A 57,671-nucleotide genomic window follows, 5' to 3' on the forward strand; every position below is an offset into this window, starting at 1 on the left:
AGCTATGGAGAAAGCGCTCATTGCGCTTTCTTTCAAGGAAGCTGAAGTCAATTTATGTACTAGGTATTTTGCCAACAACTTTGGAAAATCTCGCTTCCATCATGTTAAGCATTTCGTTAATAATCTACTCACTGTCGCTGAAGCAGAAAAAGCACTAATTGAGCAAGAAATTCTAAATGACTTTTCTAGACAATGTAAAAGTCTATACCTAACTGCGGAGTTAACGCCTGGTTTTATAGAGTTAATCCAATCTTTACCAGGTGAAAAGTATGTTGCTAGCGGCTCAGAGCAAGGAGAGCTGCGTGAAGTATTCAGGGCTAGAGGTTTAGAACAATATTTCGACGGCATATACGGTTCTCCCACAGCTAAAACAATATTGTTAGAAAACATATTAAAAGAAAAATCTAATTCCAATGCCGTAATGGTAGGGGATGCGGTGTCAGACTTTGAAGCGAGTGTGGCAAATGGCATCGACTTCTTCTGTTATCTCCCCTACTCTAATGTTACTGATACGATGCAATCTTTATCGCAGGAGTACGACTTTACTATTCTCATGCATTGGCCAACATTACCTTCGAACAACCAAGTTTAGGAATCTTTCTCAATGAAGTACGCCGTTGTTATTCCAGCACGCTTTCAATCTAGCCGATTTCCCGGTAAGCCTCTTGTCGATATTCTTGGTAAATCAATGATTCAAAGGGTATGGGAGCGTTGTTGCAAGGCCGTTGGTAAAGAGTTAGTTTATATTGCTACTGATAGTGAACAGATCCAAACCAGTTGCAATGCTTTTGGTGCTAAGGTCATTATGACTTCAGCTAGTTGCTTAACTGGTACAGACCGCTTAGCGGAGGCTAATCAGCAGCTGAATTGTGACTTTATTATCAATGTTCAAGGTGATGAGCCATTAATAAACCCTGAAGATATCTGTAATGTCATCGCAAGTTACAAAGCTAACCCTGATACTGTTATCAATGCCATGTGTCCGATCACCTCTGAGGAGGAATTTCGCTCCTTTACTGTCCCCAAAGTGACTGCCAGTAAGACTGGAAATTTACTTTATATGAGCCGCTCTCCAATCCCGGCTACGAAAACTAATGATTTTATTTTCGGTTTTAAACAGGTTTGCATCTATGCATTTTCTAAATCTCACTTACAGTTTTTCGCTTCTCATCAGCAAAAAACACCGATAGAACAGGTGGAAGATATTGAGATATTACGATTTCTAGAGAATGATATTCCAGTGCAAATGATAGAGGTTAAAAGCTCCAGTATCGCAGTCGATGTACCTAGTGATGTGAATAAAGTAATAGAAGCACTGAGCTAAAAGTAATGACGGTTGCGAGTTCGCAGCAACCGTCAAAATTTTAAATCTTCATGTTATTAATGTGGTCAGCGAGTTTCTTAGGAAATTTAAAGTAGCTTGGTGCCCTCGCGTAAACGACTTCACGGCAAAAGCCATTAAAACAAGCACCTGCTGTAGAATTCAAACTAATGACTTTATTCACCTTTACATTGAGTATTGGCATAAGTTCACTAGGAAAACTGGGCTTTAAGATAATAGCTTTAGCAAAGTGGCGGCTATAGTCTGTCTGTTCTCTTGGATGAGGCTTAATAACTAAGCTTGCTTCCTCAATTCCCATATCCTCTACTAACTTTTTATACCCTGCAATCTTGTTTTCCTCGCTATAGCCTTTAGTTATCTCACTCCAAGGTTGAGTAAACAGAATGCTATAGTTCGCATCAATTGAATTAAACTGCTGAGCATCAACATCCAAAACATCTAAAATTTCAGCTTTAGCAGTTAGCGACTTTTTCTCCCATAGTGAAAAGAAGTCAACCACTTCGATCTTATCAGCAAACTGTTTTAATGGATGATGAACAGTTTCTGCCATTATAAACTTATTGACTTTAGCCATCTTCTTTGGCTCTTTAAGGGTTAAAATTCCCAATAGTCCACGAGTTCTGTCACCATAAACCAACGCATTCCTCGTTGATGTTCCGTCCTCAATTTGCACACGCGGAGTACGTATCGTCCAGTTATTAACCTCTCTTGCATTTCCAATGCAGAGTTCATACTTTGAAAATAGCTTATGCTGCTCTCTTTTGCGCTTAAAGTAATTCAATACCCCATGCTTGAGTTTCGGCATAGGCTTAGGCATAAACTGTTCGCTTTCCTCTAGTAAAGTTGCATACTTTTCTAATCTTGGCAGTGTTGATTTAGCAATTCGATCTCCGAAAATAAGAAAATCTTTTTCCTTCCAACCATCATCACAAACTAAATAAAGAAATAAGCTGAAATAAGTATTTTCAAATACCAAAACTCGATTCGAGTCTATTCCTATCTTTTCTAAGACATTCATTCTTTATAACTTCCAATAACCGAGTTTTTTACGCATTTTCAGGTGACGTAAAAAGTTCATCGGTTTAGATTTAAGATCAGCAAGACCATTACCAATCAATTCATCAACAGCAGCTAATACTCGCTTACTCGAAAGCCCATCGCGATATGGATGGACGTAATTACAATAGCGGTTAATTTGATTCATCAGCTCTGCAGGATGACTCAGCGCTTCTGCTAATGCAGGCTCAATATCTTCCAAGCGATTAACATTCACCAGATGTGAGCCTTTTGTCTGATTATTAAAAGTCACCACGGGTTTACCTTGCAGCAAAAACATAATCAAAATCGATGATGTATCGCAAAGCATCACATCGGCAGCCTGCAATAATGGTAGGACATTATCCGTTTCAACAAATCTCAAGTTTTCGTTTTCAAGCGCTTTATATTTATCAATGATCTCTTGGTTCATTTTAGGATGGAACTGCACCAGCCAACGCCAGTTTCCTTGCTGTGATAAAGTCTTAATTTTCTCATATATTACAGGCGCGCACGACAAATTGCGCGAGAATGTAGAGCAAAGTAAAACGACAGGACGGTTATCACCCTCAACAGCATAAGGCTGCTCTAGCTCGGAGTGGAACATGGGATCCAGTGTCGCCCAACCGGTTTCAACAACCTTAAATGTACCTATTTTTTCGGCCAACTGTTTAAAAGGAATAGTAGCCTCTGGCCCTTGGGTACAGTAAAGATCAAAGCAATCACGAATTTCAAAGTGATCGACACGCCCCCTACGGTTCAGCTTGCCTGCATTAAACCCATGAAATACTCCGACTTTAACGCCGGGGATAAAGCTAGGCACCACGTTTCCAGGTACGAAAACAGCGTCAGGCTTCCAAGCCTTGACCTCTTCAACAGTTAGCAGTCTTTTTTCTGTTGCCTTTAAAAATGCAGGGTTGACCTCTTCGCCTTCTAGAAACCAACAAACTTCATCACCTCTAGCCAATATCTCTGCTTGCAGCGGTCTTAACATGGCATATGAATAATTTTGCCCAATATACAGCAGATAACGTTTGTTGTTTGTACTCACAACAATTCCCCTCACACACTTTTCAATGCTTATTTAACCAATGCCAAGTATTCTTGAGCAATCCGTGCTGCTTGTACTTTTGCCAAAATATCGACTTCTACCAATGATGTTGGCGATTCGAATATCCTATCTAATATATTTACCGGTATCGCTAGGCAATACACTGGACTAACAGTGTCTATAGTCTGAACGAATAAAGCCCACATACGGATATGGGAAAAAACAATCTTTATTACTGAACGCCAAATTTACTCTGAAATAACTGCGTTATAAGATTCATCCCCATATCTAGCCCGTTAACACAGCCACTATGTGCTAAGGATGTCTCTAACTGCTGCAAATTATCAGCCTGCATCAAGTTAATAACGCCATCAGAGATACTCTGCGCCTCACTATCACTGCATAGAGTTAAGCCGCTATTTTCACAAACTTTTAGTCTGTGGTGCTGGTCCTTCGATACCGCTACAGATAAGGTCGGTTTCTTTAAAGCAATGGCCTGCAGTAGCGTATCGCCGCCGCTTAATACGGCGACTTTTGCCGCATCGAGTAGATCGATGAATGCCCCATGCTCCAACTCGTTTATAGCAATAACGCCCTCGGCTTCAGTCATAGAGTCTGGATAGTTAGGCCCGTAAACTATAACGCAGGGGAGCTTAGTCGCTCGATACATATTGGCGGCAGCGAGAGCAAATTCTTCAACAATAAAGCCTCGGCGATTAGCGTGTCCTCCTGAGCCTGCGTTGAGTAAAATAAACTCACCAGCAGTTAGGCCATACTTACCTAGAAGAGTAGCTTGATTCTTGGGGTTAGGGTTAACAAAAATTGGCCCAGTTACTGTTGGCTCTGGCTTTTCAATTAACCTCAATTTTAGTCTGTCTAGCCAACTAATTGGGCCTATAACGAATTCAGGCTGTACCACCCAATGGCTATCGGTTACCCGCGCGCGCAATATTTTCATTCCCCTACTGCGCTTACGCTTATGCTGACTGATGAAAATAACTTTTGCCCCCAGCTTATTCGCATGGGTCAGTTGTGAGCGTCGACCCGATGCATCAAAAATAACAAAGTCTGGCTGGAAGAAAGACATAAAGTCATTAACCGCTTTAATATCCTTTGTGGGAGTATCGTCTAAAAGTGCTGCTGGATAAGGACAAGTAGAGGCATAAGGCGCATGACGACTTAAAATAAATTGAATTGTTGCATCAGGCCAGCGTCGCTTCACTTCGTTAGCGACAATCAATGATCGCATGTACTCACCGACTCCCTCGGGAGAAGATACGGGTACAAAAAGAAATTTTGGAGATCTTAGGGTCATTGAATCAACTCATCAAACTACGAAGAAGTATTATGCTTTGGGCATACTAACAAAAATTTTTGCTCACGGTTGATCTAACAAACGATTTAACTGAACGATAACACTTTCAACATCAATCCTCTCCATTAAATCTCCCCCCTTTGCGCGCTTGCCCCAAGGGATAGCAATATCAGGGTTCTGCTGAGCAATCACTTCATCGTAAACGCTAACGACTGAATCTAAGCAGGTATAAGGCCCTGTACGTCCAGGATTTGAATGGGCATATAAACCAATAACTGGCGTACCTTGAGTCACAGCCATGTGTGCAGGGCCTGTATCAGGTGCCAATACCACACTCGCTTGTTTAAGTATTGCTAACAGTTGCAGCAAAGTCGTTTTACCGACTTGGTTTTCTAACTCTGATTTAGCTGCGCTCTGAATATTGTCAGCAAGCTCTCGCTCAAGTACGGTTGGGCCACCACATAAGATGACTCGATAACCTTTCGCTACCGCATAATCTGCCACCGCAGCATAGCGTTCAGGCAACCAGTTTCGTTCAGCTTTACTGGCTGCAGCGCAAATAACCAATACTCGCGTGTTGCTAGGAATAAGCGTCTCGGCAAATTCAGTGTCAATCGCAGGGACAGGTATATTCCAACTAGGAGTCAAGTCTGTCACTCCGACAGCCTTAGCAAACCCCATAAACCCCTCTAATACATGTGGTGTGGCTTGAGGTTCAATATGGCGATTAGTTACCAACCATTGGCCTTCTTTGGCTCTAAAACGATCGAAGCCAATACGAGTTTTAGCAGAGATAGCTAATGAGGCAATCGTCGCGCGCAGGGCGATCTGCATATGCAGTAACACATCGAACTTACGACCCTTAAGGGCTTGCTTCAAGTTGAAGTAACTGCGCCAGCCTTGTGATTTATCAAAAACCACAAACTCCACCCCTTCAAGATGCTTCAGCAGTTGATACTCAACCTTACCCAAAATCCAAGTGATTTTAAGCTGTGGATAGCGGCGCTGAATAGCCTGCACCATAGCCACTGCATGACAAACATCGCCTATTGCCGACAGCCTTAATAGACATAAAGACTCTGCGTTGCTTAAATCTATACTGTTTGATTTAGCGTTCTGATTGTCACTTGAAGTTGATAGGCTCATTAGTGCTCGAAGGTTATTTAGCGCAATCCACCGATCTTAATGTAGAATGCCTGTAGGTTCCACGCTTTAACTTACAATTCTATCTATGAAGTATAAAAAAACCGCCAAAGGCAGTATCGCTTATTGCCAACATACACCATCAAGCATCGAACCTAGCTGGTTTGGCGCCGACTTTTGGCGTGAGCAATCTGCCATTACCGGCTCATCTAAAGGCCGTTATACCACATGGTTTGTCGATGCAAGCAGCATTGATGAAGGGCAAAACCAGTGGGTGCTTCGTCACTACTATCGTGGTGGTTTGATAGAAAAGATTAGCCGCGACCAATACCTATTTACTGGTTTAGAGAAAACTCGTGCTGTGGCTGAATTAGCCTTATTGGAAACCTTATTTGAGCAAGGGTTTGCGGTACCTAAACCGATTGCTGCCAATGTTGAGCGTTCAGGTCTATTCTACCGAGCAGACTTGATAATAGAGCGAGTAGAAGGTGCCGAAGACCTAGTCGCTCGTTTAAGCAAAAGTGCTATGCCTGATGAACAGTGGCAAACACTGGGGGAAACCATCGCCCAGTTCCACAACCATGGTGTGTATCACGCAGATCTCAATGCGAAGAATATCCTTATCTGCGCAGACAAATTCTATCTTATTGATTTTGACCGTGGCGAGCTAAGGCAAAGCAACTGTCAATGGCAACAAGCCAATATGAGTCGCCTGCTACGCTCCTTTAGAAAAGAACTCGGCAAACTGCCTAGCCTCGCATTTAGCGAAGACAACTGGCAGCAGCTGCATCAAGGCTATTTAGCCAAGCTCAACCAGTAGTGTTAGCAGTCAAATTTAATAAAAAAGGTCAGTACAAAGCTGACCTTTTTACTGATATCACTTACCACACTAACGCTGAATATAACTTTCCACTACTGCCAGCTGCTTAGCCAGCGATCCACGGTTCTGCTCAACCACAGATTTTGCTGCCTCACTCGCTTGGCGATAAGCCTTTTTATCATCAAACAAGTAAATCAAGTTATTGGCTAATGCTTCACTTGAATCAACAATTTTTAGTCCACCAGCAGAGACAAGTAGCTCAGTAATTTCAACAAAATCTCGGTAATTAGGCCCCATCATCACAGGCAGTCCCAACGCAGCAGGTTCAAGCGGGTTGTGACCACCATGCACAATCAGTGAGCCCCCGACAATAGCTTGGTCGGCAGCAGCATAAAAGGTCAGTAACTCTCCCATAGTGTCACCTAACACCACTTGAGTTTCAGCTGACAGCTGCGCAGCAGAGCTACGCCTAACTAAGGCTAACCCAGCGGATTTTACGGCTAAGGCGGCAGCATCAAACTGCTCAGGATGGCGTGGTACCATAACCATCAAGGCATCAGGGAATTTGGCAAGCAACTGCTGATGCGCTGCAATCAAGCAATCAAACTCACCCGGATGTACAGAGCCTGCAACCCAAACAGGCTTATCAGTTGCCTGCCATTGTTGCCTAAGCGCTTTCGCCGTATTAATACGTTGCTCATCGATACTGATATCAAACTTTAAGCTACCACAAACACTGACTCGCTCAGGCGCAACACCTAAAGCAATAAAGCGTTCTGCTGCCTGCTGCGACTGCGCCGCAATACCATCAAGTTGCTTAAGCATCGGCGTTGTGAGCTTGTGATGCTTTCGGTATGAATCTGCCGACTTTTGCGACAAACGTGCATTGGCTAATAAAACCTGTGACTCAGCCCGCTTAAGATAATGAATTAAATTAGGCCAGAGCTCTGTCTCCATTATAATGCAGCACTTGGGTGCAACTTGCTTAACGAATCGCTTAGCACACCAAGCGAGATCAAAAGGCAGATAGCAATGCTGCACGCTTGAGCCAAATGCTTTAACGACCTCGGCCGATCCCGTTGGACTGGTAGTGGTAATCGTAATCTCTAGCTCTGGGTGCCGCTGCTGGATCTGCTTGATCAGCGGAATTGCCGCTAAGGTCTCTCCCATTGATACAGAATGGACCAAGAGGTCGGTTTGCTTTAATGATTTAAAACCGAAACGCTCACTCCAACGGCCACGATAATCTTTGCTTTTAAAAGCACGCACCGCAAGATACACCAGTAACAGAGGACTAATTAGATATAAAGCTAAAGAATAGAGACTACGATTCATCAAATTGGCTACTTTGTTGCGTTTTACTTGAACAATTGCGTTAATGCTAACATGATAGTCAAGCCTTAACGTAATGACACTTGTGTGATTAGGCATAAATAGAGGCAATTATCGGTCAAGTGCGAGCCAAGCAAGTGATACAGAATATTAACCATTTAGGATGAATATGAAGACCCGTGACAAGATCGTACAAGCCAGTTTAGAGTTATTTAACGAACATGGCGAGAGAGCAATCACAACCAATCATATCGCCGCCCACCTAAATATTAGCCCTGGCAATCTCTATTACCACTTCCGCAATAAGGAAGACATCATACGTTCGATTTTTGGTCTTTATGAGCAACATCTCGAGTCGGGTTTTCAGCCCTATGTCGATAAAGAGGTCAATGTCGATCTATTAATCGGCTATTTCGATGCGATGTTTTACACCCTTTGGCAGTTTCGCTTTATGTATGCCAACCTTGCCGACATCCTCAGCCGCGATGAAACCTTAAAAAACCGCTACCTCAAGGCCCAACAAGATGTGCTTGAACGCTCAAGCGGTGTACTAGAAAAATTAACTCAAGATGGCTTCTTAGCGATTAATGCTGAAGACATTAAGCCTTTAGCCGACACCATAAAAATGCTAGTCAGCTTTTGGATCAGCTATAAGCTTACCCAAACTCAGTCAAACATAGGTTCTATCACTAAAGAGTCGCTGTATGAAGGACTGCTGCGGGTGATCATGCTATTTAAATCCTACGCCACACCAAGCTCTAAGGATACATTCTCAAGGCTAGAGGACTATTACCAAAATTTAGCAAGCCAATCGGACTTATAGCTGCCGTAAGCCATTTTCACACTCTACAAGTTGCTGCTTTATAGTGTCATCAAGTAGTTTATGATTATGTGCTAGAGATGCTGTAGAACTCGAAGGGTGATAAATATGGTAGCAGTTACTTTTAAAATTTAACTTCTTACACTTTAAACCAGTATTAAAAAGCCGCTGGAAAAACTCAATATCTTCGGGGCCCCAGCCTTCAAAATCATTATTAAAGCCATTAACCCTGTAGACATCATCACGCCAAAAAGCACAGTTTGCAGTCATAGCTCTAGCGAGTGAGCTGCGCTTACTCTCGGTGATACTTTTAGGCAAAAAAGCGAGTCGCATCGCCTGCTCGCGATGTTTAACCCCTTTCATAAAAATGTGCGGCATTTTTTCGGTTGTTAACAGCATTGAACTAACCTGCTCATTAAGATAAGCCCGCCTTCCTTGAACAAAGTAACCTGGCTCAGCGACTGCAATATGATCTTCAATAAATTTGGGCGCTAAAATCATATCGCCATCAATAAAAACGATATAGTCACCTTTACTGGTCACTATGCCGTGATTTCGATTTCTTGCAACGCGAAATCCTCTATCTTCTTGCCAGCAATGAATTAACGGACACTTTAGCTTTGACTGATACGCTTCAAGCAGTTGTTTCGTGCTAGCGCTGGACCCATCATCAGCGATTATCACTTCAAAGGGAGGGACAGTTTGTAAGGCAATGCTATCAAGCACTTTTCTTAACGCTTCAGGCCAATTATAGGTCGTGACAATTAAAAACACTTAATAAAAACACTTAATAAAAACACAGTAGATTATTGATTAAATAGTAGCACTGCACTGTGGCGCTTGTAACTCCAACGAGTTCATAGCACCAATAACAAACAACTCTATCCAAAGATAAATAAGCCTTTTTAGCTTCCTTAATCACTACCAAACAAATAATAACATAAAATCAACATTCATTAGTTTTACTAATGTTAAGTTTCGTTATTCCCTAATCTAAATAATCCCAATTTCTGTATTAAAAAAAAGGCTGTAGAGCCGCACAAATTAAGGTTAAAATGCCAGCACTCCAATACTCAAAATAATGCTAATTAAGGAGAATAAAGGTGCCTAAGACCTCATTCTACGACCAAATAAATCAACAGCTTGATGACGTAAAAGCCGAAGGCTTGTATAAAAGTGAGCGAGTCATTGTTTCTCCTCAACAAACTGCAATTGAAGTTAATGGCGACCAAGTTATTAATTTTTGTGCTAACAACTACCTAGGTTTAGCTAACCACCCAGAGCTTATTAAGGCAGCCCAAGCTGGCCTCGATGCTCACGGTTTTGGTATGGCGTCGGTTCGTTTTATCTGCGGCACCCAAGATATCCATAAGCAACTAGAAGCTAGCCTTAGCGAGTTTTTAGGCATGGAAGACACCATTCTTTATTCTTCATGCTTCGATGCTAACGCGGGCCTATTTGAAACCTTATTAAGCGCAGAAGACGCGATTATTTCTGACGCTCTAAACCACGCATCGATTATCGATGGCGTGCGTTTATGTAAAGCAAAGCGCTTCCGTTACGCTAACAACGACATGGCTGATCTTGAAGCACAGCTTATCGCCGCTAAAGAAGCTGGCGCTCGCAACATCATGATCGCTACCGACGGTGTGTTCTCAATGGACGGCGTGATTGCCAACCTAAAAGGTGTGTGTGATCTTGCTGATAAGTACGGCGCACTAGTAATGGTCGATGACTCGCACGCCGTGGGTTTTGTTGGCCAAGAAGGTCGTGGTACTCACGAGTACTGTGAAGTGATGGATCGCGTAGACATCATTACTGGTACTTTAGGTAAAGCCCTTGGCGGCGCATCGGGAGGGTTCACTTCAGGTAAAAAAGAAGTCATCGACTGGTTGCGTCAACGCTCTCGCCCTTACCTGTTCTCTAATTCATTGGCCCCATCAATCGTCACCGCATCTATCCACGTGCTTGAGATGCTCAAATCTGGCCAAGCGCTACGCGAAGCCGTTTGGGAAAACAGCCGTTACTTCCGTGAGCAAATGACTGCGGCAGGCTTCACCCTTGGTGGTGCCGATCACGCCATTATTCCGGTAATGATTGGTGACGCAAAATTAGCTGGCGATTTTGCTAACCGCCTATTAACTGAAAACATCTACGTGATTGGTTTCTCTTTCCCTGTGGTACCAAAGGGTCAGGCGCGTATTCGTACTCAGATGTCTGCAGCTCACACCAAAGAGCAAATAGACAAGGCGATTGAAGCCTTTACCCGTATAGCGAAAGAGATGGGTATCATCGGCTAAAATTAAATCAATAAGGGCTACTGTTTGTAGCCCTTTTTGAATGACATTCAGCAAGCCGCACTGCCGGCCTGTAATAGGTTATAAAATGAAAGCACTTAGCAAGCTAAAGCCTGAAGAAGGCATCTGGATGGTTGATGCGCCCAAACCAGAAGTGGGCCATAACGATCTATTAATTAAAATTCGTAAAACCGCTATCTGCGGTACTGACGTTCATATCTACAACTGGGACGAGTGGTCACAAAACACCATTCCTGTACCTATGGTTGTGGGTCATGAGTATGTTGGCGAAGTGGTTGATATGGGCCAAGAAGTTCGCGGTTTCACTGTAGGTGACCGCGTATCGGGTGAAGGCCATATCACTTGCGGCCATTGCCGTAACTGTCGTGGTGGTCGCACTCACTTATGCCGCAATACTTCGGGTGTAGGTGTAAACCGTGAAGGTGCCTTTGCCGAATACCTAGTTATCCCTGCATTTAACGCCTTTAAAATCCCTGATGATATCTCTGACGATTTGGCCTCTATCTTCGATCCATTCGGTAACGCGGTGCATACTGCGCTGTCATTCGACCTTGTCGGTGAAGACGTTCTTATCACAGGTGCAGGTCCTATCGGCATTATGGCAGCAGCCGTATGTCGTCACGTAGGTGCGCGCCATGTGGTGATCACCGATGTGAATGAGTACCGCCTAGAGCTAGCCCAAAAAATGGGCGCAACCCGTGCAGTTAACGTTGCCAAAGAGAAGCTAGAAGATGTAATGCAGGAACTCGGCATGACAGAAGGCTTCGATGTGGGGTTAGAGATGTCAGGCGTGCCTTCGGCATTCCACTCTATGCTCGACACCATGAACCACGGCGGCAAAATTGCCATGCTAGGTATTCCAGGTGGTGACATGGCTATCGACTGGAGCAAGGTGATCTTTAAAGGCCTTATCATTAAGGGCATTTATGGCCGTGAGATGTTTGAGACCTGGTATAAGATGGCAAGCCTTATCCAGTCTGGACTCGATATTTCTCCAATCATCACCCACCATTATAGTATTGATGAATTCCAGCAAGGCTTTGATGCCATGCGTTCAGGTCAATCTGGTAAAGTGATCCTCAACTGGGATTAAATCATTAGTTAGCTTTTGATTTATTCTCCAATTAAGTGGCTGTAATATTCCTCAGAGGTTATTACAGTCGCTTTTATCTTTTCTAATCCAATCAATACAGGTTTTCTATGTCAGCTTTTCAACATCTTAGTGTTAATCAACTTATTCAGATGCAAGCTGAATCAGACGAACTACAAATCGTTGATATCAGAGATGCAGCCAGCTACGAAGCCGGTCATATTCTTGGTTCTGTCAATCTAACCAATGACAACTTAGCCCATTTTATTGGCGATGCCGACATGGATCTGCCGCTTATTGTTGTTTGCTATCATGGGATCAGCAGCCAAAGTGCAGCCACTTACCTTAATGAGCAAGGCTTTGATGACGTATTCAGCCTAGATGGTGGTTACACTGCTTGGCATCAGGCCAATTTATAGCAGCAAGAGGGTACAATAATGATAGAGATTGGCAGACTACCTAATAGTCGCGCAGCACAGGCTCTCATCGACTACCTAAAAGGGCTGAAAATTGATTGTGAATTAGTGCCGACCGAACATGGTGTGGCATTAATGATCCATGATGAAAAACACTTTGATCGCGCCCAACGCGAGTTCCAATCCTTTATTAATAACCCTTATGACGAAAAGTATCTCGCCGCGTCATGGGATAATGGCGATACTCACACTAAGCTAGATTATGGTAGCCCAAGCCTGCAGCTAGTCAGCCAATTTATAACCGGTGCTGGTCCACTTACCCTGCTGGTATTCTTTGTTTGTGTCGCTATCTATGCCGCGATGAATCTTGGCTTTGCTAACCCTATCTTCGAGCACCTATCTTTTTTTGGTGCCACCTCCCCAGCCTCACTGAGTGAGTTCTGGCGGATATTTACCCCGAGCCTGCTGCACTTTTCAGCCATGCACATCATCTTTAACTTACTCTGGTGGTGGTATCTAGGTGGTAAAATTGAAAATAAACTCGGCTTTACCCCGCTATTTATCCTGTTAATCGTTGGTGGTACGCTACCCAATATTTTGCAGTATTACATGGCGGGACCTGGCTTTGGCGGCTTATCTGGCGTGGTCTATGCGGTTGTTGGCTATACATGGGTCATGGGCGTAAAACGACCCGAATCAGGCATCGGCCTACCACCGGCATATATCGGCTTTATGCTTTTATGGTTAGTCTTTGGTTTTACCGATATGTTTGGCCTATCTATCGCCAACGGTGCTCACCTTGGTGGTTTACTAGTGGGAGTTATTCAGGGCTTTATCGACAGTAAGACCCGTAAGATATAGTGACTCAACAAGCCACTAAGCTGAAACCTATTCATTAAAAATTAAGCCCGCTGAATGCGGGCTTAAATTTAGCAACGAACAATAGCGAGCTTTGCTCACGTATTAGGCCATTTGCAGTACTTTCTCTACCAGCTTACTAATGCCTGAGTGCGCCTCAACAATATCAGTAGCTAACATATAAGCCGGTGTACTCACCACCTTATGTTGTTCATCGACGATAATTTCATTCACAAGCGCAGACTGGTGCTTGCCACCTTGCTGCTCAAAGGCTACAGCAGTACCTTGATCACTGCCGATAGTGCCGCTAACCCCTAAAGGATAGAGCTTGGGGATCATCACAGGTGAAATGCAAATAAAGCCTACCGGCTTATGACTATTAGCAAACTGCGAGATAAATCGCTTCACACTTGGCTCAACGTCATGCTCGGCACCCGATACGGCAAAATCGCATAGATTCTTAGCGGCACCAAAACCACCAGGGATCACCAAAGCATCAAATTCGGCAATATTAAGTTCATCTACGGCCTTAATTTCACCACGAGCTATTCTCGCCGACTCAACGAGCACATTGCGTGTTTCAGCTTCTTCAACCTGCCCAGTTAAATGATTAACCACATGTAATTGAGTAATATCCGGTGCAAAACATTGATAACTTGCGCCTGCTCTGGCTATCTCCAATAGAGCTAAAACAGACTCATGTAACTCTGTACCATCGTAAACACCACAGCCACTTAAAAGTACCGCTATTTTTTTCATTAAAAAGCCTCTTTATATATCATATTGTTTTAACAAAATTGCAATAAACAGCTTGATCAGATTATTTATCATGCTAAGTTAGGTCAACACTTTAGCAGGCGAGCAATATTTAACCAGAAAATGGACTTCAAAAATGCATAAAAATAAAAAGTCCACATATTTAGTTCAAATGGTCAAAATAGAACCCACTTCACACATTTAATTTAACCAGCTAGTTTTCAACGACTTAGGCTTATTGCTTGTTGTTGCATTTTTTAATCAAGATCGACTTCCACCGATTCATTCACAGAGTTATCCACAGGCTGTATTTTATATTTACGTGGCCGAAATTGCCCTAATATGGCATGCTAGCGCCATCATCGAACTCCGATATATAAATACTTAACTATGCCTAAAATTGCCGATAACCCTTTAATTCTTGTGGATGGTTCTTCATACCTTTACCGCGCCTACTATGCACCACCTCACCTAACAAATTCAAAGGGGGAGGCAACTGGCGCCGTTTACGGCGTTATCAACATGCTTCGTAGCCTGTTAAACCAATATAAGCCATCACAAATGGCGGTGGTTTTTGACGCAAAAGGCAAAACATTCCGCAATGATATGTATTCGGAGTACAAGGCCCAGCGCCCACCTATGCCAGATGATCTGCGCCACCAGATTGAACCTCTACACAGAATCATTAAGGCACTTGGTTTACCGCTAGTGTGTATTTCTGGCGTTGAGGCCGACGATGTTATCGGCACCATTGCAACTCAAGCCAGTAAAGAAGGCCGTGCGGTTCTTATCAGTACTGGCGATAAAGATATGGCGCAACTAGTGGATGAAAACGTCACACTAATTAATACCATGACCAACACCATCATGGGGCCTGCAGAGGTTACCGAAAAGTTTGGTGTGGGTCCTGAGTTGATTATCGATCTATTAGCGCTTCAGGGTGATAAGGCCGATAACATTCCAGGGCTACCTGGTGTAGGCGAAAAAACCGCACTCGCTATGCTAACAGGTGTTGGTGGGGTCGATAAGATCCTTGCTGCACCAGAGAAAATGCCAGAGCTAGGTTTCCGTGGTTCTAAGACCATGCCAGCTAAAATTATTGAGCATGCCGACATGCTTAAACTCAGTTATGAGTTAGCTACCATCAAGTTAGACGTTGAACTTGAGCAAGACTGGCACCAGCTGTCGATTGAGCCTGCTAACAAAGATGAGCTAATCAAATGTTATGGTGAGATGGAATTTAAACGCTGGTTAGCAGAAGTGCTCGATAACAGTGGCGATAAAGCTACTGCTTCAGCGGCTGCCGACGATGATGCACCTGCAGCAAAGCTAGATATTGAAATTGAATACGAAACCATTCTAACCCTAGAGCAACTCGATAGCTGGATTGAAAAATTAACCGCTGCCGAGCTTATCGCTATCGATACCGAAACCACTAGCCTCAACTATATGGAAGCTAAGTTAGTAGGGATATCTTTTGCAGTTGAAGCGGGGAAAGCTGCTTATCTACCTTTAGCTCACGACTACGTCGATGCACCCGAGCAATTAGATAGCGCCCTTGTATTTGAAAAACTACAACCACTGCTTGAAGATGAAAATCTTAAAAAGGTTGGTCAAAACCTTAAATACGACATTAGCATATTTGCCAACGCTGGCATCAGCTTACGTGGCGTGCAGTTTGATACTATGCTCGAGTCTTATGTATTTAACTCTGTTGCTTCTAAGCACAACATGGATGATTTAGCGCTTAAGTATCTTGGTCATAAAAATATTAGCTTTGAAGAAATTGCCGGAAAAGGGGCTAAGCAGCTTACGTTTAATCAAATCCCATTAGACACAGCCGCACCTTATGCCGCTGAAGATGCCGATATTACCCTGCGTTTACATCAACACCTATGGGCGCGACTAGAAAAGCAATCAGAGCTTGCTAGTGTATTTACTGATATTGAAGTGCCACTAGTTAACGTACTGTCTAATATTGAGCGTCAAGGCGTGTTAATCGATAGCATGTTGCTTGGCCAGCAAAGTGAAGAACTTGCCCGTAAGATTGATGAGCTAGAACATAAAGCCCATGAAATTGCCGGCGAGCCATTCAACTTAAGCTCACCTAAGCAGTTACAGGCACTATTCTTTGAAAAACTGGGCTACCCAGTGATCAAGAAGACCCCTAAAGGTGCACCATCGACTGCAGAAGAAGTGTTAGTGGAGTTAGCGCTAGATTATCCGCTGCCTAAGATTATTTTGGAGCATCGCAGCCTAGCTAAACTAAAAAGCACTTACACAGATAAACTGCCATTAATGGTTAATGCTAGAACGGGCCGTGTACATACAAGCTACCATCAAGCCAATGCAGCAACGGGGCGCTTGTCATCAAGCGAGCCTAACCTGCAGAACATTCCAATCCGTACCGAAGAGGGTCGCCGTATTCGCCACGCGTTTATTGCACCTGAGGGTAAAAAAATCCTTGCAGCCGATTACTCGCAAATCGAATTGAGAATTATGGCGCACCTTTCACAAGATGCAGGTCTATTGACGGCTTTTGCTGAAGGTAAAGACATTCATAAAGCGACCGCTGCAGAAGTGTTTGATGTTGACTTTAGTGAAGTGACTGTCGATCAGCGTCGCCGCGCCAAAGCAGTGAACTTCGGTTTGATCTACGGTATGTCTGCTTTTGGTCTTGCCAAGCAACTTGATATCCCAAGAGCCGAAGCACAAAGCTATATCGACACCTACTTTAAGCGCTATCCGGGCGTGCTTAAGTATATGGAAGAGACCCGTGCTATCGCAGCCGATCTGGGTTATGTATCGACGCTATTCGGTCGTCGCCTCTATCTGCCAGCGATTAAAGATAGAAACGCGATGCGTAGACAAGCAGCAGAACGCGCTGCGATCAACGCGCCTATGCAAGGTACCGCTGCCGACATCATTAAGAAAGCCATGATTAATATCGCTCAGTGGATTGAAACTGATACCCAAGGCGAAATAATTATGATCATGCAGGTTCACGATGAATTGGTGTTTGAAGTCGATGAGGCCAAGGCTGATAGTCTTCAAGCGAAGGTCTGTGAGTTGATGGCTGCTGCTGCCAAGCTCGATGTTGAATTACTGGCAGAAGCTGGCATTGGCGACAACTGGGAACAAGCTCACTAACTCCTCAGAACCCATGACTGGCGGAGCATTTCGCCAGTCATCTTCCTGTATATTTACCTGTTTCTTCCACATTGTTCGTATTCATGCAACCGCCGTTCTCTTAGCCGTGAAAACCAACAACACCGCAAAACAAATATAAACACTTGATATTTAATCGTTAAACTGAAATTTTACGATCATTTAGTGTATCTTTATTGAACAAACATTGAGATACCCATCACATTATTGTGTGTTTTTTACAAAAACAGTTTTTCATATAGCGTTTAATGGAGTAATATTCTCGGCGTAGGGTACAGAGGTTAAGATGTTCTATCTTTCAGACCTTTTTTTTACGTTTGCTACTTTGTAGTAAATGGCCAAATTATGGCGCCTCAGTGAATCTAATTCGCTGGGGCTTTTTTTCGTCTGAAATAAATTTTAGAGTAATTACTTTAAATCGAACAAAATTCGAGTTATGCTGTGTTCATTGAGCGATATCAACATAGTTTGATTGAACTTGAGTCTTGTTGAATTTAGCTTCTCCCCAAAAGAGCTAATTTATGCCGATGGTTTATGCCGTCGGTTTTTTTTTGCCTGAAATTGAGTAATATCGTAATAGAGGCAAAAAAAACGCCCCCATTTGGGAGCGTCATTTAGCTAGCTGCGACTAATCAATATAACAACAGATTGATTATTTGTTGTCAGCTTCGGCTTGAGCGGCAATCGCATCGGCTTCTATTTGTTGCATCAACCATTCTGGCTTACACCAACTATCTAGAATCCCCAATACCTTGCCTTTACCAATCCCTTTTAATGAAGAGAAAGGCTCAACCTTTACGCCGTCTTCAAAATGGCTTAGTTTCTTGCGCACTTCATTAACCATCTTCATTCTAGCGCTTTGACCTAGCTTATCAGCTTTGGTTAACAATGCTAAAACAGGAATATGGCTCTGAACTGCCCACTCAATCATTTGCATATCAAGATCTTTTAGTGGATGACGGATATCCATCAATACCACCACACCGCTTAAACAATCACGCTTAAGCAAGTATTCACCCAAAGATTCTTGCCACTTTAGCTTAAGAGCCAAAGGTACTTGAGCAAAACCATAACCCGGTAAATCCACCAAACGACGGTGTTTATCCAATCTAAAAACGTTAATTAACTGCGTACGTCCAGGCGTTTTACTGGTTCGAGCAATTTTCTGCTCAGTTAGTAAATTTAAAGCACTCGACTTACCCGCGTTCGAACGACCCGCAAATGCGATCTCCACCCCAACATCACCAGGGAGGTATTCATTCAAATGTGCAATATCAGGTGCACTAATTAAAAACTCTGCTTTACGGAAATCGATACGAGATTCACTCACAATTAACTCCAAAATTTTACTCATAAACTTTTATAAATATCGAAGAGTTGCTTACATTTTCACAATTTAGTGTAAAATATTACCCCGATCACATAAAATACATTTTATCACGCTTGCGGGTCTTCCTAGTAAGCTCAGGACAAATATTTTAATAAGAAGTTGGAACGCCATGAAAAAGTTAGCTCTTGCGCTGTCTGTTTTAGCCACAATCTCTTCACCTGCTATGGCCGAAGGAAATGCCGAAGCCGGAAAAACTAAAGCCATTGTTTGTTCTGCTTGTCACGGTGTTGACGGTAACAGCATGATAGACATGTACCCTAAGCTTGCTGGTCAACACGTTACCTACCTTGAAAAGCAGCTACATGATTTCCGCAGTGCAGCACAGACTGGTGGAAAAGAAGGCCGTATGGACCCAATCATGGGCGGTATGTCTGTCGCCCTTAGCGATCAAGATATCGCAGACCTTGCGGCATTTTATGCTAGCCAAACCAATAAAGATATCGAAGTTAAAGATATCCCAGAGCTAGGTGCGCAGCTTTATACCACTGGTGACTCTGCTCGCGGCATCACTGCTTGTATCGCATGTCATGGTCCTGAAGGTAAAGGAATGGAGCTTGCAGGTTTCCCTGCAATCAACAGCCAACATGCAAATTATATCAAGATCCAGCTAAATAAGTTCCACGATACAAATCGTAACAACGACCTAAATGGCATGATGCAAGACGTTGCAAAAAAATTAAATGCAGCCGATATCGAAGCATTATCTAAATATATATCAAGCCTTAACTAAATATTAGCAAGATCTAAAAAGGACGGATTAACCGTCCTTTTTTATATCATCTCGTTTACGTTTACGTAAACTTAAGGCAAAACCCTCTTGACAGAGATCACAGTTCTAGGTTTAAATAAGCCCCGTACCGAGATGAACCCAACTGTTAGTACAAAAATTATTTAATAATAACTTTCAGATTTCGGTATTTATACATTTAAGATACAAGAATAAAGTAACGAAATAATAACAATAATATTGAGACCACTCACTAAAAATAATAAGAGTCGAGATTTCAGTTTGAAGTCCAGGTCGCAAGAATTTAGTAAGGATTTGGTTAGGAAGGCCAAAACGCTATTTAGCATTGACCCTTACATTCAGAGAAACATCTACCAATAGGAAAGTGTTTGTAGGATACAAACATAGCAAAGGAAGCTGATGCTTTGGATGCACTTGCGGGAAGCTTGTTATCACTGGAAGATACTTAAAAAAATATACATGGATGGTTACTTAGGCGTCATTGGATGGACGAATAAAAATTGTGATGTGTCTTTAAAGACCATCTACGGAAACTGTCGTCGGGAAGACGACAGGTCTAAAAATAAAGTGTCGGGAAGACCATAAACTATAAGACATGCATGGAAAGCAGACAAAAAATAAGATGGATATTGACCGGGATAGTCACATAGCAAGTACGGATACTTGAAATCAGAATTGGTGTCGATTGACACTTTATAGAGGCGACAGATTAATCTGTCGCCTTTTTTTATTTCTCCCTCTAATACCAATCAGTATAAGAATTTGATCAACTCAGAACGATTTTTGGCAAACTAATTCTAGGCGAATAGCTGCAATAATGGTTATTCCCTTATAAATCTATTCAACGCAGAAGTAGGCAGCCAAAAACGTTCCAGAATGGCGAGTTTTAGCGATTCTGATGCAGTGACTCTCAATAAACAAAGAGGGACCTTGAACCTAGTTCAACTATGCTCTTCATTCGTTGCCTTGCCTCAAAACCGCTAAATTCTCGCTGAGTGACTAAATATTTATACTGATTGGTATAATATCTTCATTTATACTCAAATTAATTAAGTCATTGGTTTAGCGAACATATGCGCAGATGCCCTCTTTGTCATAGTGATAATACAACTCGGTTTTATGCCAATAAAAAACGCTGTTTGTATCATTGTCATCTATGCCAATTAGTATTTGCAGACGCCAACTCACACTTACCTCCTTCTGCTGAGCTGCAAAAGTATCGCCTCGCCAATAACAAACAAAACCCTCTCGCAAGATTTATGCTAGATCTTGTCGAGCAATGTGACGATGGCCATACGCCTTTGCTGGGGCTTAACTTTGGCCGCACCCTAGACAACAAGACTCTGAGAAAAATCAGTAAAAAAGGTCATCAACTCAATCAATATGATCCTAGCCTTGCACCATGGAATCGCTCCCTTAAGCAAGAATATGATTTTATTTGCTGCTATCGAGTGTTTGAACACTTTCGTTTTCCCTTTAAAGAATGGGATCTACTAACCCAACTGCTTAAACCTGGCGGCTGGCTGGCTATTTGTACGCCACTATTGAGTGATTTGAACGCATTTGAAAAGTGGCACCATAAAAATAATCTGACCCATGTGAGCTTTTATCAGCAGGCAACCTTTGAGTTTCTAGCAAACAAAGTCGGTTTTAAGCTATTATTTGCAGCAAACGATCTCATTCTGGTGCAAAAACCATCAGGATCTGATATAACACGCGACCAAACTTCAGTTGTTGTATGAGCCTAGACGCTTTTCAGCAATAGAGTCTTTTAAGTTATCGAGATAAGCGATCATGTCCCGTAGTAAGAAAATGCGTAAGAGCAACGATAATGCTCCAAAATTAGCCCCAAGAACCAAAAAGAAAGAGCGTGTTCTTGCAGGCAAGAAACAAGTTGCTGGCAATAAAGCGGGAAGTCGTCATAACGCTTCGATGATTGAAAGCCAAGCTAACGGCGGTAAAGCTAAGAGCGCTGACCCACGTCACGGCAGCAAAAAGCCTGTTCAACTGCACATCAATACCGAAGCTAAGGTTGAGAAGAAGCCTCAAGGGCCAAAACTAACTGATGAGCAGAAGTTGTTGAAGCTTGAGGAAGACCCAAGACTAAACGGCCTGCTAGATATGCTTGAAGAAGGTAAGAACCTGAACACAGACGATCAAAAGTGGTTAGACAAGCAGTTAAATCAAATTGAAGCGCTAATGATAAAGCTGGGCATCACCGACGAAGAAGACGATGAGCCACAAAGCAGAAAAGCCGTTAGTGATGATGACTTATTTGATAAGTTTGAGTCTGGCGCAGATCTGCTAAAAGACTACCAACACAAAGATTAACTCTTAATGTGTATACCCCTATGGCATCTTTATTGATGCCATATTTTTATCCATAATCGTCTCTTTCTCTCACTTACCGTTAGGGTTTTGCATGACTACAACCTTTATTGTCCTCGCCATCATTATCGTCGTTGCACTGGCAGCCTACGCTGGCTACCTACTGATTAAAGTGCGTAAGCAAAAACAACTCCAAGCCAAGCTGAAACAAGAGCGAGCCGATGCTGCCAAAGCCAAGGCGAATGAACTGCTCGACAATATTCGCTATATCGCTACCGCGATGCTAGAAGAACGCTGTGAACTGTCAGAAGGTGTCATGCGCATTGCTAAGCTGTCTCAGTTAGTCGGGATATCTGAGCGCATCGCCAGCCAGTACCCCGCCATTTTTCAGCACTTTGACGTTATTAAAGCACACCCAATCAAAGAACAGCGTAAGGCTTTAGACAAACAACAGCGCATGAAACTCGACTTCGCGCGTATGCGTTCTGAAAGTGAGCTAGAGCTCAAAATATTAGAAGAAGCCAAGCAACTTAGTGAACTAAACCTCGGCTTATTACACTAATATTCGATGCGATAGAGATTACTGGCTTTAAAAGGGCAGCATCCAAATCGCAGATATGACATATTTTGCTCATATAGGGTGAGTCTGTGCACAAAATTTTCCCAAGACCACAGACATCCACCTCATTTTCAGCGATATTCAGTCACACTTTGCTACCCATATTGAATTTTTACAACATGGATCAAGGTTATTCAACAAATAACCGTGCATACTTCACATGTTGCTAAACTACACGCCGGAGGACACGCCTTGAAGCAGCCCACCCCAATTAGTTGGGATCAGTCAATGATCGAAAAGTACAATTATAGCGGTCCACGTTATACTTCTTATCCGACGGCCTTGGAATTCGATGACTCGTTTACCGAGGAAAAATTGCTGACTTCTATCAAGAACAGCAAGAGTGACAAGCTTTCTCTTTATATCCATATTCCTTTCTGCGCCAAGCTTTGTTACTACTGTGGCTGCAATAAAGTTATCACTCGTCATCAACATAAAGCCGATCAGTACATTGAGTATCTAGCGGCTGAAATCGTTAAACGCGCACCGCTGTTTAAAAATTACTTAGTGACCCAAATTCACTGGGGTGGCGGTACACCGACATTCCTAACTCCTGAGCAAATTCTTAAGTTATCAGCACTCATCAAGGCTAACTTCAACGTTGCCGATGTAGGTGAATACTCAATTGAAGTCGATCCTCGTGAAATCGAGCTGTCGATGCTAGACACTCTAAAAGAAGCGGGCTTCAACCGTATATCTATCGGTGTGCAAGACTTCAATAAGAAGGTTCAAGTTGCAGTAAACCGTGAGCAAGACGAGCAGTTTATCTTCGACCTAATGGCACGAGCTAAAGAGCTAGGTTTTGTTTCAACTAACATCGACCTAATCTACGGCTTGCCTCACCAAACGCCTGAGACTTTTGCTGAAACCATGCAGCGCGTACTGGATCTAAATCCAGACCGTCTATCAGTATTTAACTACGCTCACCTGCCGTCTCGTTTTGCAGCCCAGCGTAAGATTAAAGATGAAGATCTAGCATCACCACAGCAAAAGCTTGATATGTTGCACCAAACTATCGAGACCCTAACCGGTGCGGGTTACCAGTACATTGGTATGGACCACTTTGCTAAGCCAGATGATGAGCTCTCGATTCTGCAGAACGAAGGCCGTTTACACCGTAACTTCCAAGGTTACACTACTCAAGAAGAGTGTGACCTATTGGGTCTAGGTGTGTCTTCAATCAGCCAGATTGGCGATTGCTACGCACAGAACCAAAAAGACATTCGTCCATACTTCGAGTCTATCGATGCTAATGGTCATGCGCTTTGGAAAGGTTGTAGCTTAAACCGTGACGACGAAATTCGCCGTGTAGTCATTAAGCAGCTTATCTGCCACTTCGACCTAGATATGGCGAAGATTGAAGAGAAGCTAAACATCAACTTCGAAGAGTACTTTGCAGAAGATCTTAAACTACTGCAAACCTTCATCGATGATAAGCTAGTCGATATCACAGACCGCAAAATCACTATCAGCCCAACTGGCCGCTTATTGATCCGCAACATCTGTATCTGTTTCGACGTTTACTACCGTGAAAAAGCAAGACAACAACAGTTCTCTCGCGTTATCTAATCACATCTGATTAGACTCCTTAAAAGCCGGCATTAGTCGGCTTTTTTGTACCTGAAAAAACTGAAAGTCCAGCTTGTCACATTTCGTATAATTTTCATCCGTGACCTTTGCAATTGGTAACGGCATAATCAGCCTCATAATTAAAATAATAAAGGATGATTTATGTATAAGTACCTTCTTCCCTCTGTACTAGTCTTGGGGCTCGGCGCCTGCCAAACCACGACAGTAATTACAGCACCACCTCAAGACGTCAGCACTCAACAAGTAGCGACCAATACCCAGTTACAATCACTGATAGACGCCGCTTGGCAAGTCTCTCTCGATGCCAGTCCAAGCTTTGCCTATTCGCTAGGTGATGTTTCTAAAGCTGGGCTGCTGCAAGACTTATCACCACAGTCATTAGCAACATTAGATCAGCGTCGGCAGCAAATACTTAGCCAACTGAAACAAATTGACCAAACAAGCCTGACCAAAAGTGATGCGATTAACGCGCAGATCTTACGCGACCAACTGCAAAATGATGTCGATCAGTTCCGTTATAAAGATCACTACATGCCCATATCGGCGGAAGGTGGCTTTCATGCCTATATCGCCTCAATTGCTAAGGGACGCTTTAACAAAGTTGAAGACTACCAAAACTATATCAAGCAACTGCAAGCGCTACCTGAATACTTCATTCAACAAACTGACTGGCTAAAGCAAGGTCTAGCAGCAGGTATCACTCCCGCTAGGGCCACACTCAAAGGGTTTGAAACCAGCATCTGCGCCTTTATCGTGCCTGTAGAAGAGAGTGGTTACTTCCAGCCATTCACTGAGTATCCAGCCCATTTTACTGAGGCTGAAAAAGCTGAACTGACAGAGCAAGGCCGCGCCTTGGTACAAGATACTGTGCTGCCTCAATACCAAGCCTTCTTCGACTTCATCACCACTGAATATATTCCCAATACTCGGATAAGCATCGCCACCTACGACCTTCCCGACGGTGAAGCCTTCTATGAGAACCGCGTGCGCTATTACACCACCTTAGATATGACCTCTGATGAAGTGCACCAACTGGGCCTAAAAGAGGTTAAACGGATCCGCGAAGAGATGCAGCAAATCATCGAAGAGGTTGGCTTTAAGGGCAGCTTTGCCGAGTTCTTACACTTTCTAAGAACAGATCCGCAGTTCTACCCAAAGACAGCTGAAGAGTTACTCAAGGAAGCAGCCTATATCGCCAAAAAGGCCGATGCTATGCTGCCTAAGTATTTCGGCAAACTACCGCGCCAGCCTTATGGTATCGAGCCAGTACCCGCCGAAATCGCGCCTAAATACACCACAGGGCGTTACTCTGGTTCGAATCGCGCAGATGAAGCAGGCTATTACTGGGTGAATACCTACGCGCTGGATAAGCGTCCACTGTACGAGATGGAGGCACTGACACTGCATGAAGCCGTGCCCGGTCATCATCTACAAATCGCACTCAATCAGGAGTTAACCGACCTACCCAACTTTCGTCGCTACAGCTATATCTCGGCGTTTGGTGAAGGCTGGGGGTTATATTCTGAATATCTAGGTTTAGAAGCAGGTTTCTACCAAGACCCATATAGTAACTTTGGTCGCCTTACCTACGAGATGTGGCGCGCTGCACGTCTAGTGGTCGATACTGGCATGCACGCCAAAGGTTGGTCGCGTCAACAGGCAATCGATTTTATGGCCAGCAACACCGCACTGTCTATGCATAACGTCAACACTGAAATTGACCGTTACATCAACTGGCCAGGGCAAGCCCTTTCATACAAGATTGGTGAGCTGACAATTAAACGTTTGCGCGCTCAAGCAGAAGATGAACTCGGTGAAAACTTTGATATTCGCGCCTTCCATGACGCTATCTTAGCCAATGGTTCTGTACCAATGTCAGTACTGGAGCAACAGATAAACGACTTTATTGCGTCACAGAAAGCCGCTATCTAATCGATGCCTGCGCTGCGTCATACAGGATAAAGTGAATGACGTACTCAGAACAATCTGCTGACTTTAAAAGATAACAATGAACCACAGAGGACACGAAGAGCACGAAGGAAATCCATCTTTTCTTCGTGCCCTCCGTGTAGCAAACGAAGTGCGCGCTTCGTGGTTTAATCGCTTTTAAAGCAAAGCTCCCCGTTGGTGCTGGGTCTTCGTTTTTTGTTCACTAACCAGATTTAGGCTTAATTTACCCGCATTAGTGGCTTTTTTAATGGGCTGTTTTTAAGGTCTATGTTTCGCTAGAGTCTGGCTAAACAAGTTTGCTACACTGCGTGCAAGATCACTAAATAGAATCACATCATGTCGATTGCTACAGAGCCCTATATGAACACTAATACTCCTGTCAGCTTTTCATCTGAGCACCATCTTAATAGTCCAGAGCAGAAAGTCTTTTGGCAGCAAGTAACGCAGTCGAGCTTTAAGACCCGTGATGATATCAGCTTAGCCTATGCCCGTATCACTCATCCAAATAGTATTGGCACCATAGTGATTAGCAGTGGGCGAGTCGAATCCTATCTGAAATACAAAGAGCTGATGTTTGATCTGTACCAGCAAGGCTACAGCTTGTTTGCTATCGATCATCGCGGTCAGGGGTTATCGGCACGCACAACAGCCAACCCTCATCAGGGACATATCGACAAGTTCCAGCGTTATGTCGACGATTTCGCCGAATTTATCACTAAGATTGTCAAACCGCATGCAATGGAAAGCTACTACCTGGTTGGCCACTCTATGGGCGGAGCTATCGGTACGCTTTATCTAAGCCAGTACCCGGCAACCTTTAAGGCCGCGGTATTTTCAGCGCCTATGTATGGCATTAAGCTCCCCCTTCCTAAAGCCTTTATCCGCGGCCTAGCGTCTTTACTCGATAATGCTAAGCAGCCTAACTATATCTTGGGTGGCAAAGGCTATCATGCAGACCCATTTGATAAGAATGATCTGACCCACAGTAAGCTACGCTATGACGACTACCGTGAACTATACCGCCAGCAGCCCCAACTGCAGCTCGGTTCGCCAACCAACCATTGGTTGATCGAGTCAATTGATGCCGCCGAACAAGCGGTAGTTTCTGCTCGAAATAGCACGATCCCGCTACTCATCTTACAGGCAGAAGAAGACACCATAGTCGCTAATAGTGCGCAGAATCGCGCCGTATATGGCAAATGCCGTTTAATCAAAATTCCTTATGCGCGTCATGAGATTTTTATGGAGCGAGATAAGGCGCGCAACCTTGCGCTCAACGCATTATGCGAGTTTTTAAAAGTAAGCTAACGAGCAATAAAAAAGGGATAGCTAGCTATCCCTTTTTTGTGTGCTGCAGCTTAACCTAACTGCCCCGCCACCATTAGCTCCCGCGTTTCCGGGATCTCATTGTAAGACAAGACATGTAAACCGCGGGCAAACGCCAAGGCGTAACGCGCTAGAATAGGACGCAGCGGTGGAGAAACCAATAGCAGTGGGCTATGCCCTTGCTCTTTTGCCTCAGCCAGCAATTGCGGCATCCGCTGCTGTAACTGCGCCAATAGCTGAGGATCGACCGGGAAGCTATCGAGAGCAACTTTTCCCTGCTGCTGAGACTGATTCAGTGCCACCATCAAGGTTTGCTCAAGTTCCGGCGCTAGAGTCATCACATTCAACTTAGTTGCCGTCCCCACTATCGAGTGTAAAATCGAGTTACGCAGGGCGCAGCGCACATCTGCCGCCAGTAAAACCGGGTCTTTGCTATTCTCACTGCAATCGAGCAAGGTCGTCGCAATGGTGCGAATATCCTTGAGGGATACCTGCTCTTTAAGCAATAAACGATACACCTTAAGCTGCAAGATAGGCGTCAAAGCGGCATTAAGAGCCTCGGCTAGTTTAGGTGACTGCTTGGCGAGTCGGTCACTAAGCGCCAATACGTCGTCATGTTGCAACATATCGGGTAATGACTCACGGATCAGTTTACTCACATGGGTAGCGATAACCGTGGCGTTATCCACCACTGAATAACCTAAGTTCAACGCCTTGGCCTTGTGATCTTGTTCCACCCAAATCGCATCCATCTGATAGGCGGGTTCCTTGGTAATAATGCCATCTATATCACCAAATACCGGGCCACTCTTAATCGCCATCAAACGATCTGGCTCTAATTCGGCAGTCACCACAGGGTTGCCCATCATGTTGATTTGATAAGCATTGGGAGCCAAAGACAAGTTATCGCGCACCCTCACCTCTGACAGCAAAAATCCCGCCTGCTCAGACAAGGTTCGACGAATACCGGTTAAGCGCTTTTGTAGCTCGGCGCCTTTACTACGCTCAACCAGGTGTACTAAACGATAACCTAAACGCACCTCGATCAGATCGGTATAAGGCAGCGCGTCCCAACTCGGCGCAGAGGGTTCACTTAAGTTACTCTCTAACTGTTGCTCAATTTTGGCCTCTTTGATTACCGGCCCTCGCCCCTCCTGTTTCCAAGCAGCAAAACCGAGTAAGGCCGCGAAAGAGAGGAACACGAATGTTGGCATACCAGGCACAATACCCAGAATGAACATCACACCCGCTGATGTGGCCAGCGTTTTAGGGTTGGCCAGTAATTGATTGCGCAGCTGTTCAGGCATCTCTTCAGCGTCTGACACTCGCGTGACGATAATCGCCGCAGCAGTCGCTAATAACAATGATGGGATCTGAGCAACCAAACCGTCACCAATGGTGAGCAATGCATAGGTCTTAAACGCATCGGCAGCGCCTAAGTCATGCATGAAGATACCGATGGCTAAACCACCCAACATGTTGATGGCGAGGATCAGCATACTGGCTATGGCATCACCACGAACGAACTTAGAAGCACCGTCCATCGAACCATAGAAGTCGGCTTCACTCGCCACTTCCTTGCGCCTTTCTCTGGCCTGCTCTTGACTCAATATGCCAGCATTTAAGTCGGCATCAATCGCCATCTGCTTACCGGGCAAGGCGTCTAAGGTAAAACGTGCCGAGACCTCGGAAATTCGTTCGCCACCTTTAGTGATCACCACAAAGTTAATGATCATCAAGATTAAGAAGATCACCCCACCGACAACATAGTTGCCGCCGATCACCACCTCACCGAATGCCTGAATGACCTTACCCGCAGCATCGCCGCCTTCATGGCCCTCAATTAACACCACTCGCGTAGAGGCTACGTTCAAGGTTAAACGTAACAGTGTCGCCAATAGCAATACGGTAGGGAAAACTGAAAGTTCCAGAGGTCTACGGATCGAGACACTGGCCAGCAGTACCATCACAGCCAACACGATATTGAAGGTAAACAGGATATCCAATAACCATGGCGGTAAAGGCAAGATCACCATAGCCAAAACGGCCAGTAGCATAATAGGAATGCCTATATAGCCCGGGCTACCGGTAAAAGTACGCGAAAACCAGTTCATTAAATCAGATATCCTTTAATCGTGTCGTAAGTTATTCGGAATAAAAAAATGCGGTAGAGGGTCAGGCTTGGCTTGCTTACCCTGCCTTGCGGCTCGAATTTGCATGACATATGTCAGTACATGAGCAATCGCCACAAAAAGCGAAGCTGGGATCTGTTGCTCAATATTTGTCGAGTAATAAATAGCCCTGGTGAGCGGTGGCAACTCTAAGATCTCCACACCATGGCGCTTAGCGACTTCTCGCATATAAAGCGCCAACTCATCAGTGCCCTTAGTCAGCACATAAGGCGCATCGGCTTTGTTAGCATCATATTTTAACGCGACAGCATAATGAGTGGGGTTAACCAAAAGTACATCGGCATTCGGAATAGAGACATCGGCCCTTGAACGGCTGATACGTTGCTGCATTTGGCGGATCTTGGCCTTAATCTCAGGCTTACCCTCCTGCTGTTTATGCTCGTCCTTCACCTCTTGCAACGACATTTTTAAATCCTTGTGGTGCTGCCAATATTGGAATGGCAGATCGATACTCGCGATAAATAACAGCCCCAGCCCTAAATAAAACACCCCGAGTGATAGCATCTCAATCACCCGCGTAATCGCTTCATCGATAGGTAATTGAGTAAATGTCAGTAGGGTTTGCAAGTTCTTATCGAGAAAAACCAACATGATCCCGCCTAGCAATACGATCTTAAGTACTGACTTAACTAGTTCAGCAAACGACTTAATCGATACCATTCTGCCAAGACCCGCTATTGGATCGATACGGCTGTATTTAAAGCCTGCATTACCCAAGTTAAATATCAAACCACCAGGCATAGCGCCGGCGATCATGGCGATTAAGGCCACTAAGACAAACAAGGGGGCAAGGATATAGAGAATTTCCAGCAGCGCCTGAGCTAAATGGCGAGTCATCATGCCAGGCTCATCTAATTGTGCTTTAGTGAATTGCATATTGGTTCGCGCCAGCTGCGCCACTCTCGCACCAATCTCACCGGCACTCGTTGTGAGTAACAATGCGCAACCAATAACTAAAGCGGCAGAAGTGAAATCTTTCGAGCGAGGAACCTGCCCCTGATCACGGGCTTGTTTAAGCTTTTTGGGGGTTGCATCTTCCGTTTTACTCTGCCCAGTATCCTTACTCATGTTATCCCCCCAATAAACTGATACATGGCAGACAAAGCATCTAAACAGAGATCACTATAACGACTGGGTAAACCACTGAATGAAAAGAAAACACATAGCAATCCCATCAACATAGACATCGGGAAGCCCAGGGCAAAAACGTTGAGTGACGGCGCTGAACGACTCAAGACACCGAAGGTAATATTGACCATTAACATAGCTAGAATAGAAGGCAGAGCCAGCATAAACGAAGCCGCAAACAGCCAACTAATGCGGCCGATTAGCCCCATTAACGGTAGGTCAAACACACCCATACCGACAGGCCATAATCTAAAGCTATCGACCAGCACACCAATCGCCACTAAGTGCCCGTCAAGCACGAGGAATAGCAAGGTGCCATAGAGTAAGAACCATTGACCAAGAATAGGGTGCGAGCCACCACTAGAGGGGTCGTTCATCACCGCCATCGCCAGACCCATCTGCATCGACAGCATCTCACCGAGCTGTGTCATAACATAGAGCATGATAGTGAGAAACAGCGCCATCATAAACCCAAGCAACAGCTGCTCAACGGCTAACAAAAGTGCATGTATCGAGATTGCATCAACTTCAGGTAATGGCGGCAGAATCGGGGCTACCAGCGCCGATAATGTTAATGCTAATAGAATTCGTACCGTGACAGGGATATAAGTACTGCTTAAAAATGGCATGACCATAAAGGCCCCCATGATTCGGCAGAATGGCCACCAGAAAGTGCCAATAAAAGTACTAAGTTGGGTAGAAGTAAGAGACAGCATTCAGCTAACCATTTAAGTTTGCATAGCTATTAGCTTGGGCTTCGTCAGCTAAAATCGTATTCAAATTATGCAATTGTCTCAGCCTATCAGGTGGGGAATGTTAAGAAATAGGCGCTGAAATAAGTCGCTCATCTGCATCAACATCCATTCACCAGCAAATAGCACCATCAGCAGGGTAATAACCAAACGAGGTAAAAAGCTTAAGGTTTGCTCATTCACCTGAGTGGCGGCTTGAAACACAGCCACCACCAAACCAACGATTAAGCTTGGAAGTACTAAGACCCCCACCATAGCGATCACCAAATAGACGGCATCGGCAAAAAAGGATGTCAGTTCATTTACATCCATAAGCCTAAAACACTCCAGCAATGAGCATAGAGATGACGCTGGGCCAATCATTTAATGCCACTAAGCCAATCATCATCAAGCCGAGAAACAGATAAATAATATCGGCGATGGAAACAGTAAGTTCCTGCTCATCCTGCAGCCTAATACTCATTTAAAACCTTCCTAATCGTACAAAAGAATGTAGGCTAACCATAACTGGCAACTAAGGTGCTCACCGTCATCGACCAGCCATCGACTAATACAAACACCATTAATTTAAATGGCAATGAAATAATTAGCGGTGACAGCATCATCATGCCCATAGACATCAACACGCTTGCAACCACCAAGTCGATCACCAAAAAGGGTAAGAACAGCAAGAAACCAATCTGAAAAGCCGTTTTCAACTCACTTAAGACATAGGCTGGCATCAACACAAAGAACGGGATTTCCTCTGCGGTCAAGGTCGTTGGTTCATCAGCAATCTTTAGCATCTGTTCAAGATCGGTTTCGCGGGTTTGTGCCAACATAAACTGGCGAAGCGGCTTTTCTCCACGCTCTACCGCCTCAGGTAACTCAATTAACCCTTGATCGTAAGGTAGGAAAGCTTTCTCATAAATCTCTTCTCCAACGGGGCGCATGATAAATATCGTCATCACCAGTGCGATTCCAATCAGCACCTTATTAGGAGGACTTTGCTGCAAGCCTAATGCTTGGCGTAGTATGCCCAATACCACAATGATGCGAGTAAAACTGGTAAGCATCATCAACATAGCTGGTAGGAAACTTAGCACTGTCATTAATGCCAAAATTTCCAACTTTACGCTCACTGACTCAGAGTCAGCACCATCATTTAACGTGAATAATGTTAAGCCATCATTGGCATATGCCGTCGATGAAAAGCCTAAGAGTAAAATCAGCAAAGCTCGCCACATAATCAGTCATTTGCTCCAGTTAGACTGATAGCTTCTACTTCAAGTAAACGCACACCATAACGGCCATTTACTTCAACCACTTCGCCTCTGCCTAGCAAAGCACCATTGACGCGAATGTCTAGAGGCTCACCAACCATACGATCGAGTGCTACAACATCGCCCTCGCCCATTTTTGTCAATTCTCCCAGAGACATCTCAGCACTGGCTAACTCCAAGGTCACCTGTACCGGTAGTTGATGGAAAAAAGACATATCTTTAACTGGCTTAGCTTGAGATTTTGGCTGATGGCTCTCCTCTTCGGTAAAAAACTCATCATCCAATAAAAAATCTTCATCTTGTAAAATGTTATGTTCAGCCATTGGATTGCTCCTCCATGTAAAAAGCTTCTTGGGTCAGTTTGGCCACCATTTGCCCCTCATGGGTATGAACCGTGGCATAAAAAAGTGGACGTTTACCGACGGTAACGGGACAGCGCGAGTGCAAGTTCATCGGTAAAATATCACCCACGGCCAAATTTTGTAGCGAAGTCAAAGATGTACTTTGGTGCCCCAACTCGAGTAATACTCTTAGTGGGATCTGTCTAAGTCTGTGAGCGAGCTTTTCCGATAAGGCGGGATCGGCTTGATATTGGCTGGGTAATTCAGCCATCAGTCCAAGCAGGTGCTCACTCATAAAAAATAACATCGGTGGACCGCTGTGCGCAGCAGGAAAGCTGAGCTCACAACAGACAGGAGCCTTTATTGGGGTTTGATTGGTGATGAGTTCTAGCTCAAGCCCATCCTCATCGATCTCTGTGATGGGTAAGCATTTAATTGCCGCAATCATCAGCCGCTTAACTAAGCGATACTCTGATTGACTCGGCGATCTTAATGGAGATTTAGGCGTACTAGAAAAGGCTCCATAATAACCACTAGCTAACTGATCTAAAGTGCATTTATCTATTCGCCACCAGCCTAATGCGATTCGATTGTAGCTTAATAAGAACCAGGCATGATGCAATTCAGGTATATACGAACTTGATTTCGTAGTTAACGAAACTTGTGATAACCCATGATGACCTTGACGGATAATGGGGTGTAGTAGTTCATTTACGGCATCCATTATTGGGCGCAGACATTGGTCTAATTGCACCAATAATCGGCTTCTCGCTAACTTTTCTTTGATCAAGGCGACGGGTCTAACTTCCACTCCCTGGTTAGATTTAATTAAATTGGCTTTAGCAGTTGTTTTCATCTTAAATCTCACAACAAAAGAACGTCAAACAATCGACGCTTAATTAAAATAGCTATTTAAATGACGCGCGACAAAATAATGACTAAATAAATAAAGCTAGCAACAAACACAACAACAAACATTATTAAACTAGTCGAGAATATGGGTGCAAAATAAAAGCAATTAAGCACAAAAAATAAACCACCCTATAAAGCGACAGTTTTAAAAAAAACTTTAATTTTATTTGAACAATTTAAGAAGAAAGAATGATAAACATAAAAAATCAACGACTTAAACTAACAACCATGACGATAGTAATGTAAAAAACTCAAATTTAGTATTAAAAACAAGCAAGAAAGAAGCTCATTAATATAAGCGCAAGCTTACAATACATCTACTAAAAACACACTTAACTTTAGGTTAAGTTTTAAAAACTTGATTAAACCTTAAAATAAAAATAAAAAGTTTTACATATTTTAATATTACGTGTTTAATTGGCAACCTTAAAAAAACTACAACTAAAATAATAAAGTTTCAGTCTCTATTTTAAGGGTTATGCACAATTGAAAAAGTCAGTTTATATATTAATCTGTTTAATTTTTATTTGTACAAACATCACAAATAACGCACTTGCTGCGCCAGTTAACTATCAAACTCCTTTTGAAAAAGCCCATTGGGAGTTTTCAGGAGATCTGTTTGGCTGTGAAATTAGCCATAGAGTACAGAGCTTCGGCACATTACAGCTTAGCGCGACTCCTGGAGAGCCTCTCGCCCTATCCTTGCAAGCAGACTGGCTTTCTTTAAATAATACCCAGAGCCAAGCTTGGGTCGTCCCCGCCTCTTGGCAGGAAAAGCCTCACCAGCGAATTGCTACGACCTCATTAAATTGGTTTGGAGCCAAGGCGACGAGCCAACACCAGACCGCAGCCTTTTTAGAAGCCCTAGAACAGGGACACACCTGGCAAGTCGCTATTTCTGCTGCAGATAACAGTCACTATCTAATCAATGCCAGCCCAGTATCAACCCAATCGGTGGCGAATCAATTTAGACTCTGTCGCCAGCAATTACTGCCAAAGCCATTTACCTATTTACGACGTTTAGAGTTCTTATTTGCTCCTAGTTCAAGCCTTTTAAATGCTGATCATGAACAAGATCTCTATGCTGTTTATCGTTACCTGCAAGCCGATCCGAGTATTGTTGAAGTATTAGTAGACGGTCACGCCGATGCGTCCGGAGACCACTTAGCCAACTTAGTACTAAGTAAAGAGCGCTCCGATGAAGTGGTTTCAAGGCTAATAGAGCTTGGGGTGTCAGCAAAGATGATCCAAACGCGACATCACGGCACTCGAACCCCTGTTGCGAGCAACAACAGCACCGAAGGCCGAGAACTAAACCGTCGAGTCACTTTGCGCTTAGTAAAGTCTGAAAAAAATTCTGTGACCCCAGCTTTGAGAGCTAAAAATGAATCGTTCTAGTTTAAGATTTGTCGATGCAGATCTATCCCTTTCTAGCCAGAATAGACTGACACAACAGGGCTTTAATTTTTGGCTACCAGACGGCAAACACAACCCCTGGTTAAGCTTGATCAATCTTTCTAATTGCACCAGTCAGGATGTACTCCTACGGCTAAGACAATTTCCGGGGAAGCACCAAGTTGCCCTACTCAACCCTGAGCAGTCCGAACTTGCCAGTATCGCGATGCAGTGTGGTGTGCAAGATTATCTATTGCTGCCGATTGATGAAGAGCAACTTTGCTCACTACTACAAAGATTACGCCGTTTAGAACTGCCCAATAATGAGTTAATTTGCGCGGCTCCAGTTAGTCGTCAGCTGCTAATGCTAGCTCATAGAGCTGCAAGCACAGAAGCTACAGTACTGCTCACAGGCGAAAGTGGAACAGGTAAAGAACCACTGGCTAGATATATTCACCGCCATTCCAACCGAGCCGATAAAGCCTTTATCGCAATCAACTGCGCGGCTATCCCTGAAAGCATTCTAGAATCGATTCTATTTGGTCATACCAAAGGTGCATTTACAGGCGCAACAACAGATCAGCCCGGTAAATTCGAACTCGCCAATGGCGGAACACTACTGCTCGATGAAATAGGTGAAATGCCGCTGCTTTTGCAAGCTAAGCTGCTGCGTGTACTACAAGAGAGAGAAGTTGAACGATTAGGCAGTCACAAGTCGATTCCGTTAAACATTCGCGTCATCGCTTCCACTAACAAAGATCTGCGTCAAGCGGTGCAAGATGGCAAATTTAGAGAAGATCTCTTCTATCGCTTAGATGTACTGCCGATCAAGATATTACCTTTGCGTCAGAGACGTGAGGACATTCTGCCCATCGCCGAACATTTCTTGCAGCGATATAAAATTCTCGCAGCAAATCAGCAATGCTACTTCAGTGAACAGGCGCGAAGCCTACTCTTAAGCCACTGCTGGCCCGGCAATGTGCGCGAACTTGAAAATACTATCCAACGCGCGCTCGTTATGCGACGCGGCCAAGCGTTACAGGCTGAAGATCTCGGCCTTGCCAATCAAGACGGTGCAGTTTTAGTCGAACAAAATGAGTTAGGGCTCAAGGCGTCTAAGCGTCAGGCTGAGTTCCAATACATTATTGACACACTTAAGCGCCATAACGGCCATAGGATCCAAACCGCCGAGGCCTTGGGTATGACAACACGAGCATTGCGATACAAGCTCGCTCAAATGCGAGAAGAAGGGATCGATATTGAACGGCTCCTAGCTCAAGCAGGTCATGCCGCGTAATCACAGTCTAGGTCTATCAAGAGAATTTATATGTCAAATGCCAATATAGCCAGCGCTCAGTTAATGATGCAACAGCTAAATATTCATTCAGAAATGGCCAAAGGAGCGATAAGCGTCACGCCTAACCCAAGAGATTTTGGGCTACAGCCACCTTCATTTACTGAATTGATGAAAAATAAAGTTGCCGCCGTCAACACAGATCAAAATGCTTCCGCAGCCCTAATGAAAGCGGTAGATACCGGTCAGAGTGGCGACTTAGTAGGCGCCATGGTTGCCTCACAAAAAGCGGGACTCGCTTTTTCCACCATGATCCAAATTCGAAACCGTTTAGTACAAGCGTTTGATGAAGTTATGAAGATGCCAGTCTGATCATAGCAATCTAATTTAATAACCATTACGACCCAAAAAACTCAAGCGCTCTTTTTGAGGAAGGATAACTAAAGCATGTCAACAACATTGACTCAAACCAGCCCTGCCGCAACGACTGTTGGTGTCAATAACCGCCTTAATTCACTAAAAGAAAAGTGGCAACAATTTAATCGAGGCGACCGTCAGGTAGTGATACTGGCAGTACTCGCTATTGTTGCCGCTTGCGTCATTGTGTTGATGCTGTGGAGCGCAAGCCAAGGCTACCGTCCCTTATATGGTAACCAAGAAGGCGTTGAAACCTCACAAATTATCGAGGTGCTTGAAGCGGAAGGAATTAGTTATCGCATCGATGCCAACAGTGGGCTAATTCTAGTTACCGAAGATAAACTCGGCCCCGCCCGCATGCTATTGGCAGCCCGAGGAGTTAAGGCTAAAGTCCCGTCTGGTATGGAGTCTCTCGAAAATTCAAGCATTGGTACTAGCCAGTTTATGGAACAGGCCAAGTATCGCTATAGCTTAGAGGGTGAATTATCGCGAACAATTATGGCACTGAAGGCGGTAAAGACCGCTCGAGTTCACTTAGCCATTCCTAAAAAGACGCTATTTATTCGCCAACAACCTGAGTTACCTACTGCATCAGTCATGCTTGAACTCTATGCTGGTAGCAATATTCAGCCAGAGCAGGTTGAGTCGATCGTTAACTTAGTCGCAGGTAGCGTTACCGGTATGACACCTGATCGCGTGCAAGTTGTCGATCAGGAAGGTAATCACTTAAGCTCTTCAATTAGTGTTAATAAAGATATCACTCAGGCACGAGACCGCCAGCTCCAATACACCCAAGAATTAGAGCAAAGCTTAATTGATCGCGCTTCAAGCATGCTACTACCTATTCTTGGTCGCGAACACTTTGAAGTACAAGTTGCGGCAACAGTGAACTTCAATCAGGTGGAAGAGACAAAAGAGTCTCTAGACCCACTAGCAGTCGTCACCAAAGAAAATCTAACCAGCAACGAAACCAATAGCGATATGGCACTTGGTATCCCGGGTGCATTAAGCAACCAACCACCAGCCGCTGAAGCAGAAGATAGTAACGCCCGTCGTAACTTAAACTCACAAGAAAGCCGTCAATTCGACACTGGCCGCTCAGTTAGACATACCCGTTACCAGCAGATGCAGTTAGAAAATTTATCGGTATCGGTACTGATTAATAAACAATCCGCAGGAGAGGCAGGCTGGGCTCAGGCTCAATTAGATCAATTAAGCAGCATGGTACAAGACGCAATTGGCTTCTCTGCAGCTCGAGGCGATCAATTCAGTATTAACAGCTTTAACTTCGCGCCAAGTACTATCGCAGAATTTGAGCCAATGCCGTGGTGGCAGGGTGAAAGTTATCAGACCTATTTACGCTACTTCATCGGCGCGCTATTAGGCCTTGCGATGATATTTTTCGTCTTGCGCCCACTAGTTAAGCACCTCACCAAAACTGTTGAGCATAACTTTAAAGGCAATGACGATCCTGCACAGCCAACATTACCAGCAGCACAGGCAAACGTCGCCCAGTTAGAAGCCAGTAACAATCCCCAGCTGATGGCAGATCAATTGATTGGGTCAAACTCAAATAGCGGCGAAATCAACTGGAGCGGCGATGTCAGCCTGCCAGAAGCAAGCTCACCTTTAGCGGTCAAGATGGAACACCTCAGTTTACTTGCTAACCAAGAGCCTGCACGCGTTGCCGAGGTCATTGCCCACTGGATTGGTGATACCGAGAATGATTAAGCCAAATCGTACATTTCGCAACCCGAATATAATTAGCCTGAAGATAGGTAATAGCCACAGTGAATAATAGCGAACTCGGAATTAAGATGGATAACCTAGACCAAGCAGCCATGTTGCTGCTGAGTATGGGAGAGAAAGGTGCCGCACAGGTCATGGCTCATTTAGACCGTAATGATGTACAGCACCTCAGCCATAAAATGGCGCGCCTTTCTAGTATTACGCAGCAAGAGGCAGATGCGGTACTCGGACGCTTTTTCAAACGCTATCAGGAACAGTCAGGCATCGCACGAGCTTCACGCTCTTACCTACAAAAAACCCTCGACCTTGCCTTAGGCGATCGGGTCGCAAAAGGGTTAATCGATGGTATTTATGGCGATGAGATTAAAATCTTAGTTAAACGTTTAGAGTGGGTCGATCCGCAGTTATTGGCTCGAGAGATTGCCAACGAACATTGCCAGCTACAAGCTGTGCTATTAGGCCTATTACCCGCTGAGAACGCAGCGCTAGTGCTAGAAGGACTGCCTGCATCGGGGCAAGATGAAGTGCTAGTGCGTATCGCGCAACTTGGCGATCTAGACAGAGAAGTAGTTGATGAACTGCGTCAATTAGTTGAACGCTGCATGCTAATGGCAATGGAAAAAAGCCATACCCAAATTAGCGGCGTTCGCCAAGTAGCGGATATTTTAAACCGTTTCAACGGCGATAGAGAACAGCTTATGGAAATGCTCAAGCTGCACGATAAGCAACTGGCGAATAATGTTGCCGACAACATGTTCGACTTCATCATTCTCGGCCGACAAAAACAAGAAACACTGCAAGAGATCATGGCCACAGTTCCAAGTGATGTATTGGCTCTGGCACTCAAAGGTATCGATGCGGAACTTAAAACCACCCTACTCACAGCCCTACCAAAACGTATGTCATCCGCCATTGAAACTCAGGTGGAAGCCATTGGTACAGTGCCATTGAGTCAGGCCATTGCCGCACGTAAAGAGATCATGGAAATTGCCAAGCAGATGGCTGACGAAGGTGAGATTGAGTTGCAACTGTTTGAAGAGCAGGTGGTTGAATAATGAGTACTGCAATCAAGAATGCCGACCCTCGTTGGCGCCTTATTGGTGAGCACGCACGTCGCCACCGCTTCTCGCCTCTTATCGCCCCAGAGGCCGATGCTGAACAAGGTGAAATGAGTTGGCAAGATTTTCAGCAGGCTTTCGATAAAGGCTATGATGATGGCGTGCAAAAGGGTCATCAAGCCGGCTTTGATGCGGGAATCGAAGAGGGACGCCAATCTGGCCATGCGGCGGGTTTCAACCAAGGACGCATTGAAGGTCAGCAAAAAGGTAAAGATAATATCGATGACCAGCTCAATAGTATTATCGCGCCTTTAGGCGCCCTTAAGTCACTGCTCGAAGAAGGTCATAGTCAGCAGATAGCCCAGCAGCAAACGCTGATCTTAGATCTCGTTCGCCGGGTATCTCTACAAGTGATCCGCTGTGAGCTGACACTGCAACCACAACAGATCTTAAATTTGGTTGAAGAGACATTAAGCGCACTGCCTGATGATCCCACAGAGGTCAAAATCCACCTTGAGCCAAGTGCTGTAGACAAGCTTAAAGAGCTTGCAGCCGATAAGATCAAGCATTGGACTTTGGTGGCTGATAGCAGTATCAGCGCCGGTGGCTGCCGTATCGTTAGCGCCACTTCCGATGCTGACGCATCGGTAGAGACTCGCCTTAATAGCTGTTTAGCTCAAGTTCAAGCTCATCTTAATAAGACCCCAATTGAAGCTTCTAGCTTAACGAATGAGGCTGACGTTGAAATTTAACGCCGACATTTTAGATTGGCCTAAGGTTCCTGTCGCCCAAGTTTACGGACGACTCACTCGCGTCAACGGCCTGTTACTCGAAGCCGTTGGATGCCAGCTAGGCACCGGAGATCGCTGCCACATAGAATGTCGTGATAAACAGTTAGTAGAAGCCGAAGTGGTCGGCTTCTACAAAGACACCCTATGTTTAATGCCTATTGAAGCTGCTACAGGGTTAATGCCTGGCGCGCGAGTCATGCCTATTGAAGGCCGATGCCTTATTCCTTCAGGCTTGGGCATACTCGGACGCGTGCTCGACGGCCTAGGCCAACCATTAGATGGGCTAGGCTGCATTAAGCATTTACCCCATGTGCCACTACAGCATAAACCCACCAACCCCTTAATCCGTAAGCCCATTGAGGAGCCTTTGGATGTTGGGATAAGAGCTATCAACGCCCTTCTTCCTATTGGCCGTGGCCAACGCCTAGGCCTTTTTGCAGGCTCAGGTGTAGGTAAGAGTGTTCTACTAGGTATGATGACCCGCTTTACAGAAGCTGATGTGGTGGTGGTCGGCCTGATTGGTGAGCGTGGCCGAGAGGTCAAAGAGTTTATCGACGAGTCTCTGGGTGAAGAGGGTCGCAAGCGAGCGGTCGTCATTGCAGCGCCAGCCGATACCACGCCACTCATGCGCATGCGCGCCATGCGCTTATGCCATCATATTGCTGCCACCTATCGCGATCAGGGCAAACAAGTATTACTGCTGGTTGACTCCTTGACTCGCTACGCCCAAGCCCAACGTGAAATTGCACTGAGTTTAGGTGAGCCACCTGCGACCAAGGGCTATCCACCGTCAGCCTTTGCTCAGTTACCCAGCTTAGTGGAGATGGCGGGGAACGGTCAGCACCCTACCGGCACCCTTACCGCATTTTATACCGTATTGACCGAAGGTGATGATCAACAAGATCCCATTGCCGACTCAGCCCGCGCAATCTTAGATGGCCATATTGTATTAAGCCGTAAGTTGGCAGAAAAAGGCCATTTCCCAGCTATCGATATTGGCGCGTCAGTTAGCCGACTAGCCACTAAAGTTGCCAGTGAAGACACCCTAAAGCAGGGGCAGTGGTTCCGTCATCTAAATAGCCGTTATAACGAGGTCAAAGATCTATTACCACTGGGGGGCTATCAAGCCGGTCATGATCCTGAGATGGATATGGCGGTAAGCGCTTACCCCAAGATGGCTGAATTTTTACGTCAAAGTACCCACTCACAAGCCGATCATGCTCACAGCATTACAGCTTTAGCGCAATTGGTTAGTAACATGAGATACTCCTTGTCGAGTAGAGAAGCGTAATGAAGCAGCTACTAAAACTATGTCAGCAAGAGGAAAAGAAACTCGGTCAGCTAGGGCTGCAACGAAATAACGCTCAGACTCGTATCAATGACATTGAGCAGCAAAAGCAACTCCTAAGCCAAATGGTGACCGATTACACTCAGTTTAGTGTGAAGGGGGGAACGGCAATGATGCTGCAAAATAGTGCGCAGATGATCCAAGCTATTGCCCCTATGCAGAAACAATTGCTACGTAAGCAGCTTCTTTTACAGCAAGAACATCAAAGAATGGACAGCCTATGGCGCCGTCAATTAGGTCGTCAACAAGGAATACACTGGCTGTATCAAGAGCGGAAGCAGCAACTTCAATATCAGCAAGATAAGCAAGAACAGAAGCAATTAGATGATCTAGCAGGACGTTACGCGACAACTTAGGCGTTAAGCGTCCTGTTAACGTAGATCACCGTAGTCATTTGCCAGTTCATTGCTAGGGTTCAAGAGCTGATTAATCACCTCCTGCTGCGCAACCAATAACTTGCCATTTTCTTCGTTAATCTGCTTGCTCTCTCTTACTAAGCCAAGCAAGTTATCCCACAGCGTAGCAACCTGATCAGAAGAGGCTTTAGGCAGTCTTGCGATTAACGCCAGCATACCACTAGCATTACCAGCAAAGCCCAAGTCTTGCAGCATCTGCCCTCTATCACTTGCCTTAGTCATCAAGCTGTTACATAAGCTAGATTGCAGCTTATTGTGCTCGTTAAGGCCTTGATTATCGCGACGTTGCATCAATTCACGCTGACGATTCAATAGGCTTTTTAGTTGACGATAACCATCAATATCTTGCCGAACCCCCAGCACTAAGCCTTTCACAAGCTCTCGCTTATTGTTCTGGCCAGCAGGCTTAACCATGCTGCTGTACCATAGCGTCGACCATCTTCGCGATATCAACCTCGAAGCTACCATCAATCAGTGATTGACGGATCTGTGCAACCTTATCTAGGTCAACATCGGGTAACTGCTCTAGCTGCGGCTGATTATGTGCAATGAGTTTACAATCATCGCTCACTTCGGCTTGGGGCTTTTTAGCTGCAACAGTTTGAGGCTCCTGAGGCTGGACCAAACTGAAGGTTTTACTTCGATTGGTGCCCATCTCAGTATTTATCGTACTGTTTACTTTATTAATCTCCATACTGGCTCCATTAAATACGCCTATAAACAACTAGAGCGACAGAAAGACAACACAACTGAAATTAACGCCATTTATTTGGCAAAAGATTTTATCGGCTGCACTAGCAATATTTACACTGCCAGTCACAACCCAGCGGTTAAAATTGAGTCGCCACCCGCCCTTTAGCGATAGGATAAGCCGAGATGACTTTACCTGAACTTAAGTTTTTGACCCTAATCGCTTTTCCCTGCCCGCCACCTTCGAGTGCTTCACCTGGCATATTGGCATAAAAGCCATTGCTGCGCGCTTCGATAATCACTCGGTCACCAATATTAATCCATTGAGGATCATCCAATTGCTGCGATTTAATCGCCTGATGCCGACGCAATTTTCTCACCACTTGGCGACCAACAATCTCATCTAACTGCCCTACTAAGTTTCTATCTGATGCATCCAACGAGACGACTTGCCACTCGATATCAGCAAGTGAAATATGCTCTCCACGTCTTAACAGACGATTGGCAACTGGCACTTTAGCCCTGGCCTTTACCGTCGCTCGCACGTACAAGCTCCATCCTTGCAACTCACAGCTCACTTTGCGCTGCACATTACCTAAAGGGATAGCGCCTGCCTCTATGCTTAAGCCTGATTGACAAATATCCAACCGCTTTGCCCCCGATGGCACTCTCACGTTAATTGTCGAAGTTAACTGCTTTATACCCATCTGTTGCTGCCACTGGTTGATCTCACTCGCAATTAACCGAGTCATCTGTTGCTCAAGTTGTGCGGTTGCGCCAACGGCTTCTTGTGCCACGACAACATGCGGAAATAAACAGGAAAAGGTCAGCAAGACACAGGAAGCCATAGTTCCTGCATACGACATAAAAAACCTGTAAGCGATTGATAAATAGAAATTAAACATCTTGGCACATTAATTGATAATAGAGGGAATAATAACAGCACATACCATACTAGGAGTTTCAATGGCTATCAACCTCGATGCCGCATTAGGTGTACACCCACACACGTTAGACTTCAGAGTCGAGCGCAGCAAAATGCTGGCAGGTAATTTAGCCAATGCTGAAACTCCTGGCTACAAGGCTAGAGATCTGGACTTTAATACTGTGATGACACAGCTCAACTCGGGAATGACTCCTAATCAAGATTACCAAGTTGGTTACCGTGTCCCACACCAGACTTCCGCAGATCAAAACACCGTAGAGTTAAGTTTAGAGCAGGCAAGATACTCACAGAACTCAATGGATTATCAAACAAGCCTGACCTTCCTCAACATGAAGATTTCAGGTTTACGTACCGCCATTGAAGGTAAATAACTACAGCTATGTCATTCGCAGAAATTTATCAGATTGCCGGTGCTGGCATGAACGCGCAAACGATTCGCCTCAATACTGTTGCCAGTAACCTTGCTAATGCCGGCGCGGCAGCCGAAACACCAGACCAAGCATTTCGTGCCTTAAAGCCTGTGTTCTCGACAATCTACAAGCAAACCCAAGAGGGAGAGCTTGCAGGTGCACACGTCGAAGTGTCAGCCATAGTACAAAGCGATGCGCCGCTCGATCTACGTTACGAGCCAAACCATCCCTTTGCCGATGAGCAAGGCTATGTCGCCTACTCAAACGTCAATACCGTGGAAGAGATGGCCGACATGATGGCAGCTAGCCGCTCTTTTGAAACCAGCGTTGAAGTGATGAATCGAGCTCGCTCAATGCAGCAAGGTTTATTACAACTAGGAACCAAATAATGAATGTGACAGATGTGAGTAGCAGAAGCGGCAACAGCGGTGAGGTACAGAACTCTCCGGGGAATGATGCCGCGTCAATCAAAAACGAATTCATGACCTTGATGATTGCGCAGATCAAAAACCAAGATCCGACCAACCCTATCGATGGTACCGAGTATGTTTCTCAACTCGCCCAGTTCTCACAAGTTGAAAGTTTGGAGCATATGCGTACCAATCAGTCGATGCAGATGGTAATGATGGAAAACCTTGGCATTGTCCAATCAGCGCAATTGGTAGGCAAGAATGCCATGGTTCCAGCAGCGGACTTTACCCTTGATGACAAGGCTATAGACGGCAAGGTGTACCTAGAAGACTCGGTTGAAAGCCTCAGTATCGATATTGTTGATAGCAGTGGTGATGTCATTAAGACCGTAGAACTCGGTTCACAAGAAGCTGGGGATACCGCTTTTAGTATCGACCCGACCGCACTTGGTTTACCGCCAGGAGACTACAGCCTAGTGGCCAATACCACGGCAGGTGAAGTCAGCAAAACAGCCGATACTTTTATTCAGGCTGAAATCGAAAAAATTCATTTTATCAGTGCATCAGGAATGATGATGGCAGAACTTGGCAGTGGCCTTGGCACCATCTCTGTACTTGAAATATCTGAAGTCTCATAACGCGTTAGTAAAGGATAATCTCCATGTCGTTCAATATTGCATTAAGTGGTCTACAAGCGACTACTCAAGATCTCAATACTATTAGTAATAACATTGCTAACTCTTCAACTGTCGGCTTTCGCAGTGGTCGTAGTGAGTTTTCAGCCATCTATAATGGCGGCCAAGCGGGTGGCGTTAACGTTATGTCTACCAGCCAAAACTTTTCTATGGGCGGCAGCTTGACCTATACCGGACGTCAGTTGGATATGGGTATTCAGGGTGAAGGTTTCTTCGTACTTAGCGGCCAAGATGGCAGTACTAGCTATGCGCGTGCAGGTATGTTCAACCAAGATGCTGACGGCTTTATTACCGATCCTGCAGGTAACCGCTTGCAAGGCTACTCTATCGGCGCGACAGGCAACCTACAAAACGGTAATGTTACCGATCTACAGGTACAAACAGGTGCGCTTGCAGCTCAAGCCACGTCAACAATCGGCCTAACCTCTAACCTTGATGCCAGAGTAGAAGTAATTGATCCAGCCACCAGCCCGTTTGATCCAGATGATGCCTCAACTTATCACTCATCTAGCACTATTGCTGCTTTCGACTCACTCGGCAATGAACATGCGCTCACTCAGTATTACGTCAAAACAGACGATAACAAATGGTCTGTGCATTACAACATGGATGGCTCTGATGTCACTCCAGCTGGCGGTCATACTCTAGAATTTGATTCTAACGGTATGCTTACAACCGGTAGCGATATCACCCTAAACATTACCGATGCAGCTATTATTGGCGGTGCGTCAGATATGGAACTGGCCTTGTCATTCGACAAGAGCACTCAGTACGCTGCTGACTATAACAACTCTAGTTTAAATCAAAATGGCTACACCTCTGGTGAGCTTAACGGCATTCGTATCGACGATAACGGCATGCTATTTGGTACCTACACCAATGGCCAAGAGCAAATACAAGGCCAAGTCGTACTAGCAGATTTTAGCAATCCAAATGGTTTAGTACCTGCGAGCAATAACGCTTGGACCGCCTCGAATGCAGCTGGCCAACCTATTATCGGTACCCCAACGACGGGCACTTTAGGTGGACTGAGTGCAGGTTACCTTGAAGGCTCTAACGTCGATCAAACCGCAGAAATGGTTAACTTGATGACAGCGCAACGCAACTATCAGTCTAACGCAAAGGTACTCGATACCAACTCAACCATGCAGCAAGCCTTGTTGAACGCAATCTAGGAATAATCCGTGGACAGAATGCTATATACCGCAGCGAGTGGCGCGTCCAGGGTGATGGAGGCGCAAGCAATACGCGCCAACAACCTAGCCAATGCTGATACAACAGGTTTTAAGGCCGATCTCGAACGAGTCAACGCCAAGGTCATTGCTCCAATTGGGGATAGCCTACAAACGCGCGTACTTGCTCAAACACAAGGTAGCGGATTTAGTCGACAAAGCGGCACCTTGAACCCGACTGGCCGCACGCTTGATCTGGCGATCAATAATGCCGGTTTATTCTCGGTAATAACCGCCGAGGGAGAAGGTTACACCCGCGCTGGTGCGATGAATGCAGATGCCACCGGTCAGCTAACTATAGATGGCCGCCCAGTGGCTGGCCTAGCAGGCCCAATAGTACTGCCTGAATACCGTGAACTCTTTATTGGCGATGACGGTAGGGTAAGCATTATTGCAGACGCTGACGGTGTGATTGAAGAAGTTGGCCAACTTAAGTTAGTCAATCCTGATATCGCCCTAATGAGTAAAGGCTTAGACGGTTTACTTTACCCACAAGACCGCCAGCCTTTAGCCGCTAGCGAAGAAGTGACCGTGAGCAGTGGCTTTCTAGAAGCCAGTAACGTGCAAGCTGTCGGCGAATTAATTGCAGCAATGGATTTAAGTCGCCAGTTCGAGGTGCAAGTCAAACTCATGAAGAGCGCCGAAAAGCTCGCAGAAGCGGGTAACCGCCTACTGCGTGACGCGTAGACCATATTTTTAAGGACACACTAGATGCAATCAGCTTTATGGGTCAGTAAAACCGGCTTAACCGCCCAAGATACTAAGATGACCACCATTGCCAACAACTTGGCAAACGTTAACACCACAGGTTTCAAACGCGACCGCGTGGCCTTTAATGATCTTTTCTATCAGGTGCAACGCCAGCCTGGTGGCCAAGTTGATGAGCAAAACGAACTACCAGCAGGTCTACAGCTGGGTACGGGTACTCGAGTTGCAGGTACGCAAAAGGTATTCACCCCCGGTGATATGTTGACCACCAATCAACAGCTGGATCTTGCCATTGAAGGTCAGGGCTTCTTCCAAATAGAAGAAGCTAATGGCGATGTGAGCTTTACTCGTGATGGTCAGTTTTATCGTGATAGCGATGGCTTAATGGTCACTTCTCAAGGCTTACCTTTAGTGCCTAACATCCAAATCCCTGAAGAAGCCCTAACAGTGACTATCGCCTCTGACGGTATCGTGTCAGCTCAAATGGCTGGCCAGGCTGACTCACAAGAACTAGGGCAAATCACTTTAGTTAACTTCACTAACCCTGCGGGATTAGAAGCTCGCGGTAACAACTTATACCGTGAAACGGGTGCTTCTGGCGCTGCGATTGAAGGAATTGCCGGCGATGAGGCCTTAGGTCAGGTTCGCCAGGGAGCACTCGAAGGCGCTAACGTAAACGTGGTCGAAGAGATGGTTGAAATGATTTCGACACAGCGTGCTTACGAGATGAACGCCAAAGTCGTATCGGCCTCTGACGATATGCTTAAGTTCCTAAACCAAGCGCTGTAATCAGCGCTTTCTCTTGGTTCACATTAGGACTCGAAAAAGGATCACCATGCAACAACTTCGGATAGGATTTTGGATTGGCTTAGTATTACTCTTATCTGGCTGTATCTCCCATATTCCTGAGCTTGACACCAAGCCAGGAAAACCAGAGTGGGCACCGCCAGAAATAGATTACAGCTTGCCTGACGCCAAAGATGGTAGCGTCTACCGCCCAGGGTTTATGCTGACACTATTCAAAGATAAACGTGCATTTCGCGAAGGCGATATTCTGACTGTCGCCTTAGATGAAAAGACCTATTCGAGTAAAAGCGCTGACACTAAGACCAATAAAAACACCGGCTTGTCACTTGACGGCCAAGGTACAACAGGTAGTAACAGTATCGCTGGTAGCGGTGAAGCCAACTTAGGTAGCTCTTTTAGTGGTACAGGCTCTAGCACGCAGCAAAACCAGTTATCAGGCTCCATTACTGTCACCGTGGCTAAAGTCTTACCTAATGGCGCACTATTAATTCGTGGTGAAAAATGGCTCCGCCTTAACCAAGGCGATGAGTACCTACGCTTACTAGGGTTGATCCGTACCGACGATATTGGTAACGACAACACCATTTCATCACAGCGTATCGCCGATGCACGCATTATCTATGGTGGCCAAGGTGCGATTACCGACAGCAACCGTATGGGCTGGGCTTCGCGCTACTTTAATAGTCCTTGGTTCCCATTATGATCCTCGACTTACCGCGGCTACAATCTAGGTTATTTGAATGAAGAAATTCGCCCTTTTTATCAGCAGCATGTTATTGGCGTTGCTGCCCCTCCTTCCCGTGCAAGCAGAGCCACAGCATCGCTATTTGATGGACATTGTTGACGTGCAAGGTATTCGAGATAACCAACTGGTCGGTTATGGTCTGGTCGTAGGTCTTGACGGCACTGGCGATAAGAATCAGGTCAAATTCACCAGCCAGTCGGTTGTGAATATGCTCAAACAGTTTGGTGTGCAAATTGATGATAAGACAGATCCTAAATTAAAGAACGTAGCGGCAGTAGCTGTATCCGCTACCGTTTCGCCGCTAGCCAGTCCGGGACAGACGTTAGACATTACCGTGTCATCACTGGGTGACGCCAAAAGTTTACGTGGCGGTACCCTGCTAATGACGCCACTACGCGCCGTTGATGGTGAGATCTATGCCGTCGCACAAGGAAACTTAGTGGTGGGCGGAGTCTCGGCACAAGGCCGAAATGGCACTTCGATAACCGTGAATATTCCGACCGTGGGTAACATCCCTAACGGCGCATTGCTAGAAGCTGCCATGCCGAGCAACTTTAATGAAACCGAGCACATAGTCTTAAACCTTAAAAATCCTAGCTTCAAAACGGCACGTAACATTGAACGTGCGGTGAACGAGTTATTTGGGCCTAGCGTGGCAGAAGCAGACAGCAATGCCAAAGTGATGGTACGTGCGCCACAATCTAACCGTGAACGCGTCACCTTTATGTCGATGCTCGAAGAATTACAGATTGAGCAAGGTCGCAAATCACCTCGGGTGGTATTTAATAGCCGCACTGGTACCGTAGTGATGGGCGGCGATGTAGTTGTACGTAAAGCCGCGGTCAGCCATGGCAACCTGACAGTATCTATTGTAGAGCAGCAGAACGTGAGTCAGCCAAACGGTGCATTCTTAGGCCAAGCCCAAGGCGAAACGGTCGTCACTAACGATAGCACTGTCGATATTGAACAAGGCAATGGCCACATGTTTGTCTGGGAAGAAGGCGTAGCTCTTGATGACATAGTACGCGCAGTCAATAGTCTGGGTGCATCACCGATGGATCTGATGTCAATTCTACAAGCACTAGACGAAGCCGGCGCACTGGAAGCGGAACTGGTGGTCATATAATGAAATTAGACAACAACCACAGCTATCTTAACCAACTCAGCGCGGGTGACTTAATTAAAGCCAACGGCGAGCACGGCGCATTAAAACTAGTGAGTCAGCAATTTGAGGCGCAATTTTTACAAACCGTTTTAAAACAGATGCGCAGCGCTTCTGATGTGATGGCCGATGAAGATAGCCCATTGTCTTCACAAAATGACGGCATGTATCGTGACTGGCATGATGCCGAGCTCGCTGGACGCTTGAGCCAGATGCAAAGCACCGGACTTGCCAGCGTGATGACAAAACAATTGTCTGCCGGACTTAAGTCCAGCCCTGAGACGGTCGCCTCTAATCAGCATGAAACGGTGAATGTGGCAAATCCCAACACTCGGGCGATGCAACCTGCATTAATACTGCCATTTATTGCCAAGCCACAAGACTAATTTAGTGAGGGCCCATAGCGGCCCTCCCCCTAGATAGAGAGAACAACATAAGATGAGCATGCTCAATATTGGTATGTCAGGGCTAAATGCCAGTATGGCTGCCCTAACAGCAACCTCTAACAACGTCACTAACGCCATGGTGCCTGGGTATTCTCGCCAGCAAGTGGTGATGAGCTCGGTAGGTAATGGCGTTTATGGCAGTGGTTCAGGTGTAATGGTCGATGGTGTGCGCCGAATCTCAGATCAATATCAAGTCACACAACAGTGGAATGCCACCAGCAACTTAGGTTTTGCTGAAGCACAAGCTAGTTACTTTGGTCAAGTTGAGCAAGTTTTTGGCTCAGAGGGCAACAGCATTTCTGCCGGTTTAGATTTACTGTTTGCTTCACTCAACTCAGCCATGGAGCAACCCAACGAGGTTGCACTTCGCCAAGGTGTACTCAATGAAGCAAAGGCATTAACCCAAAGGTTTAACTCTATCAGTGAAGGGGTTCACTCTCAGGTTAACCAGATCGAAGGACAAATCGGCGCTTCTGCCAAAGAGATTAACTCTCAGCTAGAAACCATTGCCACCTTTAACGAGCAAATTCAGGCCTCCAATGCTAGCGGCAATGTACCGCTGACACTATTAGATGCACGTGATGCGGCAATTGATGATCTCTCAAAGATTATTGACGTCAATATCACACATGACGCCAATAACATGGTGAACATCTCTTTAGCTCAAGGGCAACCACTGCTATCAGGGACGACCGCCTCAAAAATACAAGTCTCTCCCGATCCGGCCAACCCTCTTTTTAGCCAATTAAATGTTCAATTTGGTCAATCAAGCTTTCCGCTAGATGAAACTGCAGGTGGTAGTTTAGGTGCTCTGCTTGATTACCGTGATAACAGCCTTGTCGAATCGATAGCCTTTAACAATGAACTCGCTCAGACCATGGCTGATGAGTTCAACACAGTATTAGCCGCAGGTACCGACTTAAATGGCAATGCGCCGACTCAAGATCTATTCACCTATGACCCAACAAACCCTGCTGGCACGTTAAAAATATCGGCGAACTTTAAGCCCGACATGCTGGCTTTTGGTAAAGATGGTACACCAGGCGATAACAGCAACTTAAAGGCCTTAGTTGAGTTAGCGGATAAAAGCTTTACCTTCGACTCCATGGGCATTGATGCCACTATGGGTGACGCCTTTGCCAGTAAAATCGGTGAATTAGGTTCAGCCTCACGTCAAGCTAAAATGGCCAAAGAAACCGCCGAAAAAGTGCAAATGGAAGCCCAATCTCAATGGGCTAGTACTAGTGGCGTCAATATGGATGAAGAAGGGGTAAACCTCATCATCTATCAGCAATCGTACCAAGCGAATGCCAAAGTGATCTCGACTGCCGACCAACTCTTTCAAACCATATTAAACAGTATTTAAGGATCTCTTTATGCGCGTAAGCATGCATAACCTCTACGCCAATAACTTGCAAAGTCTACAAAACTCTACTGTCGATATCGCGAGACTGAATGAGATGATGGCGACAGCGAGCTCAATACTGCGGCCATCTGACGATCCTATCGGTGCGGTAAAAGTCATGGGCAACGAACGCGATATGGCGGCAACCGAACAGTACCTTAAAAATACCGAGTCATTGAGCGCCAGCTTTGGCCGTGCGGAAACCTACATGTCGAGTATGGTAGAACTGCAAAATCGCATGCGTGAAATTACGGTATCAGCCAGTAATGGCAGCCTGTCGACAGAAGATAGACAAGCCTACGCGGCAGAACTTGAAGAACTGTTAGAGTCATTTGCCGACGTACTCAACGCTAAAGATGATGGCGGTAATTACCTGTTCTCAGGCAACAAGACGGATACCGCACCCATTGGTAAAGATGCGGCGGGTAACTATGTTTATCAAGGCGATAATAGTCACAGAGAAGTACAAACCTCCTCCTCTTCCTGGATGACGGCAAACAGCACCGCGGCAGACTTTATCTTCTCTAATGGCAGCGCCGATATTCTCAATCAAACTCAAGATTTTATCGCCGCACTAGAAGATCCTGCTCTCGCACCAGGAGATACCGCATTTGCTCAAGCATCAGGCGACATGTTGGCAAGCCTGGATGACACCCTAACGAGTATCGGCGCGGCCATTACCGATATGGGTGGCAAGCAAAATACCCTTAGCCTTGTGCAGGGAAGCCATGAAGAACGGGTGTTATTTAATAAAGAAGTGATAGGTGAAACCGAAGGTTTAGATTATGCTCAGGCCTCCGCTGAGTTCAACTTAAAACTCACTACGTTAAAAGTGACTCAGCAAACCTTTGTGCAAGTGTCGCAGTTGACACTGTTTAACCATATTTAACGCTATTTATTCAGGCCTAAATGAAGTCTATGCTCAACGGAATTGCCGATTCGCTTAATGTTCAACAGCGCAGCCCAACAGTTGCGCCATCTGTTGGAGTACCACAACCAGCAAATGCACCAAAGCACACTAAGCCGAGCGCAATTCCAACCCATAGGCTAGAAAGCTACAGCAAGTGGGCCCGAGTCACCCAAGGCCAACATAGAATTAGCGCTGCGCAAGTTGCTGAACAAGGCTTATTACAAGTTCAGCAACTGCTTAAACAACTGCAAAGCCAGGTAAAGCAATCTCTTGCATCTAATGCCTCTGAGCAAACGATGCTTGAACAGACGGCGCGCAGTAAGCTGATCCAACATAAGTTGTCTCAGCTTGCTATCAGCTATGACAGTAAGCCGCTGGTCGATCACCAACTCAATCTGATCTCGGCCGCTAGGCCAGCAGCTCGATATAGCTTTAGTTTAAAATCAGTTGATTTAACCGCCCCGAAACAACGGGATGAACGACTGATAATCCAAGTGGGTAATCAATCTACAAGCCTTATTTTACCGGCAAACAAGCAACCGCAACAACTACTTAAAAACCTCAATGGCTCACTTAAACCGCTAGATATTCAAGCGACTCACAACGGTGAGGGGAAGTTAATTTTTACTAGTCCTAAGTCGCAATGGCTGCAGATCCAATCAGGAATATTGATGACCGGACAAGGCCAGCGCCTGCCCGCAGGTGAGCCAAGAACCATTAAAGTGAATGAAGAACTAAGCTGGCAAGATCCGCGAGAGTGGCGCTTTGGTAGCAACGCCGAACTCAAGCAAGCTATAGCCAAAATAGCCAAGTCGCTGCATAAGGTAGAGCTGCAATTACAAGAGCTAAGTGACAGTAAGCAAAAAATTCTGCAACAGTTGCAGCAGGTAAGCTTGAAAAAAGACGGTCAGCTAGAGTTAGAGTCGACCATGAGTCAATTAAGCAACCTTATGCAGCCAACGCCATTTAGCCTGCAAGTTACCTCGCTGATGGCGCAGGCCAATATGACCCGCTCTCAGGTATCATCGTTATTGTCTTAAGCCATTTAGCCCTCATGCACCGACCTGTAAGTGGTGCATGCAAAACGAACTTTATAACTAAGGTTTAGTGTCTATAACGCCTTTAAATCAAGACAACAAAGTCAATATTGCTGGTAAATCATCAAATTTAGCCCTATTGAGGATCTCTATAACATATTGGCTATAATTGGCTTTATGCTGCCGGCTTGTGTGATAAACCTGAAAACAAAGAATGATATCACTTTTTGATAGTCCATTATTCTTCGCTGCAATAACTGACAAATAGCAACGCAACATAAAAAAATCAACCAACATGACTCTGAAAGCTTGCGATGGCGTTAACGCATCAACCTGCGGAAAATTCATGTGATAAACGTAATATATTAAATAGCGACTAAATAGATCGGGATGTGCGGTTAACGCAGGTTTAGCAATTTGGTGCCACGCGGTATTTATGTGCTCCATATTGATACTTTCATCTTCCATCATATCCAAAATAGCCTGGTGTATTTGCTCAAAACGCTTGCGCCCCCGACTAGGCTTATTAGTGTGTAACCACAACTGGATTGAAGTAAAGGCGTGCATCTGTTGGGTATTGGTATCTTGATTAAAACCATCAAAGTGTCTCTTTAGTTCTCCATTAGCATGCAAAATCAATAGTTGCTGATACATACTACCAATCGATTCACTGCCTAGTAGTCCTTTTGACACGTCTTCAGTTTTCTTCATTATGATGCCAATAGCAGTAAGAGCATGCTCAAGCTGCATATCAGACTTCACTAGTAACTGCATAGAATAGTCATGAGCCTTCTTCGCCCACATTGGGCTAGATTGAAACGCATGATTATGATTAACCGTTATTTGTTCTAAATGGAAAGGGTTAGAGTTGAACAAAATAACTCTCGCCGCTTCAGGACATGATAGCGACAAGCTTTCATAGCGATCACCATCTTTAAAATGCGACATTCTAGGGTAGGTTTTACATGTGTTACTCAGTAACTCATGACCAGCCTTAGTATGAATTTGACATAAATTTTGCTCATCAAGAAAACGACAGGCACCATCATCGTTTAAAGTAACCCGGGCCCATTCAGTATCGCTCTTCTTAACTTTTCTTAACGCTTGCGTAGCAAGCTCTTTAAGCTCAGGATGAGCGAGCGTCTTCTTAAAGCTCTTTTTATCGATGCTAATTCCCCAGCCATAACAACAACTGTCTTCACAATCGCTTCCAATACAACTGAAATTGGTCACAAAACTAGGGCGAGTATGGGTATGTCTCATATAAATATCTCTTTAATCCAATTTTAATTTGAATCTAAATCTATTAATAAAAAGCGACTTAAAACGCAATTAACTTAAGAAAATAGAAGTCATTAAAATCAATCACTTACAAGTAAAGGCCAAAATAATTAACCATTAGCTTTCAGTTTCGTTTTACTTGGTCGTTTTACTATTTGAGACAACAGACAAAACATTAAAAATTAAAGGAATTCCCCATGTTATCAGTAATGACTAACAATGCGTCAAACATCGCGCAAAACTCTGTAAACAGAAACAACGACCTACTAAGTAATGCTATGGAGCGTCTATCTACTGGCCTACGTATCAACAGCGCCGCTGACGATGCTGCTGGTCTGCAGATTGCTTCACGTATGGAAGCTAACATCACTGGTATGGAAGCGGCAAGCCGCAACGTATCTGACGCAACCTCTATGCTACAGACTGCCGATGGTGCATTAGATGAGCTATCTGTGATTGCTAACCGCCAAAAAGAATTAGCAACACAATATGCTAACGGTGTGAACTCTGATGATGACAAAAAAGCCATTGATGCTGAGTTTAAAGAACTAGGCAGCGAAATGAAGCGCATTTTGACAAGCACCACTTACGCTGGCAGCAACCTTTTCGATGAATTGAAATCTACTGGTACTACATTCCAAATCGGTGCTGGTACAGCAGAAGTACTAGCAGTAGGCATCAGCACTAGTTCCCTGCTCAAAGCCGCTTCAGCTATGGCAAAAGGTCTGGCGGCCAATAGTGCTGATATCACAAAGATTGACACTATGATTAACACTATCGGTACACAACGTTCTGACCTAGGTGCTAACATTAACCGTCTTTCTCATACCGCATCTAACCTAACTAACGTGACTGAGAACACTAAAGCAGCGGCTGGCCGTATCATGGATGCTGATTTCGCAGCAGAAACTGCGGCGATGAGCAAGAACCAGTTATTAGTTCAAGCAGGCACTAACATCCTATCTTCATCGAACCAAAACACGGGTTTGGTTATGGGTCTGTTGGGTTAATCCAACTCACTCCATACGTAAGATATACATTAACTAAAGGGCCTATCGGCCCTTTTTTTTCGCCCTTTATCTTATAAATTCCCGCAGTGGTACTTCAGCAGGCCTGCTGTTAGGTCGCTTTAAACAGACTATAGGCAAGCGCATAACCTTGACCCTATGCATTATTTGCATTGACTCGGCATTGATTCTACATAGGCGGAAGACAGGCTTCCCACTACGGCTTAACAACGGAAACCGAATGTTAGGCACTCTCAAGAAATTACCAATAAACACTTAACTAACAACAATTAACAGATATTAAATTAATGGCACATAGATTGCTAAACAGCAATATTGGAGGAGCGTAATGATTTCAGGTATGGGTGGCGCCACATTCGCCGAACAGCTTATTGTCGCAGAGCGTGCGGGCAAAGATCAGATCTTTAAAAGCAATATGACCAAGTACGAGGCGCAGCTCGATGCTTATGAGATCTTAGAGCGCAGCCTAAACTCGATGAGTAGCAAACTGGAAGCTATTGACGGTGATGCTTTTGAAAGCAAAACCTCATCAGTTAGCGATGATAGCGCCTCTATCACAGTGGAAAGTGGAGCACCAACCGGTGACTATGATCTGCATATCGAGCAGCTGGCACAGGCGCACCAGTTAACCAAAAGCTTTGCCAGTGAAGATGCCCTCCTGCCTACAACAGGTGTGATTAATATCCAACTCGGTAGCGATCCTGCTGACAGCATCAGTTTGGATATGTCAGCGCTCAATGCCGATGGCACCGCGACGGTCAAAGACATCACCGGCATGATCAACTCCCACCCAGGAAATCCTGGAGTGCAAGCATCATTGGTGCGCACCGGTGGCCAAGTTGAACTGATGCTCTCCTCTAAAGAGACGGGTGCTGCTAACAATATCAGCGTCACTATGGATCCTATGGATGGCAGTGGTGCTAAAGATTGGGGGATGGTCGAGCGCCGCGCCGCGCAAGATGCCAAGGTAAACCTTAATGGCATGGATATCACCAGCAGCAGCAATAATCTAGCGAACGTGATTGACGGTGTCTCTATTGAACTAAATAAAGCTCACAAGCCAGGTGAAAGCAGCAATATCAAGATTGAATCAGATACAGATGCTAGTGAGCAGGCTATCGAAGATTTCGTCGATATTTTCAATGACCTAATGGATGAAATCAACAAACTCACCCGCTCCATGGGTAGCGAGGCTTTAGATGAGCTGAACGAAGAGAATGCTGATAAAGATGACAACAGTGATGAAGAAACTGACGAAGATAAAGAAGACGATGAGGATGACGACAGCA

General features: G+C 45.0%; 58 protein-coding genes (1 of these 58 running past the window's edge). 38 read left to right on the forward strand and 20 right to left on the reverse strand.

The window, feature by feature from the left end; genetic code table 11:
- On the forward strand, window positions 1-592 hold a 592-nt coding region (locus K5Q73_RS15400), incomplete at its 5' end, for an HAD family hydrolase (RefSeq protein ID WP_220766153.1).
- A 12-nt stretch (window positions 593-604) separates the two neighbouring features.
- Window positions 605-1,324 (forward strand): 3-deoxy-manno-octulosonate cytidylyltransferase, encoded by a 720-nt coding sequence (locus K5Q73_RS15405; RefSeq protein WP_220762621.1) that lies wholly within the window; start codon window positions 605-607, stop codon window positions 1,322-1,324.
- Window positions 1,325-1,364: 40 nt separating this feature from the next.
- On the opposite strand, the gene K5Q73_RS15410 is transcribed toward K5Q73_RS15405, so the two are convergent.
- The 4 genes from K5Q73_RS15410 to K5Q73_RS15425 all read right to left on the reverse strand — a co-directional run bounded on the left by K5Q73_RS15410 (window position 1,365) and on the right by K5Q73_RS15425 (window position 5,889).
- Entirely contained in the window at window positions 1,365-2,360 is a 996-nt protein-coding gene (locus K5Q73_RS15410) for a glycosyltransferase family 52 (protein ID WP_220762619.1), read from the reverse strand.
- 3 nt (window positions 2,361-2,363) lie between these two features.
- Entirely contained in the window at window positions 2,364-3,371 is a 1,008-nt protein-coding gene (locus K5Q73_RS15415) for a CDP-glycerol glycerophosphotransferase family protein (protein WP_220762772.1), read from the reverse strand.
- Window positions 3,372-3,660: 289 nt separating this feature from the next.
- Complete coding sequence (locus K5Q73_RS15420) at window positions 3,661-4,743, reverse strand: hypothetical protein (RefSeq protein ID WP_220762617.1); 1,083 nt, start codon at window positions 4,741-4,743, stop codon at window positions 3,661-3,663.
- 63 nt (window positions 4,744-4,806) lie between these two features.
- A complete protein-coding gene (locus K5Q73_RS15425; RefSeq protein ID WP_220762615.1) occupies window positions 4,807-5,889 on the reverse strand; it encodes a glycosyltransferase family 9 protein in 1,083 nt (360 codons plus the stop codon).
- An 85-nt stretch (window positions 5,890-5,974) separates the two neighbouring features.
- Here K5Q73_RS15425 and K5Q73_RS15430 point away from each other — a divergent pair, with 85 nt between their 5' ends.
- Window positions 5,975-6,706 carry a 3-deoxy-D-manno-octulosonic acid kinase gene (locus K5Q73_RS15430; protein ID WP_220762613.1) on the forward strand — a complete coding sequence of 244 codons (732 nt, stop codon included), beginning with the start codon at window positions 5,975-5,977 and terminating at the stop codon, window positions 6,704-6,706.
- A 69-nt stretch (window positions 6,707-6,775) separates the two neighbouring features.
- Here the strand turns inward: K5Q73_RS15430 and waaA are convergent, their stop codons facing one another.
- Window positions 6,776-8,041: a lipid IV(A) 3-deoxy-D-manno-octulosonic acid transferase gene (gene waaA / locus K5Q73_RS15435; RefSeq protein ID WP_220762611.1), complete on the reverse strand. Its 1,266-nt coding sequence runs from the start codon at window positions 8,039-8,041 to the stop codon at window positions 6,776-6,778.
- A 166-nt stretch (window positions 8,042-8,207) separates the two neighbouring features.
- Between waaA and K5Q73_RS15440 the strand changes: the two genes are divergently transcribed.
- Window positions 8,208-8,861, forward strand: a complete 654-nt coding sequence (locus K5Q73_RS15440; RefSeq protein WP_220762609.1) for a TetR/AcrR family transcriptional regulator — start codon at window positions 8,208-8,210, stop codon at window positions 8,859-8,861.
- On the opposite strand, the gene K5Q73_RS15445 is transcribed toward K5Q73_RS15440, so the two are convergent.
- Complete coding sequence (locus K5Q73_RS15445) at window positions 8,856-9,632, reverse strand: glycosyltransferase family 2 protein (protein WP_220762606.1); 777 nt, start codon at window positions 9,630-9,632, stop codon at window positions 8,856-8,858. The genes K5Q73_RS15440 and K5Q73_RS15445 overlap by 6 nt on opposite strands.
- A gap of 329 nt (window positions 9,633-9,961) precedes the next feature.
- Between K5Q73_RS15445 and K5Q73_RS15450 the strand changes: the two genes are divergently transcribed.
- The 4 genes from K5Q73_RS15450 to glpG all read left to right on the forward strand — a co-directional run bounded on the left by K5Q73_RS15450 (window position 9,962) and on the right by glpG (window position 13,543).
- Window positions 9,962-11,158, forward strand: a complete 1,197-nt coding sequence (locus K5Q73_RS15450) for a glycine C-acetyltransferase (RefSeq protein ID WP_220762605.1) — start codon at window positions 9,962-9,964, stop codon at window positions 11,156-11,158.
- Window positions 11,159-11,243: 85 nt separating this feature from the next.
- Entirely contained in the window at window positions 11,244-12,269 is a 1,026-nt protein-coding gene (tdh, locus tag K5Q73_RS15455) for an L-threonine 3-dehydrogenase (RefSeq protein WP_220762603.1), read from the forward strand.
- A 107-nt stretch (window positions 12,270-12,376) separates the two neighbouring features.
- The gene (glpE, locus tag K5Q73_RS15460; protein ID WP_220762601.1) at window positions 12,377-12,685 is read left to right on the forward strand and encodes a thiosulfate sulfurtransferase GlpE; all 309 of its coding nucleotides are present in this window, start codon (window positions 12,377-12,379) and stop codon (window positions 12,683-12,685) included.
- Window positions 12,686-12,703: 18 nt separating this feature from the next.
- Window positions 12,704-13,543 carry a rhomboid family intramembrane serine protease GlpG gene (glpG, locus tag K5Q73_RS15465; RefSeq protein WP_220762599.1) on the forward strand — a complete coding sequence of 280 codons (840 nt, stop codon included), beginning with the start codon at window positions 12,704-12,706 and terminating at the stop codon, window positions 13,541-13,543.
- Between the two features lie 102 nt (window positions 13,544-13,645).
- On the opposite strand, the gene elbB is transcribed toward glpG, so the two are convergent.
- Window positions 13,646-14,299 (reverse strand): isoprenoid biosynthesis glyoxalase ElbB, encoded by a 654-nt coding sequence (gene elbB / locus K5Q73_RS15470; protein ID WP_220762597.1) that lies wholly within the window; start codon window positions 14,297-14,299, stop codon window positions 13,646-13,648.
- Between the two features lie 387 nt (window positions 14,300-14,686).
- Between elbB and polA the strand changes: the two genes are divergently transcribed.
- Entirely contained in the window at window positions 14,687-17,446 is a 2,760-nt protein-coding gene (gene polA / locus K5Q73_RS15475; RefSeq protein ID WP_220762595.1) for a DNA polymerase I, read from the forward strand.
- A 670-nt stretch (window positions 17,447-18,116) separates the two neighbouring features.
- Here the strand turns inward: polA and yihA are convergent.
- On the reverse strand, window positions 18,117-18,794 hold the full coding sequence (gene yihA, locus K5Q73_RS15480) for a ribosome biogenesis GTP-binding protein YihA/YsxC (RefSeq protein WP_220762593.1): 678 nt from the start codon (window positions 18,792-18,794) through the stop codon (window positions 18,117-18,119).
- A 169-nt stretch (window positions 18,795-18,963) separates the two neighbouring features.
- Between yihA and K5Q73_RS15485 the strand changes: the two genes are divergently transcribed.
- The 7 genes from K5Q73_RS15485 to K5Q73_RS15515 all read left to right on the forward strand — a co-directional run bounded on the left by K5Q73_RS15485 (window position 18,964) and on the right by K5Q73_RS15515 (window position 27,397).
- A complete protein-coding gene (locus K5Q73_RS15485) occupies window positions 18,964-19,584 on the forward strand; it encodes a cytochrome c4 (RefSeq protein WP_220762571.1) in 621 nt (206 codons plus the stop codon).
- Window positions 19,585-20,675: 1,091 nt separating this feature from the next.
- Window positions 20,676-21,344 (forward strand): methyltransferase domain-containing protein, encoded by a 669-nt coding sequence (locus tag K5Q73_RS15490; protein WP_220762569.1) that lies wholly within the window; start codon window positions 20,676-20,678, stop codon window positions 21,342-21,344.
- A gap of 52 nt (window positions 21,345-21,396) precedes the next feature.
- Window positions 21,397-21,933 carry a Der GTPase-activating protein YihI gene (gene yihI / locus K5Q73_RS15495; protein WP_220762567.1) on the forward strand — a complete coding sequence of 179 codons (537 nt, stop codon included), beginning with the start codon at window positions 21,397-21,399 and terminating at the stop codon, window positions 21,931-21,933.
- 91 nt (window positions 21,934-22,024) lie between these two features.
- Complete coding sequence (locus K5Q73_RS15500) at window positions 22,025-22,492, forward strand: DUF2489 domain-containing protein (RefSeq protein WP_220762565.1); 468 nt, start codon at window positions 22,025-22,027, stop codon at window positions 22,490-22,492.
- Window positions 22,493-22,741: 249 nt separating this feature from the next.
- Window positions 22,742-24,118: an oxygen-independent coproporphyrinogen III oxidase gene (hemN, locus tag K5Q73_RS15505; RefSeq protein WP_083766665.1), complete on the forward strand. Its 1,377-nt coding sequence runs from the start codon at window positions 22,742-22,744 to the stop codon at window positions 24,116-24,118.
- 162 nt (window positions 24,119-24,280) lie between these two features.
- Window positions 24,281-26,071, forward strand: coding sequence for a DUF885 family protein (locus K5Q73_RS15510; RefSeq protein WP_220762563.1), 1,791 nt, complete (start codon window positions 24,281-24,283; stop codon window positions 26,069-26,071).
- Between the two features lie 354 nt (window positions 26,072-26,425).
- The gene (locus K5Q73_RS15515; RefSeq protein ID WP_220762561.1) at window positions 26,426-27,397 is read left to right on the forward strand and encodes an alpha/beta fold hydrolase; all 972 of its coding nucleotides are present in this window, start codon (window positions 26,426-26,428) and stop codon (window positions 27,395-27,397) included.
- 50 nt (window positions 27,398-27,447) lie between these two features.
- On the opposite strand, the gene K5Q73_RS15520 is transcribed toward K5Q73_RS15515, so the two are convergent.
- From K5Q73_RS15520 to K5Q73_RS15555, 8 genes are all read right to left on the reverse strand, one after another.
- On the reverse strand, window positions 27,448-29,529 hold the full coding sequence (locus tag K5Q73_RS15520; RefSeq protein ID WP_220762559.1) for a flagellar biosynthesis protein FlhA: 2,082 nt from the start codon (window positions 29,527-29,529) through the stop codon (window positions 27,448-27,450).
- A gap of 15 nt (window positions 29,530-29,544) precedes the next feature.
- Window positions 29,545-30,675, reverse strand: coding sequence for a flagellar biosynthesis protein FlhB (flhB, locus tag K5Q73_RS15525; protein ID WP_220762550.1), 1,131 nt, complete (start codon window positions 30,673-30,675; stop codon window positions 29,545-29,547).
- Window positions 30,672-31,451 (reverse strand): flagellar biosynthetic protein FliR, encoded by a 780-nt coding sequence (fliR, locus tag K5Q73_RS15530; RefSeq protein ID WP_220762548.1) that lies wholly within the window; start codon window positions 31,449-31,451, stop codon window positions 30,672-30,674. The genes flhB and fliR overlap by 4 nt, the downstream gene beginning before the upstream one ends.
- Before the next feature lie 78 nt (window positions 31,452-31,529).
- Window positions 31,530-31,799: a flagellar biosynthesis protein FliQ gene (fliQ, locus tag K5Q73_RS15535; protein ID WP_220762539.1), complete on the reverse strand. Its 270-nt coding sequence runs from the start codon at window positions 31,797-31,799 to the stop codon at window positions 31,530-31,532.
- Window positions 31,800-31,803: 4 nt separating this feature from the next.
- Window positions 31,804-31,950 (reverse strand): hypothetical protein, encoded by a 147-nt coding sequence (locus K5Q73_RS15540; RefSeq protein ID WP_220762537.1) that lies wholly within the window; start codon window positions 31,948-31,950, stop codon window positions 31,804-31,806.
- Window positions 31,951-31,984: 34 nt separating this feature from the next.
- Window positions 31,985-32,713, reverse strand: a complete 729-nt coding sequence (fliP, locus tag K5Q73_RS15545) for a flagellar type III secretion system pore protein FliP (protein ID WP_220762535.1) — start codon at window positions 32,711-32,713, stop codon at window positions 31,985-31,987.
- 2 nt (window positions 32,714-32,715) lie between these two features.
- Window positions 32,716-33,072: a flagellar motor switch protein FliN gene (fliN, locus tag K5Q73_RS15550; protein WP_220762533.1), complete on the reverse strand. Its 357-nt coding sequence runs from the start codon at window positions 33,070-33,072 to the stop codon at window positions 32,716-32,718.
- Entirely contained in the window at window positions 33,065-33,946 is an 882-nt protein-coding gene (locus tag K5Q73_RS15555) for a FliM/FliN family flagellar motor switch protein (protein ID WP_220762531.1), read from the reverse strand. The genes fliN and K5Q73_RS15555 overlap by 8 nt, the downstream gene beginning before the upstream one ends.
- A 542-nt stretch (window positions 33,947-34,488) precedes the next feature.
- On the opposite strand from K5Q73_RS15555, the gene K5Q73_RS15560 reads away from it, so the two are divergent.
- The 8 genes from K5Q73_RS15560 to K5Q73_RS15595 all read left to right on the forward strand — a co-directional run bounded on the left by K5Q73_RS15560 (window position 34,489) and on the right by K5Q73_RS15595 (window position 42,410).
- Window positions 34,489-35,400: an OmpA family protein gene (locus K5Q73_RS15560; RefSeq protein ID WP_220762529.1), complete on the forward strand. Its 912-nt coding sequence runs from the start codon at window positions 34,489-34,491 to the stop codon at window positions 35,398-35,400.
- On the forward strand, window positions 35,387-36,694 hold the full coding sequence (locus tag K5Q73_RS15565) for a sigma-54-dependent Fis family transcriptional regulator (RefSeq protein WP_220762527.1): 1,308 nt from the start codon (window positions 35,387-35,389) through the stop codon (window positions 36,692-36,694). Before K5Q73_RS15560 ends, K5Q73_RS15565 begins: the two co-directional genes overlap by 14 nt.
- 30 nt (window positions 36,695-36,724) lie before the next feature.
- On the forward strand, window positions 36,725-37,063 hold the full coding sequence (gene fliE, locus K5Q73_RS15570) for a flagellar hook-basal body complex protein FliE (protein ID WP_220762525.1): 339 nt from the start codon (window positions 36,725-36,727) through the stop codon (window positions 37,061-37,063).
- Window positions 37,064-37,138: 75 nt separating this feature from the next.
- Entirely contained in the window at window positions 37,139-38,839 is a 1,701-nt protein-coding gene (gene fliF, locus K5Q73_RS15575; RefSeq protein WP_220762523.1) for a flagellar basal-body MS-ring/collar protein FliF, read from the forward strand.
- Window positions 38,840-38,925: 86 nt separating this feature from the next.
- The gene (locus K5Q73_RS15580) at window positions 38,926-39,912 is read left to right on the forward strand and encodes a flagellar motor switch protein FliG (protein ID WP_259650782.1); all 987 of its coding nucleotides are present in this window, start codon (window positions 38,926-38,928) and stop codon (window positions 39,910-39,912) included.
- The gene (fliH, locus tag K5Q73_RS15585; protein ID WP_220762519.1) at window positions 39,912-40,667 is read left to right on the forward strand and encodes a flagellar assembly protein FliH; all 756 of its coding nucleotides are present in this window, start codon (window positions 39,912-39,914) and stop codon (window positions 40,665-40,667) included. The genes K5Q73_RS15580 and fliH overlap by 1 nt, the downstream gene beginning before the upstream one ends.
- Entirely contained in the window at window positions 40,645-41,997 is a 1,353-nt protein-coding gene (locus K5Q73_RS15590; RefSeq protein ID WP_220766154.1) for a FliI/YscN family ATPase, read from the forward strand. Before fliH ends, K5Q73_RS15590 begins: the two co-directional genes overlap by 23 nt.
- Window positions 41,997-42,410 carry a hypothetical protein gene (locus K5Q73_RS15595; protein ID WP_220762515.1) on the forward strand — a complete coding sequence of 138 codons (414 nt, stop codon included), beginning with the start codon at window positions 41,997-41,999 and terminating at the stop codon, window positions 42,408-42,410. Before K5Q73_RS15590 ends, K5Q73_RS15595 begins: the two co-directional genes overlap by 1 nt.
- A gap of 15 nt (window positions 42,411-42,425) precedes the next feature.
- Here the strand turns inward: K5Q73_RS15595 and K5Q73_RS15600 are convergent, their stop codons facing one another.
- The 3 genes from K5Q73_RS15600 to flgA all read right to left on the reverse strand — a co-directional run bounded on the left by K5Q73_RS15600 (window position 42,426) and on the right by flgA (window position 44,026).
- Window positions 42,426-42,884: a flagellar protein FlgN gene (locus K5Q73_RS15600; RefSeq protein ID WP_220762513.1), complete on the reverse strand. Its 459-nt coding sequence runs from the start codon at window positions 42,882-42,884 to the stop codon at window positions 42,426-42,428.
- On the reverse strand, window positions 42,877-43,164 hold the full coding sequence (gene flgM, locus K5Q73_RS15605) for a flagellar biosynthesis anti-sigma factor FlgM (RefSeq protein ID WP_220762511.1): 288 nt from the start codon (window positions 43,162-43,164) through the stop codon (window positions 42,877-42,879). The genes K5Q73_RS15600 and flgM overlap by 8 nt, the downstream gene beginning before the upstream one ends.
- Before the next feature lie 136 nt (window positions 43,165-43,300).
- The gene (gene flgA / locus K5Q73_RS15610; protein ID WP_259650777.1) at window positions 43,301-44,026 is read right to left on the reverse strand and encodes a flagellar basal body P-ring formation chaperone FlgA; all 726 of its coding nucleotides are present in this window, start codon (window positions 44,024-44,026) and stop codon (window positions 43,301-43,303) included.
- A 100-nt stretch (window positions 44,027-44,126) separates the two neighbouring features.
- On the opposite strand from flgA, the gene K5Q73_RS15615 reads away from it, so the two are divergent.
- Genes K5Q73_RS15615 through K5Q73_RS15670 form a run of 12 tightly spaced genes read left to right on the forward strand, consistent with a single transcriptional unit; the run spans window position 44,127 to window position 54,076 of the window.
- Window positions 44,127-44,477, forward strand: coding sequence for a flagellar basal body rod protein FlgB (locus tag K5Q73_RS15615; RefSeq protein WP_220762507.1), 351 nt, complete (start codon window positions 44,127-44,129; stop codon window positions 44,475-44,477).
- 8 nt (window positions 44,478-44,485) lie between these two features.
- Window positions 44,486-44,905 carry a flagellar basal body rod protein FlgC gene (flgC, locus tag K5Q73_RS15620; protein ID WP_220762505.1) on the forward strand — a complete coding sequence of 140 codons (420 nt, stop codon included), beginning with the start codon at window positions 44,486-44,488 and terminating at the stop codon, window positions 44,903-44,905.
- Window positions 44,905-45,564 carry a flagellar hook capping FlgD N-terminal domain-containing protein gene (locus K5Q73_RS15625; protein ID WP_220762503.1) on the forward strand — a complete coding sequence of 220 codons (660 nt, stop codon included), beginning with the start codon at window positions 44,905-44,907 and terminating at the stop codon, window positions 45,562-45,564. The genes flgC and K5Q73_RS15625 overlap by 1 nt, the downstream gene beginning before the upstream one ends.
- A 23-nt stretch (window positions 45,565-45,587) precedes the next feature.
- Entirely contained in the window at window positions 45,588-46,796 is a 1,209-nt protein-coding gene (flgE, locus tag K5Q73_RS15630) for a flagellar hook protein FlgE (protein WP_220762501.1), read from the forward strand.
- 9 nt (window positions 46,797-46,805) lie between these two features.
- Window positions 46,806-47,540: a flagellar basal body rod protein FlgF gene (locus K5Q73_RS15635; RefSeq protein ID WP_220762498.1), complete on the forward strand. Its 735-nt coding sequence runs from the start codon at window positions 46,806-46,808 to the stop codon at window positions 47,538-47,540.
- A gap of 24 nt (window positions 47,541-47,564) precedes the next feature.
- The gene (gene flgG, locus K5Q73_RS15640) at window positions 47,565-48,350 is read left to right on the forward strand and encodes a flagellar basal-body rod protein FlgG (protein ID WP_220762496.1); all 786 of its coding nucleotides are present in this window, start codon (window positions 47,565-47,567) and stop codon (window positions 48,348-48,350) included.
- Window positions 48,351-48,396: 46 nt separating this feature from the next.
- Entirely contained in the window at window positions 48,397-49,071 is a 675-nt protein-coding gene (gene flgH, locus K5Q73_RS15645) for a flagellar basal body L-ring protein FlgH (protein WP_220762495.1), read from the forward strand.
- Between the two features lie 37 nt (window positions 49,072-49,108).
- Window positions 49,109-50,239: a flagellar basal body P-ring protein FlgI gene (locus K5Q73_RS15650; protein WP_220762493.1), complete on the forward strand. Its 1,131-nt coding sequence runs from the start codon at window positions 49,109-49,111 to the stop codon at window positions 50,237-50,239.
- Window positions 50,239-50,661 carry a rod-binding protein gene (locus K5Q73_RS15655; RefSeq protein ID WP_220762491.1) on the forward strand — a complete coding sequence of 141 codons (423 nt, stop codon included), beginning with the start codon at window positions 50,239-50,241 and terminating at the stop codon, window positions 50,659-50,661. The genes K5Q73_RS15650 and K5Q73_RS15655 overlap by 1 nt, the downstream gene beginning before the upstream one ends.
- A 52-nt stretch (window positions 50,662-50,713) precedes the next feature.
- Window positions 50,714-52,087 carry a flagellar hook-associated protein FlgK gene (gene flgK / locus K5Q73_RS15660; protein ID WP_220762489.1) on the forward strand — a complete coding sequence of 458 codons (1,374 nt, stop codon included), beginning with the start codon at window positions 50,714-50,716 and terminating at the stop codon, window positions 52,085-52,087.
- A 10-nt stretch (window positions 52,088-52,097) separates the two neighbouring features.
- Window positions 52,098-53,015: a flagellar hook-associated protein FlgL gene (flgL, locus tag K5Q73_RS15665; RefSeq protein ID WP_220762488.1), complete on the forward strand. Its 918-nt coding sequence runs from the start codon at window positions 52,098-52,100 to the stop codon at window positions 53,013-53,015.
- A 20-nt stretch (window positions 53,016-53,035) separates the two neighbouring features.
- The gene (locus K5Q73_RS15670; protein ID WP_259650776.1) at window positions 53,036-54,076 is read left to right on the forward strand and encodes a hypothetical protein; all 1,041 of its coding nucleotides are present in this window, start codon (window positions 53,036-53,038) and stop codon (window positions 54,074-54,076) included.
- Window positions 54,077-54,163: 87 nt separating this feature from the next.
- On the opposite strand, the gene fliB is transcribed toward K5Q73_RS15670, so the two are convergent.
- The gene (gene fliB / locus K5Q73_RS15675; RefSeq protein ID WP_220762486.1) at window positions 54,164-55,336 is read right to left on the reverse strand and encodes a flagellin lysine-N-methylase; all 1,173 of its coding nucleotides are present in this window, start codon (window positions 55,334-55,336) and stop codon (window positions 54,164-54,166) included.
- A gap of 215 nt (window positions 55,337-55,551) precedes the next feature.
- Between fliB and K5Q73_RS15680 the strand changes: the two genes are divergently transcribed.
- Together K5Q73_RS15680 and fliD are read left to right on the forward strand one after the other, a co-directional pair.
- Complete coding sequence (locus K5Q73_RS15680) at window positions 55,552-56,364, forward strand: flagellin (RefSeq protein ID WP_220762484.1); 813 nt, start codon at window positions 55,552-55,554, stop codon at window positions 56,362-56,364.
- A 346-nt stretch (window positions 56,365-56,710) separates the two neighbouring features.
- Window positions 56,711-57,671 carry the 5' portion of a flagellar filament capping protein FliD gene (gene fliD / locus K5Q73_RS15685; protein WP_220762482.1) on the forward strand. The gene runs 458 nt beyond the window's last position, so the window shows 961 of its 1,419 coding nt (coding positions 1-961); it begins with the start codon at window positions 56,711-56,713; its stop codon lies beyond the right edge, outside the window.

The sequence above is a fragment of the Shewanella sp. MBTL60-112-B2 genome (assembly GCF_019655055.1).
Classification (GTDB): Bacteria; Pseudomonadota; Gammaproteobacteria; order Enterobacterales; family Shewanellaceae; genus Shewanella.

Excerpts from the sequence above, each read along its gene's own strand:
- glpE (WP_220762601.1), top strand. The coding sequence starts at position 12,377 with ATGTCAGCTTTTCAACATCTTAGTGTTAATCAACTTATTCAGATGCAA.
- K5Q73_RS15485 (WP_220762571.1), top strand. The coding sequence starts at position 18,964 with ATGAAAAAGTTAGCTCTTGCGCTGTCTGTTTTAGCCACAATCTCTTCA.
- K5Q73_RS15580 (WP_259650782.1), top strand. The coding sequence starts at position 38,926 with ATGGATAACCTAGACCAAGCAGCCATGTTGCTGCTGAGTATGGGAGAG.
- flgM (WP_220762511.1), bottom strand. The coding sequence starts at position 43,164 with ATGGAGATTAATAAAGTAAACAGTACGATAAATACTGAGATGGGCACC.
- K5Q73_RS15615 (WP_220762507.1), top strand. The coding sequence starts at position 44,127 with ATGGCTATCAACCTCGATGCCGCATTAGGTGTACACCCACACACGTTA.
- fliP (WP_220762535.1), bottom strand. The coding sequence starts at position 32,713 with ATGTGGCGAGCTTTGCTGATTTTACTCTTAGGCTTTTCATCGACGGCA.
- flgG (WP_220762496.1), top strand. The coding sequence starts at position 47,565 with ATGCAATCAGCTTTATGGGTCAGTAAAACCGGCTTAACCGCCCAAGAT.
- K5Q73_RS15440 (WP_220762609.1), top strand. The coding sequence starts at position 8,208 with ATGAAGACCCGTGACAAGATCGTACAAGCCAGTTTAGAGTTATTTAAC.
- K5Q73_RS15515 (WP_220762561.1), top strand. The coding sequence starts at position 26,426 with ATGTCGATTGCTACAGAGCCCTATATGAACACTAATACTCCTGTCAGC.
- tdh (WP_220762603.1), top strand. The coding sequence starts at position 11,244 with ATGAAAGCACTTAGCAAGCTAAAGCCTGAAGAAGGCATCTGGATGGTT.
- K5Q73_RS15410 (WP_220762619.1), bottom strand. The coding sequence starts at position 2,360 with ATGAATGTCTTAGAAAAGATAGGAATAGACTCGAATCGAGTTTTGGTA.
- K5Q73_RS15655 (WP_220762491.1), top strand. The coding sequence starts at position 50,239 with ATGAAATTAGACAACAACCACAGCTATCTTAACCAACTCAGCGCGGGT.
- K5Q73_RS15520 (WP_220762559.1), bottom strand. The coding sequence starts at position 29,529 with ATGAACTGGTTTTCGCGTACTTTTACCGGTAGCCCGGGCTATATAGGC.
- K5Q73_RS15680 (WP_220762484.1), top strand. The coding sequence starts at position 55,552 with ATGTTATCAGTAATGACTAACAATGCGTCAAACATCGCGCAAAACTCT.
- K5Q73_RS15425 (WP_220762615.1), bottom strand. The coding sequence starts at position 5,889 with ATGAGCCTATCAACTTCAAGTGACAATCAGAACGCTAAATCAAACAGT.
- fliQ (WP_220762539.1), bottom strand. The coding sequence starts at position 31,799 with ATGGATGTAAATGAACTGACATCCTTTTTTGCCGATGCCGTCTATTTG.
- flgC (WP_220762505.1), top strand. The coding sequence starts at position 44,486 with ATGTCATTCGCAGAAATTTATCAGATTGCCGGTGCTGGCATGAACGCG.
- fliR (WP_220762548.1), bottom strand. The coding sequence starts at position 31,451 with ATGCTGTCTCTTACTTCTACCCAACTTAGTACTTTTATTGGCACTTTC.
- fliN (WP_220762533.1), bottom strand. The coding sequence starts at position 33,072 with ATGGCTGAACATAACATTTTACAAGATGAAGATTTTTTATTGGATGAT.
- K5Q73_RS15500 (WP_220762565.1), top strand. The coding sequence starts at position 22,025 with ATGACTACAACCTTTATTGTCCTCGCCATCATTATCGTCGTTGCACTG.
- fliE (WP_220762525.1), top strand. The coding sequence starts at position 36,725 with ATGTCAAATGCCAATATAGCCAGCGCTCAGTTAATGATGCAACAGCTA.
- K5Q73_RS15600 (WP_220762513.1), bottom strand. The coding sequence starts at position 42,884 with ATGGTTAAGCCTGCTGGCCAGAACAATAAGCGAGAGCTTGTGAAAGGC.
- K5Q73_RS15420 (WP_220762617.1), bottom strand. The coding sequence starts at position 4,743 with ATGACCCTAAGATCTCCAAAATTTCTTTTTGTACCCGTATCTTCTCCC.
- yihI (WP_220762567.1), top strand. The coding sequence starts at position 21,397 with ATGTCCCGTAGTAAGAAAATGCGTAAGAGCAACGATAATGCTCCAAAA.
- fliH (WP_220762519.1), top strand. The coding sequence starts at position 39,912 with ATGAGTACTGCAATCAAGAATGCCGACCCTCGTTGGCGCCTTATTGGT.
- flgE (WP_220762501.1), top strand. The coding sequence starts at position 45,588 with ATGTCGTTCAATATTGCATTAAGTGGTCTACAAGCGACTACTCAAGAT.
- elbB (WP_220762597.1), bottom strand. The coding sequence starts at position 14,299 with ATGAAAAAAATAGCGGTACTTTTAAGTGGCTGTGGTGTTTACGATGGT.
- K5Q73_RS15565 (WP_220762527.1), top strand. The coding sequence starts at position 35,387 with ATGAATCGTTCTAGTTTAAGATTTGTCGATGCAGATCTATCCCTTTCT.
- K5Q73_RS15590 (WP_220766154.1), top strand. The coding sequence starts at position 40,645 with ATGAGGCTGACGTTGAAATTTAACGCCGACATTTTAGATTGGCCTAAG.
- K5Q73_RS15405 (WP_220762621.1), top strand. The coding sequence starts at position 605 with ATGAAGTACGCCGTTGTTATTCCAGCACGCTTTCAATCTAGCCGATTT.
- polA (WP_220762595.1), top strand. The coding sequence starts at position 14,687 with ATGCCTAAAATTGCCGATAACCCTTTAATTCTTGTGGATGGTTCTTCA.
- K5Q73_RS15415 (WP_220762772.1), bottom strand. The coding sequence starts at position 3,371 with ATGTTAAGACCGCTGCAAGCAGAGATATTGGCTAGAGGTGATGAAGTT.
- K5Q73_RS15540 (WP_220762537.1), bottom strand. The coding sequence starts at position 31,950 with ATGAGTATTAGGCTGCAGGATGAGCAGGAACTTACTGTTTCCATCGCC.
- K5Q73_RS15555 (WP_220762531.1), bottom strand. The coding sequence starts at position 33,946 with ATGAAAACAACTGCTAAAGCCAATTTAATTAAATCTAACCAGGGAGTG.
- flgA (WP_259650777.1), bottom strand. The coding sequence starts at position 44,026 with ATGTCGTATGCAGGAACTATGGCTTCCTGTGTCTTGCTGACCTTTTCC.
- flgH (WP_220762495.1), top strand. The coding sequence starts at position 48,397 with ATGCAACAACTTCGGATAGGATTTTGGATTGGCTTAGTATTACTCTTA.
- K5Q73_RS15430 (WP_220762613.1), top strand. The coding sequence starts at position 5,975 with ATGAAGTATAAAAAAACCGCCAAAGGCAGTATCGCTTATTGCCAACAT.
- K5Q73_RS15490 (WP_220762569.1), top strand. The coding sequence starts at position 20,676 with ATGCGCAGATGCCCTCTTTGTCATAGTGATAATACAACTCGGTTTTAT.
- K5Q73_RS15510 (WP_220762563.1), top strand. The coding sequence starts at position 24,281 with ATGTATAAGTACCTTCTTCCCTCTGTACTAGTCTTGGGGCTCGGCGCC.
- K5Q73_RS15650 (WP_220762493.1), top strand. The coding sequence starts at position 49,109 with ATGAAGAAATTCGCCCTTTTTATCAGCAGCATGTTATTGGCGTTGCTG.
- flgK (WP_220762489.1), top strand. The coding sequence starts at position 50,714 with ATGAGCATGCTCAATATTGGTATGTCAGGGCTAAATGCCAGTATGGCT.
- K5Q73_RS15595 (WP_220762515.1), top strand. The coding sequence starts at position 41,997 with ATGAAGCAGCTACTAAAACTATGTCAGCAAGAGGAAAAGAAACTCGGT.
- waaA (WP_220762611.1), bottom strand. The coding sequence starts at position 8,041 with ATGAATCGTAGTCTCTATTCTTTAGCTTTATATCTAATTAGTCCTCTG.
- K5Q73_RS15625 (WP_220762503.1), top strand. The coding sequence starts at position 44,905 with ATGAATGTGACAGATGTGAGTAGCAGAAGCGGCAACAGCGGTGAGGTA.
- flhB (WP_220762550.1), bottom strand. The coding sequence starts at position 30,675 with ATGAGTAAGGATACTGGGCAGAGTAAAACGGAAGATGCAACCCCCAAA.
- fliF (WP_220762523.1), top strand. The coding sequence starts at position 37,139 with ATGTCAACAACATTGACTCAAACCAGCCCTGCCGCAACGACTGTTGGT.
- flgL (WP_220762488.1), top strand. The coding sequence starts at position 52,098 with ATGCGCGTAAGCATGCATAACCTCTACGCCAATAACTTGCAAAGTCTA.
- fliB (WP_220762486.1), bottom strand. The coding sequence starts at position 55,336 with ATGAGACATACCCATACTCGCCCTAGTTTTGTGACCAATTTCAGTTGT.
- glpG (WP_220762599.1), top strand. The coding sequence starts at position 12,704 with ATGATAGAGATTGGCAGACTACCTAATAGTCGCGCAGCACAGGCTCTC.
- K5Q73_RS15670 (WP_259650776.1), top strand. The coding sequence starts at position 53,036 with ATGAAGTCTATGCTCAACGGAATTGCCGATTCGCTTAATGTTCAACAG.